At 60.3% G+C, this 57,671-nt stretch carries 46 protein-coding genes (1 of these 46 running past the window's edge); 24 read left to right on the top strand and 22 right to left on the bottom strand.

The window, feature by feature from the left end; genetic code table 11:
- The 5 genes in view from AC1D2Q_RS27135 to AC1D2Q_RS27115 are tightly spaced (at most 27 nt apart) and all read right to left on the bottom strand, a layout consistent with a single transcriptional unit that may run on beyond the window.
- Positions 1-1,397: the 5' portion of a glycoside hydrolase family 32 protein gene (locus AC1D2Q_RS27135; protein ID WP_477815206.1), read on the bottom strand. Its footprint begins 106 nt before the window's first position; the window shows 1,397 of its 1,503 coding nt (coding positions 1-1,397); it begins with the start codon at positions 1,395-1,397; its stop codon lies beyond the left edge, outside the window.
- Complete coding sequence (locus AC1D2Q_RS27130) at positions 1,394-2,527, bottom strand: ABC transporter ATP-binding protein (RefSeq protein WP_477815205.1); 1,134 nt, start codon at positions 2,525-2,527, stop codon at positions 1,394-1,396. Before AC1D2Q_RS27130 ends, AC1D2Q_RS27135 begins: the two co-directional genes overlap by 4 nt.
- A gap of 27 nt (positions 2,528-2,554) precedes the next feature.
- Positions 2,555-3,397 (bottom strand): carbohydrate ABC transporter permease, encoded by an 843-nt coding sequence (locus tag AC1D2Q_RS27125; protein ID WP_477815204.1) that lies wholly within the window; start codon positions 3,395-3,397, stop codon positions 2,555-2,557.
- Positions 3,394-4,356 (bottom strand): carbohydrate ABC transporter permease, encoded by a 963-nt coding sequence (locus tag AC1D2Q_RS27120; RefSeq protein ID WP_477815203.1) that lies wholly within the window; start codon positions 4,354-4,356, stop codon positions 3,394-3,396. Before AC1D2Q_RS27120 ends, AC1D2Q_RS27125 begins: the two co-directional genes overlap by 4 nt.
- A gap of 21 nt (positions 4,357-4,377) precedes the next feature.
- Positions 4,378-5,652, bottom strand: a complete 1,275-nt coding sequence (locus AC1D2Q_RS27115) for an ABC transporter substrate-binding protein (protein ID WP_477815202.1) — start codon at positions 5,650-5,652, stop codon at positions 4,378-4,380.
- A 167-nt stretch (positions 5,653-5,819) separates the two neighbouring features.
- On the opposite strand from AC1D2Q_RS27115, the gene AC1D2Q_RS27110 reads away from it, so the two are divergent.
- Positions 5,820-7,385: a carbohydrate porin gene (locus AC1D2Q_RS27110; protein WP_477815201.1), complete on the top strand. Its 1,566-nt coding sequence runs from the start codon at positions 5,820-5,822 to the stop codon at positions 7,383-7,385.
- A 120-nt stretch (positions 7,386-7,505) separates the two neighbouring features.
- On the opposite strand, the gene AC1D2Q_RS27105 is transcribed toward AC1D2Q_RS27110, so the two are convergent.
- The gene (locus AC1D2Q_RS27105; RefSeq protein ID WP_477815200.1) at positions 7,506-9,392 is read right to left on the bottom strand and encodes a sigma-54-dependent Fis family transcriptional regulator; all 1,887 of its coding nucleotides are present in this window, start codon (positions 9,390-9,392) and stop codon (positions 7,506-7,508) included.
- 347 nt (positions 9,393-9,739) lie between these two features.
- Here AC1D2Q_RS27105 and AC1D2Q_RS27100 point away from each other — a divergent pair, with 347 nt between their 5' ends.
- From AC1D2Q_RS27100 to otnI, 11 genes are all read left to right on the top strand, one after another.
- Positions 9,740-10,798, top strand: a complete 1,059-nt coding sequence (locus AC1D2Q_RS27100) for an ATP-NAD kinase family protein (protein ID WP_477815199.1) — start codon at positions 9,740-9,742, stop codon at positions 10,796-10,798.
- A gap of 33 nt (positions 10,799-10,831) precedes the next feature.
- Entirely contained in the window at positions 10,832-11,809 is a 978-nt protein-coding gene (locus tag AC1D2Q_RS27095) for a thiamine pyrophosphate-dependent dehydrogenase E1 component subunit alpha (protein ID WP_477815198.1), read from the top strand.
- A gap of 33 nt (positions 11,810-11,842) precedes the next feature.
- Complete coding sequence (locus AC1D2Q_RS27090) at positions 11,843-12,862, top strand: alpha-ketoacid dehydrogenase subunit beta (RefSeq protein ID WP_477815197.1); 1,020 nt, start codon at positions 11,843-11,845, stop codon at positions 12,860-12,862.
- Positions 12,859-13,971: an acetoin dehydrogenase dihydrolipoyllysine-residue acetyltransferase subunit gene (locus tag AC1D2Q_RS27085; RefSeq protein ID WP_477815196.1), complete on the top strand. Its 1,113-nt coding sequence runs from the start codon at positions 12,859-12,861 to the stop codon at positions 13,969-13,971. Before AC1D2Q_RS27090 ends, AC1D2Q_RS27085 begins: the two co-directional genes overlap by 4 nt.
- 94 nt (positions 13,972-14,065) lie before the next feature.
- Positions 14,066-15,130: a 2,3-butanediol dehydrogenase gene (locus AC1D2Q_RS27080; RefSeq protein WP_477815229.1), complete on the top strand. Its 1,065-nt coding sequence runs from the start codon at positions 14,066-14,068 to the stop codon at positions 15,128-15,130.
- Positions 15,131-15,232: 102 nt separating this feature from the next.
- On the top strand, positions 15,233-15,418 hold the full coding sequence (locus AC1D2Q_RS27075) for a hypothetical protein (protein ID WP_477815195.1): 186 nt from the start codon (positions 15,233-15,235) through the stop codon (positions 15,416-15,418).
- A gap of 166 nt (positions 15,419-15,584) precedes the next feature.
- Positions 15,585-16,490: an L-threonate dehydrogenase gene (gene ltnD, locus AC1D2Q_RS27070; protein ID WP_018928932.1), complete on the top strand. Its 906-nt coding sequence runs from the start codon at positions 15,585-15,587 to the stop codon at positions 16,488-16,490.
- Positions 16,491-16,500: 10 nt separating this feature from the next.
- Positions 16,501-17,799, top strand: coding sequence for a 3-oxo-tetronate kinase (otnK, locus tag AC1D2Q_RS27065; protein WP_305409106.1), 1,299 nt, complete (start codon positions 16,501-16,503; stop codon positions 17,797-17,799).
- Positions 17,796-18,434, top strand: a complete 639-nt coding sequence (gene otnC / locus AC1D2Q_RS27060; RefSeq protein ID WP_007941469.1) for a 3-oxo-tetronate 4-phosphate decarboxylase — start codon at positions 17,796-17,798, stop codon at positions 18,432-18,434. The genes otnK and otnC overlap by 4 nt, the downstream gene beginning before the upstream one ends.
- A gap of 204 nt (positions 18,435-18,638) precedes the next feature.
- Positions 18,639-20,099, top strand: a complete 1,461-nt coding sequence (locus AC1D2Q_RS27055) for a GntT/GntP/DsdX family permease (RefSeq protein WP_305409105.1) — start codon at positions 18,639-18,641, stop codon at positions 20,097-20,099.
- Between the two features lie 21 nt (positions 20,100-20,120).
- Complete coding sequence (gene otnI / locus AC1D2Q_RS27050; protein ID WP_477815194.1) at positions 20,121-20,903, top strand: 2-oxo-tetronate isomerase; 783 nt, start codon at positions 20,121-20,123, stop codon at positions 20,901-20,903.
- 4 nt (positions 20,904-20,907) lie between these two features.
- Here the strand turns inward: otnI and AC1D2Q_RS27045 are convergent, their stop codons facing one another.
- Complete coding sequence (locus AC1D2Q_RS27045; RefSeq protein WP_018928936.1) at positions 20,908-21,726, bottom strand: DeoR/GlpR family DNA-binding transcription regulator; 819 nt, start codon at positions 21,724-21,726, stop codon at positions 20,908-20,910.
- 299 nt (positions 21,727-22,025) lie between these two features.
- Between AC1D2Q_RS27045 and AC1D2Q_RS27040 the strand changes: the two genes are divergently transcribed.
- From AC1D2Q_RS27040 to AC1D2Q_RS27025, 4 genes are read left to right on the top strand one after another with little or no spacing between them, the layout of a single operon-like run.
- Entirely contained in the window at positions 22,026-22,883 is an 858-nt protein-coding gene (locus tag AC1D2Q_RS27040; RefSeq protein ID WP_477815193.1) for a sugar phosphate isomerase/epimerase family protein, read from the top strand.
- On the top strand, positions 22,876-23,925 hold the full coding sequence (locus AC1D2Q_RS27035) for an isopenicillin N synthase family dioxygenase (RefSeq protein WP_477815192.1): 1,050 nt from the start codon (positions 22,876-22,878) through the stop codon (positions 23,923-23,925). The genes AC1D2Q_RS27040 and AC1D2Q_RS27035 overlap by 8 nt, the downstream gene beginning before the upstream one ends.
- Positions 23,926-23,951: 26 nt before the next feature.
- A complete protein-coding gene (locus AC1D2Q_RS27030) occupies positions 23,952-24,749 on the top strand; it encodes a transporter substrate-binding domain-containing protein (RefSeq protein WP_305409099.1) in 798 nt (265 codons plus the stop codon).
- Between the two features lie 49 nt (positions 24,750-24,798).
- Complete coding sequence (locus AC1D2Q_RS27025; RefSeq protein ID WP_477815191.1) at positions 24,799-26,346, top strand: amino acid ABC transporter permease/ATP-binding protein; 1,548 nt, start codon at positions 24,799-24,801, stop codon at positions 26,344-26,346.
- Between the two features lie 29 nt (positions 26,347-26,375).
- Here AC1D2Q_RS27025 and AC1D2Q_RS27020 read toward each other — a convergent pair whose 3' ends face one another.
- The 11 genes from AC1D2Q_RS27020 to bamA all read right to left on the bottom strand — a co-directional run bounded on the left by AC1D2Q_RS27020 (position 26,376) and on the right by bamA (position 40,891).
- A complete protein-coding gene (locus AC1D2Q_RS27020; protein ID WP_477815190.1) occupies positions 26,376-27,140 on the bottom strand; it encodes a substrate-binding periplasmic protein in 765 nt (254 codons plus the stop codon).
- A gap of 249 nt (positions 27,141-27,389) precedes the next feature.
- Positions 27,390-28,382 carry a helix-turn-helix domain-containing protein gene (locus AC1D2Q_RS27015; RefSeq protein WP_477815189.1) on the bottom strand — a complete coding sequence of 331 codons (993 nt, stop codon included), beginning with the start codon at positions 28,380-28,382 and terminating at the stop codon, positions 27,390-27,392.
- 87 nt (positions 28,383-28,469) lie between these two features.
- A complete protein-coding gene (locus tag AC1D2Q_RS27010; protein WP_477815188.1) occupies positions 28,470-29,948 on the bottom strand; it encodes an aldehyde dehydrogenase family protein in 1,479 nt (492 codons plus the stop codon).
- A gap of 76 nt (positions 29,949-30,024) precedes the next feature.
- Positions 30,025-30,873 (bottom strand): VOC family protein, encoded by an 849-nt coding sequence (locus AC1D2Q_RS27005; protein ID WP_477815187.1) that lies wholly within the window; start codon positions 30,871-30,873, stop codon positions 30,025-30,027.
- A gap of 24 nt (positions 30,874-30,897) precedes the next feature.
- Positions 30,898-32,544 (bottom strand): bifunctional 3-(3-hydroxy-phenyl)propionate/3-hydroxycinnamic acid hydroxylase, encoded by a 1,647-nt coding sequence (locus tag AC1D2Q_RS27000; RefSeq protein ID WP_477815186.1) that lies wholly within the window; start codon positions 32,542-32,544, stop codon positions 30,898-30,900.
- Between the two features lie 24 nt (positions 32,545-32,568).
- On the bottom strand, positions 32,569-33,390 hold the full coding sequence (locus AC1D2Q_RS26995; protein ID WP_477815185.1) for an IclR family transcriptional regulator: 822 nt from the start codon (positions 33,388-33,390) through the stop codon (positions 32,569-32,571).
- 3 nt (positions 33,391-33,393) lie between these two features.
- Entirely contained in the window at positions 33,394-34,245 is an 852-nt protein-coding gene (locus AC1D2Q_RS26990) for a fumarylacetoacetate hydrolase family protein (protein ID WP_477815184.1), read from the bottom strand.
- A gap of 316 nt (positions 34,246-34,561) precedes the next feature.
- Entirely contained in the window at positions 34,562-36,013 is a 1,452-nt protein-coding gene (locus AC1D2Q_RS26985; protein WP_477815183.1) for a carotenoid oxygenase family protein, read from the bottom strand.
- Positions 36,014-36,060: 47 nt separating this feature from the next.
- A complete protein-coding gene (locus AC1D2Q_RS26980; RefSeq protein WP_477815182.1) occupies positions 36,061-37,242 on the bottom strand; it encodes an MFS transporter in 1,182 nt (393 codons plus the stop codon).
- Between the two features lie 54 nt (positions 37,243-37,296).
- The gene (locus tag AC1D2Q_RS26975; protein ID WP_477815181.1) at positions 37,297-38,289 is read right to left on the bottom strand and encodes a SphA family protein; all 993 of its coding nucleotides are present in this window, start codon (positions 38,287-38,289) and stop codon (positions 37,297-37,299) included.
- 235 nt (positions 38,290-38,524) lie between these two features.
- Positions 38,525-40,891, bottom strand: a complete 2,367-nt coding sequence (bamA, locus tag AC1D2Q_RS26970) for an outer membrane protein assembly factor BamA (RefSeq protein ID WP_477815180.1) — start codon at positions 40,889-40,891, stop codon at positions 38,525-38,527.
- 223 nt (positions 40,892-41,114) lie between these two features.
- Here bamA and AC1D2Q_RS26965 point away from each other — a divergent pair, with 223 nt between their 5' ends.
- The 4 genes from AC1D2Q_RS26965 (at position 41,115) to AC1D2Q_RS26950 (ending at position 45,832) form a co-directional block, all read left to right on the top strand.
- A complete protein-coding gene (locus AC1D2Q_RS26965; protein ID WP_477815179.1) occupies positions 41,115-41,798 on the top strand; it encodes a response regulator in 684 nt (227 codons plus the stop codon).
- Positions 41,795-43,057, top strand: coding sequence for a HAMP domain-containing sensor histidine kinase (locus tag AC1D2Q_RS26960; RefSeq protein ID WP_477815178.1), 1,263 nt, complete (start codon positions 41,795-41,797; stop codon positions 43,055-43,057). Before AC1D2Q_RS26965 ends, AC1D2Q_RS26960 begins: the two co-directional genes overlap by 4 nt.
- 107 nt (positions 43,058-43,164) lie before the next feature.
- Positions 43,165-43,614, top strand: coding sequence for a hypothetical protein (locus AC1D2Q_RS26955; RefSeq protein ID WP_477815228.1), 450 nt, complete (start codon positions 43,165-43,167; stop codon positions 43,612-43,614).
- A 91-nt stretch (positions 43,615-43,705) separates the two neighbouring features.
- The gene (locus AC1D2Q_RS26950) at positions 43,706-45,832 is read left to right on the top strand and encodes a TonB-dependent siderophore receptor (RefSeq protein ID WP_477815177.1); all 2,127 of its coding nucleotides are present in this window, start codon (positions 43,706-43,708) and stop codon (positions 45,830-45,832) included.
- A 74-nt stretch (positions 45,833-45,906) separates the two neighbouring features.
- Here the strand turns inward: AC1D2Q_RS26950 and AC1D2Q_RS26945 are convergent, their stop codons facing one another.
- A complete protein-coding gene (locus AC1D2Q_RS26945) occupies positions 45,907-46,590 on the bottom strand; it encodes a response regulator (protein ID WP_477815176.1) in 684 nt (227 codons plus the stop codon).
- Between the two features lie 3 nt (positions 46,591-46,593).
- Positions 46,594-48,012, bottom strand: coding sequence for a sensor histidine kinase efflux regulator BaeS (gene baeS, locus AC1D2Q_RS26940; RefSeq protein WP_477815175.1), 1,419 nt, complete (start codon positions 48,010-48,012; stop codon positions 46,594-46,596).
- Between the two features lie 113 nt (positions 48,013-48,125).
- On the opposite strand from baeS, the gene AC1D2Q_RS26935 reads away from it, so the two are divergent.
- The 3 genes from AC1D2Q_RS26935 to AC1D2Q_RS26925 are packed head-to-tail and all read left to right on the top strand — an operon-like array spanning position 48,126 to position 53,853.
- Positions 48,126-49,322, top strand: a complete 1,197-nt coding sequence (locus AC1D2Q_RS26935; protein WP_477815174.1) for an efflux RND transporter periplasmic adaptor subunit — start codon at positions 48,126-48,128, stop codon at positions 49,320-49,322.
- A 2-nt stretch (positions 49,323-49,324) separates the two neighbouring features.
- Positions 49,325-52,471 (top strand): efflux RND transporter permease subunit, encoded by a 3,147-nt coding sequence (locus AC1D2Q_RS26930; protein WP_477815173.1) that lies wholly within the window; start codon positions 49,325-49,327, stop codon positions 52,469-52,471.
- Positions 52,468-53,853 carry an efflux transporter outer membrane subunit gene (locus AC1D2Q_RS26925; protein WP_477815172.1) on the top strand — a complete coding sequence of 462 codons (1,386 nt, stop codon included), beginning with the start codon at positions 52,468-52,470 and terminating at the stop codon, positions 53,851-53,853. The genes AC1D2Q_RS26930 and AC1D2Q_RS26925 overlap by 4 nt, the downstream gene beginning before the upstream one ends.
- A 28-nt stretch (positions 53,854-53,881) precedes the next feature.
- On the opposite strand, the gene AC1D2Q_RS26920 is transcribed toward AC1D2Q_RS26925, so the two are convergent.
- The gene (locus AC1D2Q_RS26920; RefSeq protein ID WP_477815171.1) at positions 53,882-55,645 is read right to left on the bottom strand and encodes an L-lactate permease; all 1,764 of its coding nucleotides are present in this window, start codon (positions 55,643-55,645) and stop codon (positions 53,882-53,884) included.
- A gap of 474 nt (positions 55,646-56,119) precedes the next feature.
- Positions 56,120-57,058: a class I SAM-dependent methyltransferase gene (locus AC1D2Q_RS26915; protein ID WP_477815170.1), complete on the bottom strand. Its 939-nt coding sequence runs from the start codon at positions 57,056-57,058 to the stop codon at positions 56,120-56,122.
- Positions 57,059-57,260: 202 nt separating this feature from the next.
- Between AC1D2Q_RS26915 and AC1D2Q_RS26910 the strand changes: the two genes are divergently transcribed.
- Complete coding sequence (locus AC1D2Q_RS26910; RefSeq protein WP_477815169.1) at positions 57,261-57,668, top strand: response regulator; 408 nt, start codon at positions 57,261-57,263, stop codon at positions 57,666-57,668.
- Positions 57,669-57,671: the final 3 nt, after the last annotated feature.

Below are 57,671 nucleotides of genomic sequence, written 5' to 3'. Positions count from 1 at the left end.
CGGCTGCTGAGGCTGAAGCCCCCGTTTTCGTCGAACACCTCGATGGACGAGCGATCGAGGAACACACGCAGCGCCAGCCGCTCCTGTGTCGGGTCTATCGGCACACTGCGCTGGCCGGTAACTTGCGCACCCGAGCGGCTGCGGTCCAGCACCAGACGCTGCAGCGCCACATCGTAGTAGAGCAAGGTTTCTTCATCATCATCGTCACTGCAGCGCAAGGCGATGCCCAGGTGGCCGTCGGTGCAACCGAGCAGATCCAGATGCACATGGATTTCCAGCAGGTCGCCATTCACTTCCGGCACCCGCCGGGCCCCTGAACCGTCCCACCAGGACGTACCCGGCAATGGCGCCTGGCGTAGAGCGGTGAGCTCCCGGGCCGGATACACGCAAAGGCGATCGTCATGCAGTTCCAGTTCGCGTGGCAAACCGAGCATGCCGCACCAGTGATGGGCCTGGCTCGGCATCGGGCTTTCCCACATGTCGAGCCACGCCCACACCAGGCGCCGACCATCGGCGGCCACCAGCGTTTGCGCGGCATAGAAATCGTGCCCGTTATCCAGCTCGATAAAAGGCCCGCCGGTAAAGTGCCATTGGCTGTCGAGGCGGCCCACTCGATAACCGGTCTGGTATTTGTTGAGCCGTTCGTAACCCTGGGGTTGCATGCCCTGAGGGGAGTACAGCAGCACGTCGCGCCCGTTCAGGCGAAACAGATCCGGGCACTCCCACATGTAGCCATCGCCTTCGCTGCCGCTGGCTACATAATCGAGGAACTCCCAGGTGTGCAGATCGGTGGAACGGTACAGCGGCAGCAGCGGTTGATCGCCCAGACGTGCGCCGGCAATCAGGTACCAATAGTCGTCCTCTTGCCAGACCTTGGGGTCACGAAAGTGCATGATCGTGTCTTGCGGCGCGGTGTCGATGACGGCGCCATGTTTGACGAAACGGATGCCGTCGACACTGGTGGCCAGGCACTGGACTTGACGAATTGCGCTTTCGTCACCCACGTCCTTCAGCCAGGTGTGCCCGGTGTAGATCAGTGCCAGGGTATCCCCACACACCACCGCGCTACCGGAAAAACAACCGTGGCGGTCGAAGTCATCGCCGGGCGCCAGGGCAATGGGCAGATGCTGCCAATGGACCAGGTCGGCACTCTTGGCATGCCCCCAATACATCGGGCCCCACTTCGCGTCAAAGGGGTGGTGTTGATAGAAAACGTGATACTCGCCACGGAAGTACACCACGCCGTTAGGGTCGTTCATCCAGCCTGTCGGGGGGGCAAGGTGATAACCGGGGCGGTAATCGTGGATGACCCGAGACAGGCCGTCACTCAGCGCTCGCTGCGCAAGGTCAAGGGAGTCAGGCATTGGATCGCTCAGGGTATTCAAAGACAAAGTCATAGGGCGCCTGCTCGTACCGAGCGCAGAGGGACGGTTTCAATGGCGTGCGGGTGGCGCTTCAAGGCCGTGCCGTCGGCGTCGAACAGGTGCAGGTTGGCGATGTCCAGCTGCAGCTCGACCCGGTCGCCCGCCTGCCATCCGGCGTGAACCTCACAACGACAGATCAGTGGCTCGTCCTGACCTGTTTCGAGGTGCACATAGGTTTCGCTGCCCAGGTATTCGACCGCGGTCACGACAATGCCGGCGGTTCCTTCCGCCGCCTTGAGCGACACGTGCTCCGGGCGAATGCCCAGGCTCAGCAGCGTGCCCGCCGCCAGGTTCGAGCTGTTGAAGGGCAGGGACGTCATCCCCAGCACGGGGCTGTCGACCAGGCTGGTTTCACCTGGCGCCTGCAAGCGCGCCGGCAGAAAATTCATTCTGGGTGAGCCGAGAAAACCGGCGACAAAGCGACTGGCCGGGCGCTCATAGAGTTCGCGCGGTGAGCCGACCTGTTCGACGCGACCGCCATTGAGCACGACAATTTTGTCGGCCAGGGTCATCGCTTCCACCTGATCGTGGGTGACGTAGATCATGGTCGAGCCCAGCCGGGCATGCAGGCGGGCGATTTCGTTGCGCATCTGCACTCGCAAGGATGCATCCAGGTTGGAGAGCGGCTCGTCGAACAACAGAATGTCCGGTTCCCGCGCCATGGCTCTGCCCATGGCTACACGCTGACGTTGCCCGCCAGACAGTTCCTTTGGCTTGCGTTGCAGCAGTTTGTCCAATTGCAGGATTTGCGCGGTTTTCAGCACCCGCTCGCGCAGGCTGCTCTTTTCAGTCTTGGCCAGCTTCAGGCCAAAACTGATGTTGTCGTAGACGCTCATGTGCGGGTACAGCGCATAAGACTGAAACACCATGCCGACGCCACGCTCGCGCGGCTCCAGGTCGTTGACCCGGCGCCCGTCGATCAGCAGGTCGCCGGCGCAGATCGAATCCAGTCCGGCGATCAGGCGCAGCAGGGTCGACTTTCCACAGCCCGAAGGGCCGACGAACACCACGAACTCACCCGCCGCGATCTCCAGGTTGACGTCGCGCAGAATCCGCGCGCCGCCCAATTGTTTGTTCACGTTATCCAGTTTCAACTTGATCACGATGCTGTTCCTTGTAGTTGTCGGGCATCAACCCTTTAACGCGCCGGTAGTGAGGCCGGAAACGATTCGGCGCTGGAAGATCAGCACCAGAATCACCAGTGGGACGGTGACCAGCACCGATGCGGCCATCAACAACCCCCAAGGCAACTCATGGGGACTGCCGCCGGAAATCAGGGCGATGGCCACTGGCACCGTGCGTTGGGTGTCGGTGAGGGTGAAGGTCAGGGCAAACAGGAACTCATTCCACGCCGCGATGAAAGCCAGCAAACCCGTGGTGACCAGTGCGGGCCAGAGCAGCGGCAACAGCACCCGGGTCAGCGTGATCCAGGGTGAAGCGCCATCCATGATTGCCGCTTCTTCCAGTTCGTGGGGCAGTTGGCCCATGAACGTGGTCAGCACCCAGACGGTGAAGGGCAGGGTGAAAATCGTGTAGCTGAGGATCAACGCCCAGGAAGTGTTGTACAGGCCCAAGGCACGGATCACCTCGAACAGCCCCGACAGCACCGCGACCTGGGGGAACATCGATACGCCAAGGACCAGCATCAACACCGTGCCACGCCCACGGAATTTCACCCGGCCCAAGGCATAAGCGGCGGTCAGGCTGAGGAACAGCGCCAGCGTCACCACGCTAAGTGCAACCACCAGTGAATTACCGATAGCCCGCAGGAATGAGGCTTGGTTGAGCACCGCCGCGTAATTGGAGAAGTCGGGGTTTTTGATCCAGTAGCTCACCTCGAACAAGGCGCTGGAAGGCTTCAGCGACGTGACGATGGCGTAGTAGAAAGGGAACACCGCATACAGCAGCAACACCCCGATCAGGCACCAGAACCCGAGGCGCAACAGTGCTTTTTTCAATAGGCGCGGGCTCATGACCGAACCTCCAGTTGACGGCGTCCGAGGTAGAGATAAAGCATGGCGATCACTGCGACGACCAGAAACAGCAGGGTCGAGGCGGCGCTGCCGTAACCGACGTCCTGGAACTCCACCAGGTGTTGGCGGGCATAGACCGACATGCTCATGGTGCTCGACGAGTTCGAGGTCAGCACATAGATCACGTCGAACACCCGCAGGGAATCGAGGATGCGGAAGATCGCCGCCACCAGCAATGCGGGCATCAGCAGTGGCAGTGTGACCCGCCAGAACACCTTCAGTGGATGAATGCCATCGACCCTGGCGGCTTCGTAGCAATCGCTCGGCAACATCTGCAAGGCCGCGAGCATCAGCAGGGTGACAAACGGCACGGTTTTCCAGACGTCGACGAGGATCACCGCCCACATCGACAGGTCCGCATCCGCCGTCCAGGCCAGGGGCGCGTCAATCAGACCGAGGCTGAGCATCAGGTGATTGATGATGCCGAACTGGTCGTTGAGCATCCACGACCAGATCTTCGCCGAGACAATGGTCGGAATCGCCCACGGAATCAGAATCAACGCTCTCACCAGGGAACGGCCGGTGAACTTGATGTTCAGCAGCAACGCCACCAGCAGCCCCAGCACAACTTCCAGCCCCACCGACACCGCGGTGAAATGCAAGGTGTTGCGCACCGCGTTCCACCATTGCGGATCGACCAGGATGCCCGACCAGCTGGAACCGTTGTGGAACAGATAATTGCTCAGGCCAACGAAGGTGCCACCAGCGGTATCCGACAGGCTGGCGTCGGTCAGGCTGAACCAGAATGTCCGCAGCAACGGCCAGGCCGCTACCAGGGCCAGACACAGCAACATCGGCGTCAGAAATAGCCAGGCAGCGCGCACTCGGCGACGCTGTACCGGCGTTTCCCTGGTGAGCAGGAGCTCGTCACAGGGAGCATGGGCAATAGAGACAGACATGGTGATTTTCTTCCTTGTGGCTTACCAGTTCCGGTGTTTGATGCGCGTGAGTTCGCCTTCCAGTTCGGTCAGCGCCTGATCGACCGGCAACTCGCCGGCCAGCACGCCATGCACTTGATCGAAGAACGCATTGGAAACCCGTGGATAACGAGCGGCGGTGATTGAAGCCGGGCGCATGACGCCATCGTTGAGAATGCTGTGCAGCTGACTGTAATAAGGCATGGCCGCGAGTAGCTCGGGATCCTGGTAAAGCGACTCGATCACCGGGTTATAGGCGCCAATCAACGCACGACGTTTTTGCTGTTGGGCACTGCTCAGGTAGCTCACCAGTTCGGCGGCAAGCTTCGGGTTGGCGCTGTAACGCGACACCGCCAAACCCCAACCGCCGAGGGTGGAGGCATGGGTGCCGCTGTTGCCGCCGCGGGGCAGGGGAGCGACGCCGACCTTGTCTTTTACCGCACTGTCCTTGCTTTGCACCAAGGCCCAGACATAAGGCCAGTTACGCATGAACAGCGCATTGCCCGACTGGAATACGCCGCGTCCTTCTTCCTCGGTGTAATTGAGCACGCCACGCGGGGAGATGTCGCCTACCCAGCTTTTTGCCAGGGTCAACGCCGCTCTTGAGGCCTGGCTGTTGACCACGATGTCGCCTCGTGGATTGACCAGCCCGCCGTCCGGTTGGCTGCTGATCCATTCCAGTGCATTACACGTCAGGCCTTCGTAGGCACGCCCTTGAAAGATGTACCCCCATGCGTTGGCGTTGCCGGCATTGCGCTCGGCCTGTTGTACATCCTTGGCGGTAGCGGTCATTTCCTCCCAGGTCTGGGGGACTTGCTTGTTGTATTTCTCGAGCAAGTCCTTGCGGTAATACAGCAGGCCCGAGTCGGTGAACCACGGCATCGTCACCAGCCGTCCGTTCACCGTGGCGTTGTCCACCTGTGCCTGGAAGTAGCCTTGAGTCGCGTCGGTGGGCAGCACCTCGCGCAGATCCAACAGATGTTTGGCCAACATCCCCGGCCACACCATGTCGATTTGAATGATGTCGATGTCGCTGGACTGCGCACTGAGGATCTGTTGGTAGAACGACAAGCGCTCGGTTGCCGAATTAGGCGTGGACACCACCTCGACGTGATTGCCGGTCTGTTTCGACCACGCCTCGACGGCCTCCTTGCACAGTTGTAATTCCGCGCCCACCGCACCGCAGGAAATCGTCAGATTGGCTGCGCTGGAGAGGGATGGAAGCCCGGCGCAAAGGGCAAGCAGTGCTGCTGGAAAGAGTGATTTGAGCTGTTTCATAAAGCCCTCTTTATTTTTGTTTTTAGAAAAGTTAACGTTAACATCGCCAAATGTAGCAGCGTATTTGCGATGAGGCATCCTTTTTTTCGTAGATTTTGACAATTAACAATTCACGAAAAAAAGGTCGGTCGCAGGACAAAAAATAAAAACAAAACAGGAAATCCCCCATGCAGAAAGCATCAAGCTGGCTACTCGCAGGCGTACTCGGCACCTCGGCGGCCACCGCTCAGGCCGCGACTCTGGAAGAACGCATGGCCGCGTTTGAAGCCCGTGCCAGCGCTGCGGAAAAACGTGCAGCCGCCGCCGAACAACAAACCCAGGCGCTCGCCAGGGAATTGCAGCAGCTCAAACAGTCCACTCCTGCCTTGCAGCCTGCTGCGTCCACTGCGACCGCCACTGCGTCGCCCAGTTTGGATACGCGGTTGGCAAAACTCGAAGCCCGTCAGCAAAGCATGGAGAAGGAGGGCAGTACCGGGCACCTCACCGACGGGTTCAGCTTCAAGGGCTACGCCCGCTCCGGATTGCTGATCAACGATGGCCTGGGTGGTGGGCGTGGCGGTCCTTATACGACGCCTGCCGGTTCAGTCGGTGGTGCAGTCGGGCGACTGGGTAATGAAGACGATACTTACATGCGTATAGACCTGTCGAAAGAAGCCTATGCGCAGAACGGCACCCATTCCAAATTCACGGTTTCCATCGCCGATGGAGTGGAAAGCTCCAATGACTGGACGGCCGCCGAAAGTAACCTGAATGTGCGCCAGGTATTTACGGAACTCGATCATCTCGCCGCATTCAAGGGCAATTCGACGTTCGAGAACGCCACCCTGTGGGCAGGCAAGCGATTCGACAGGGACAACTTCGATATCCATTGGCTGGACTCGGACGTCGTCTTTCTGGCCGGCACCGGGGGTGGCATCTACGATGTGCAGATGAACAAGGATTGGCGTTCCAATTACTCGTTGATCGGGCGTAACTACGGGGATTTCAGTGAGGGCGGTGTCAATGCCGATGTGGAAAGCTACATCCTCACCTCCAACCAGTTCTTCGATAATGGTCAGTGGCAGTGGATGTTCAATGGTATTGGCTCAAAGAAAAACGACTTTAGCACTCGCACCAATGAAGCGGGCCTGAAGCCTGCGGACTCCGGCTTGCACAGCATGGTGGCCAACCACCAGAAAAACTTTTTCGGCAGGGAAGGCTTCTTCAAGACGGCGCTGCTCTACGGGCAAGGGTTGGGGGCCGAGGTCAAGAACATTGGCTCGGACGGCGAACTGATCGAAGACGCCCGTGCGCTGCGCCTGGCGCTGTACGGCGAGACACCGATTGCACCCCACTGGCGCATCGGTCCAAGTCTGCTGGCCGAACAAAGCAAGGATCGGTACGTCAAGGGAGACGACTACCGCTGGATGACCCTGAACATGCGGTTGGCTAATGAAATCAACAGCAATTTCGAGATGGCCTACGAAATGAGCTGGCAAACCATGAACCTCGACCCCAAGGGCTACCTGCAACGTAATGCGGTGGACGGTAACTTCTGGAAATTCACCATCGCCCCGACCTTCAAACCCGACGTTGGAGACCTGCTCACACGCCCCGAATTGCGCGTATTCGCCAGCTTCATGAACTGGTCTTCGGACCTGGACCGATACAGCTCCACAGACAACTTCGGCAAGACGGACTTCAACGCCGGCGGTGTGTGGCAATACGGGATACAGATGGAAACCTGGTTTTAACAGCCGGGGCTTGCTCCCACATTTATTCGATGCCGTTCACCAATACTGTGATCGATGCAAGTCCATTGTGCTGTCCGGTGGCCAACGTTCATTGAGCGGGGCCGCCGGATGAAACCGTGGTCAGCCCCTGCCAGGCATGTCGATGCCATGTTGATGCACCCGTCGATACAGCGTTGCCCGGGAAATGCCCAAAGCCTTGGCCGCGGGGGTGGGTTTCCAGCGATGACGCACGAGGGCATCGATGAGTGCCTCGCGTTCCGGACTGGCGCAGCGTTCCACGGTGTCAGCTGAAGCCGGATCGTTGAGTCGATGGCCGGGCAGATGCTCAGGCAAGTCACTCAACAGAATCAAGTGGGTCTCGCACACCGCGCAGGCGTAACGCAGCACGTACCGCAGTTCGCGCACATTACCTGGCCAGCGATAGCCGAGCAGGCATTCCAGTGCGGCGCTTCCCAGTTGCATCGCTGTCGCGCAGGCCGATGATTCTTCTTCGAGTATCCGGTTGATCAATGCCAGTCGATCACTGCGTTCGCGCAACGGCGGCAATTGGAATCGCGCACCACTGAGGCGGAAGTACAGGTCCTCGCGAAACTCGCCAGAGGCGACCAGGGCCTCCAGATCGCGGTGGCTGGCGCAGACGACCTGAATGTCTATCGCTTTGCTTCGTGACGCTCCCAGGGGCGCCACTTCGCCCTCGGCTAAAACCCGCAGTAGCCGGGTTTGCAGGGTCAGGGGCATATCGCCGATTTCATCGAGAAACAGGGTGCCGCCATCGGCCTGTTCCAGCAGACCTTGCATGCCTTTATTCGAAGCTCCGGTGAAGGCGCCGGCCGCATAACCAAACAGCTCGCTTTCGATCAGGTTTTCGGGAATCGCTGCGCAGTTCACCGCAATAAAAGGTCGATCACGGCGCAGACTGGCCTGGTGCAGCTGGCGGGCGAAGACTTCCTTGCCGGAACCGGTTTCGCCGTGAATCAGCACCGGCAGATTACGGTCTTTGACCCGAACCGCAAGGCGCAAACTTTCTTCCAGTCGCGGGTCGAGTTCGGCGGGTGACAGTACCCGACGAGCCGGGCTGCGTTTCACCTGCCGTGGCGCGCTGAGTCTCCCATGCAAGACATGGCGGCCACCCCGGCAGTGAAACAGGCAGAGCGATTCGTCCCTGGCGCGATGCAATAGTTGCTGATCGAACACTTGGCCGATGTGTTCCGGCAGTTGACCAACGCTTTGCCACAGCCACTGCCGCGCCGCGGGGTTGAGTGCCTGCAGTTGCCCGTCGTCGTCCCAGGCAAGCAGGTAATCGGGTTGGCTGTCGACGTAGCCCGGGCTGTTGTGGGCCCGCAGCACCCAGTAACCCTGGGCACTGTTCATGAAAAACGCTTGTTCTATTTCCCGTGCGCTCTGCACCACCAGCTGCCGGATCAGATGCTGCGAACGACGGTCGTCCGGCGAACGCACCGCAGACACATCGAGCACCCCGAGCAGTTCGCCCCGAGGGTCGAAGACCGGAGCGGCGGAGCAGGTGAGTCCGATAAAAGCCGCGCGGAAGTGATCCCGCTTGTGCACCGTGACCGGTGTTCGTGCGGTCAGCACCGCGGCCACCCCGCAGGTGCCTTCCTCACCTTCTGACCAGCAGGTGCCCAGGTACAGGCCTGCTTTGCGGCAGTCATTACGGATGGAGGTTTCCACGCGATAGTCGATGGTCTGGCCCTGGGCGTCGGTGAGCAACACGCAGTAGTCGGCATCGCGCACGCGACCGTGGAGCCGGGCGACTTCTTCGCTGGCGATGCGCAGGAACAGTTCGGAGCGTTCTCGACACTCCTGCAACACGTTCTGGGACAGGATCCGCGGCCCTTGTAATGAGCCAGGGTCCAGATGGTGCTGCTCCATGGAGCGGCGCCAGGAATCCAGGATCAAATCCGGCACCGGTAGTTGCGGCAGATACGCTGCGTTCTTCAAAACACGACTGACGCAATCCACATGCGCCTTCGAGTGTGCGGAAAGCATTTAAGGCCTCCGGTTCGATCTTCTTTTAGTTGTGCGGGCTATTAAGCGCCGTTCACCGACGGTCGACAAGCATCGGTTCACCCCACGGCGAAGCTGAGACGCGACGTCTCAAGGTCTCACCATGAACCCGTGCAAGCTGACATGGGACGTCTCAAACGAGCGAGATCCCAGCCCTTGAAAATGCAGTCAAGACCGCTCTGGGTCGGGCTTTCTGGCGATTTTTTGCGAACCTGGCACCGGCCTTGCTCTAACCCCGGCAACCAGCACGACTGGCAACCCGATAATAACAAGAGGTGCCCTATGTCCTCCTGCCGAGGCTTTTACTCTGCCGTACCCGTGGTGGCGACATGAGTCGCTTGTCCCTGACCGTCGGCATCATTGCCAATCCGGCGTCCGGCCGGGACGTAAGGCGTCTGACGGCGAATGCCGGGCTGTTTTCCAGCACTGACAAGGTCTCGGTGATCCAACGGCTGCTGGCGGCTTTTGGCGCCACGGGTGTCGAGCGCGTACTGATGCCCACCGACATGACCGGCATCGCGGCGGCGGTGAAGAAGAACAGCCATGGCCGCCAGGCGCGTGACAGCCACTGGCCAACCCTGGAGTTCCTGGAACTGACCTTGCGCCAGAGCGTGGCGGACACTCGCCAGGCCGCGCGCTGGATGGCTGAACGCGGCGTCTCGCTGATTGCCGTGCTCGGCGGTGACGGCACCCACAAAGCGGTGGCTGCCGAAGTCGGCGACATTCCATTGCTGACCCTGTCGACGGGGACCAACAATGCCTTTCCAGAACTGCGTGAGGCCACCAGCGCCGGGCTGGCCGGCGGGCTATTCGCCAGCGGGCGGGTTGCCCCCGAAATCGCTTTGCGCCGCAATAAACGCCTGCTGGTGCGGATTCCACGCCGTGACCTCTGCGAAGTGGCGCTGGTGGACGTGGCGGTGTCCTCGCTGCCCTTCATCGGCGCCCGTGCAATCAGCCGTGGGGTCGATCTGGCGGAGGTGTTTGTAACCTTCGCGGAACCTCAGTCCATTGGCATTTCCGCCCTCTGCGGCTTGTGGTTTCCGGTCTCGCGCCAAGCCCCCAACGGCGCCTGGATGCGCCTTGATCCGCAATCGTCCGAAGCCTTGCTGGTGCCCCTGGCGCCCGGCCTGTTGCAAGGCTGCGGCGTACTCGCGGCCGCCAGCCTTGAACCCGGTGTTGCCCATCGCCTGTGCCTGAGCAGCGGCACCCTGGCCCTGGATGGCGAACGGGAAATCGAATTCAACGCCCATGACTTGCCCACCGTGACCCTCGATGCCGGCGGCCCGCTGAGTATCGATGTCAATGCGGCACTGGCCTATGCCGCGCAAGAGCGGCTGCTGGCCATCGGTCGTGAACACCCGCAACACCCTTTGAACCTTGCACTTTGAAACTTGAGCCTCAAGACACCCTGGAGAATAAAAATGTCGACACAGCTGACTGCTGATCAATTGCTGCATGCCTATCGGGTGATGCGCACCATCCGCGTCTTTGAAGAGCGCCTGCACGTGGAGTTCGCCACCGGCGAGATTCCCGGTTTCGTCCATCTTTATGCCGGTGAAGAGGCCTCGGCCGCCGGTGTCATGGCTCACCTGAGAGATGACGACTGCATCGCCTCCAACCACCGTGGCCACGGTCATTGCATCGCCAAGGGCGTTGATGTGCACGGGATGATGGCCGAAATCTACGGTAAGAAAACCGGCGTCTGTCAGGGCAAGGGCGGCTCCATGCACATCGCCGATTTCGAGAAAGGCATGCTCGGTGCCAATGGCATCGTCGGTGCCGGTGCACCGCTGGTGGTAGGGGCGGCCCTGGCCGCCAGGCTCAAGGGAACCGATGGCGTCGCCGTGGCGTTTTTCGGCGACGGCGGTTCCAACGAAGGCGCCGTGTTCGAAGCGATGAACATGGCCTCGGTGTGGAACCTGCCGTGCCTGTTCATTGCCGAGAACAACGGTTACGCCGAGGCCACGGCGTCCAACTGGTCAGTGGCCTGCGATCTCATCGCCGACCGCGCAGCCGGTTTCGGCATGCCTGGGGTCACCGTCGACGGCTTCGATTTTTTCGCCGTTCACGAAGCCGCCGGTGCCGCGGTGGCGCGCGCCCGAGCCGGTGAAGGACCGTCGTTGATCGAGGTCAAGTTGACCCGCTACTACGGTCACTTTGAAGGCGACGCCCAGACCTATCGGGCACCGGACGAGGTCAAGTATTTCCGCGAACACAACGACTGCTTGATGCAGTTTCGCGAGCGCACCACCCGGACCGGTTTGATCGATGCCAGCCAGTTGGACCAGATCGATGGCGAAGTGGACCTGTTGATCGAAAATGCCGTGCGCAAGGCCAAGTCCGACCCCAAGCCAAGCGCCGCCGACCTGCTCACCGACGTCTACGTTTCCTATCCCTGAACGCCCCCTATAACAAGAATCGAGACCTTTATCATGGCGAGAAAAATCAGTTATCAGCAGGCAATCAACGAAGCCCTGGCCCAGGAAATGCGTCGCGACCCCAGCGTGTTCATCATGGGGGAAGACGTCGCCGGCGGTGCCGGTGCTCCCGGGGAAAACGACGCCTGGGGCGGGGTATTGGGCGTGACCAAGGGCCTCTACCACCAATTCCCCGGCCGCGTGCTGGACACGCCGCTGTCGGAGTTGGGTTATGTCGGTGCCGCGGTAGGCGCAGCGACCTGTGGCGTGCGACCAGTGTGTGAATTGATGTTCGTCGACTTCGCCGGTTGCTGCCTGGACCAGATCCTCAATCAGGCGGCCAAGTTTCGCTACATGTTCGGGGGCAAGGCTTCCACCCCGTTGGTGATTCGCACCATGGTCGGCGCGGGCCTGCGGGCCGCCGCCCAACACTCGCAAATGCTCACGTCGCTGTGGACCCACATCCCCGGCCTGAAAGTTGTCTGCCCGTCATCCCCTTATGACGCCAAGGGCCTGTTGATCCAGGCCATCCGCGACAACGATCCGGTCATCTTCTGCGAACACAAACTGCTCTACAGCATGCAGGGCGAGGTGCCGGAAGAGCTCTATACCATCCCGTTCGGCGAGGCCAACTTCCTGCGCGACGGCAAGGACGTGACCCTGGTCTCCTATGGGCGCACGGTCAATACGGCGATGGATGCAGCCCGCAATCTGGCAGGGCGAGGCATTGACTGCGAGGTCATCGACCTGCGCACCACCAGCCCGCTGGACGAAGACAGCATTCTGGAAAGCGTGGAAAAGACCGGGCGCCTGGTGGTGATCGACGAAGCCAACCCGCGCTGTTCCATGGCCACCGACATCTCGGCCCTGGTGGCGCAAAAAGCGTTCGCCTCGCTCAAGGCGCCCATCGAGATGGTCACCGCGCCGCACACGCCGGTGCCGTTCTCCGACTCTCTGGAAGACCTCTATATCCCCGACGCGGCGAAGATCGAAAACGCCGTGCTCAAGCTGATCGAGTGGAGCAAGCGTTCATGAGCCAGATCCATACCCTGACCATGCCCAAGTGGGGCTTGTCCATGACCGAAGGCCGGGTCGATGTCTGGCTCAAGGAGGAGGGCCAGGCGATCGCCAAGGGCGATGAAGTGCTCGACGTAGAAACCGACAAAATTTCCAGCAGCGTCGAAGCGCCGTTTTCCGGTGTGCTGCGCCGTCAGATCGCGCGCCAGGACGAAACCCTCTCGGTCGGTGCGTTGCTCGGCATTGTGGTCGACGGCGAAGCCAGCGAGGCCGAGATCGATGCGGTGATCGAGCAGTTCCAGGCCGCGTTCGTGCCAGGTGACGGTGCCGAGGAAGACAGTGGGCCGAAGCCGCAGAAGGTCGAACTGGACGGGCGACTGATCCGTTACTTCGAGCGCGGCGAAGGCGGGGTGCCGTTGGTGCTGGTGCACGGGTTCGGCGGTGACCTGAATAACTGGATGTTCAATCATGAAGCATTGGCCGCCGGGCGCCGGGTGATAGCTCTGGATCTGCCGGGCCATGGCGAGTCGAGCAAACAGTTGGAACACGGAGATCTGGATGAGTTGAGCGGGGTGCTGCTGGCTCTGCTCGATCATCTTGATGTTCCGGTGGCGCATCTGGTGGGGCATTCCATGGGCGGGGCGGTGTCGCTGAACACCGCGCGCCTGGCTCCCCAGCGGGTGCGTTCCCTGAGCTTGATCGGCAGCGCCGGCCTGGGCGCGGAAATCAACGGCGATTACCTGCAAGGTTTTGTCGAGGCGGCCAGCCGCAATGCCCTCAAGCCACAGTTGGTGCAACTGTTCTCCGATCCCGAACTGGTCAATCGGCAGATGCTCGAAGACATGCTCAAGTACAAGCGTCTGGAAGGGGTGGATGCGGCCCTGCGCCTGCTGGTTTCGGGGCTGTTCAAAGAAGGACGGCAACAGCTCGATCTGCGCGGCGTGGTGCAAGAAAACCGGCAACCGGTGTTGCTGATCTGGGGCAGTGACGACGCGATCATTCCTGCGACCCACAGCGCTGGCCTGGCTGCTCAGGTCGAAATCCTGCCGGGTCAGGCGCACATGGTGCAGATGGAAGCGGCCGAGCAGGTCAATCGGCTGATTCTGGACTTTGTCCAACAACACTGATGCCTCCCTTGGCGGCCGGCCATTTGCCGGGCGCCAAGGCCAACGATTTCAAGGAGATTCCAACATGAGCCTTCCAATTGATCCGACCCGCAGCATGCGTGCCGCTGTCTGGCATGGTCGTCACGACATCCGCGTCGAAGATGTGCCGTTGCCCGTCTCGCCACCGGCGGGCTGGGTGCAGATTCGCGTGCAATGGTGCGGTATTTGCGGCTCCGACTTGCATGAGTACGTCGCCGGGCCAGTGTTCATTCCGGTGGATGCGCCGCACCCGCTGACCGGCATCAAGGGGCAGTGCATTCTCGGTCATGAGTTCTGTGGCGAGATCGTCGAAATCGGCGCCGGGGTCCAGGGGTTCAGTGTGGGCGAACCGGTGGCCGCCGATGCCTGTCAGCACTGTGGCACTTGTTATTACTGCACCCATGGGCTGTACAACATTTGCGAGAACCTGGCGTTCACCGGGCTGATGAACAATGGCGCGTTCGCCGAGTTGGTCAACGTGCCGGCCAACCTGCTTTACAAGTTGCCGGCCAACTTTCCCGCCGAAGCCGGGGCGCTGATCGAACCGCTGGCAGTGGGCATGCACGCGGTGAAAAAGGCCGGGAGTTTGCTGGGGAAAAATGTGGTGGTGGTTGGCGCTGGAACCATCGGCCTGTGCACCATCATGTGCGCCAAGGCGGCTGGCGCGGCCCAGGTCATTGCTCTGGAAATGTCGGGAGCGCGCAAGGCCAAGGCCCAGGAGGTGGGGGCGAGCCATGTGCTGGCCCCCAATGAGTGTGACGCGTTGGCTGAGGTGCGGCGGCTGACCGGCGGGCTGGGGGCGGATGTCAGTTTCGAATGCATCGGCAACAAACACACCGCCAAGCTCGCCATCGACCTCATCCGCAAGGCGGGCACGTGTGTATTGGTGGGCATCTTCGAGGAGCCCAGCGAGTTCAATTTCTTCGAGCTGGTCGCCACCGAAAAACAGCTGCTGGGTGCACTCGCCTATAACGGGGAGTTCGCAGATGTCATCGCCTTTATCGCCGACGGCCGGCTGGACATCACGCCGCTGATAACCGGGCGCATTCAGCTGGAACAGATCGTCGGGCAGGGCTTTGAGCAATTGGTTAACAACAAGGAGCACAACGTGAAAATCATCGTGTCACCCGCTCGAATCTGAGGCGTCTGCAAGAGAGCGATTGATGATGGCCCAGCCTGCATAAAACCACTTAAGTGAACCCCTTGCTTTGATTACCGTGGATTTCATCGCAAGGATCGCTTCATGAAAAAAGAAACATTCAAGGTAAACATCCCGGCCAACGCGGCTGCTTGCGAGCAGCTGCGTCGGCTATCTGGATTGCAATCTGACTTTTTTCACCTGCGTAAATTCGACAGAGCATGCGTCGCGACGATGGATGTTTTTGGGTCGATGTTAAAAAATGTTATTTTAAAAAAATACTTCACATAATCTGTTCATTGGTGGATTATCTGCTCAACTAGTGTCAAGCAGCTCGTAGCTGCCATTGTGTTGGGCGTTCCGCTGGCCATGCCGCGGGTGCTCATCTCTACATCGCGGCCCGCCGCCTGCGCTTTGTCGGCGTGGAACAGGCCGTTGCTTCCCTCAGGAGTACCCCATGAATAACAAGAATGTCGGTGTTGTCGGTCTGGGCGCGATGGGGTTGGGCATTGCCCGCTCACTGTTGCGCAGTGGTTTCAATGTGCATGCCTGTGATGTGCGTGCGCAGGTGACTGAACAGTTTGCCGGGGAGGGCGGTGTGGCGTGCTCTTCGCCCGCGCAAATGGCCGCGGCGTGCGACGTGATCATTACCGTGGTGGTGAACGCCGAGCAGACCGAAACCGTATTGTTTGGCGAGGGTGGTGCCGTCGCTGCGTTGCGCCCTGGCAGCCTGGTGATCGGTTGCGCCACCGTGGCCCCGACCTACGCTGTCGACCTGGGTCAGCGCCTGACCGCCCAGGGCTTGCTGTATCTGGACGCCCCGATCTCCGGTGGCGCAGCCAAGGCGGCTGCCGGTGAAATGACCATGATGACGTCCGGCCCGGCCGACGCTTACGCCAAGGCCGAAGCCGTCCTGGCAGGCATGGCCGGCAAGGTCTATCGCCTGGGCGACAGCCATGGCCTGGGCTCCAAGGTCAAGATCATCAACCAGCTGCTCGCCGGGGTGCACATCGCTGCGTCTGCCGAAGCCATGGCGCTGGGCCTGCGTGAAGGGGTCGATGCCGACGCGCTTTATGAAGTGATCACCCACAGCGCCGGCAATTCCTGGATGTTCGAAAACCGCGTGCCGCACATTCTCAAGGCTGACTACACGCCGTTGTCCGCAGTGGATATTTTCGTCAAGGACCTGGGCCTGGTGCTGGATACCGCGCGGGCCAGCAAATTCCCGCTGCCGCTGTCGGCCACTGCCCACCAGATGTTCATGCAGGCTTCCAGTGCCGGCTTCGGGCGTGAGGATGATTCTGCGGTGATCAAGATTTTCCCCGGCATCGAGTTGCCGACTGCCAAGACCGAGCCGGTTTGAGGAACGCACCATGAGCACAACCCCTGCACGCCCATTGCTGGGCTGCATCGCCGACGATTTCACCGGTGCCACGGACCTGGCCAACATGCTGGTGCGCGGCGGTATGCGCACCGTGCAAAGCATCGGCATTCCGAGCAGCGAAGTGGCGGCCGGGCTCGATGCCGATGCGATCGTCATCGCCCTCAAGTCACGCACCATTCCAGTCGCCGAAGCGGTCGAGCAGTCCCTCGCCGCGCTGGCCTGGCTGCGTGACCAAGGCTGCGAGCAGATTTTCTTCAAGTACTGCTCGACGTTCGATTCCACCGCGGCCGGCAATATCGGCCAGGTCAGCGAAGCACTGCTGGCGGCGCTGGGCAGCGATTTCACCCTGGCCTGCCCAGCGTTCCCGGAGAATGGCCGGACAATCTTTCGCGGTCACTTGTTCGTGCAGGATCAACTGCTCAGCGAGTCGGGTATGCAGCATCACCCGCTGACGCCGATGACCGATGCCAACCTGGTGCGGGTGCTGCAATCGCAGACCCGTCTGAACGTCGGCCTGTTGCGCTACGACACCATTGCCCAAGGCGCCGAAAAGGTACGCGGACGCATCGCCGAACTGCGGGCTCAAGGTGTCGGCATGGCGGTTGCCGATGCCTTGTCGGACCAGGATCTGTACACCCTCGGCACCGCCTGTGCCGACTTGCCGTTGCTGACTGGTGGTTCGGGGCTGGCCCTGGGCTTGCCGGAAAACTTCCGTCGCGCCGGTAAATTGCGCGACCTCGATGCCTCGAAACTCCCGGCGGTGGCCGGCGGTGAAGTGGTGTTGGCCGGCAGCGCTTCGATCGCCACCAATGGCCAGGTCGCGGCCTGGCTCGAAGCCGGTCGACCCGCGTTGCGGATCGATCCTTTGGCCCTGGCGGCTGGCGAACCAGTGGTTGCCCAAGCCCTGGCCTTCGCCAAGGGCAATGCACAAACGGTATTGATCTACGCCACCAGCGCACCGGACGAGGTCAAGGCAGTGCAACAGCAGCTCGGCGTCGAGCAGGCCGGCAGTCTAGTGGAAAACGCATTTGGCGAAATTGCCCAAGGCTTGCGTCAAAGCGGCGTGCGGCGCTTCGTGATCGCCGGCGGTGAAACTTCGGGCGCGGTGGTTCAGGCGCTGGGTGTGCAACTGCTGCAGATCGGCGCGCAGATCGATCCGGGTGTGCCGGCAACCGTCAGCAGCACCGATGAGCCTCTGGCGCTGGCGCTCAAATCGGGCAACTTCGGTGGTCGGGATTTCTTCAGCAAAGCGCTGAAGCAACTGGCCCAGACCGGAGGTGCGCAATGAGTAATGAAAACGCCCTGCGCGAAGAAATCTGCGACGTAGGCCGCAGCCTGTATGAGCGCGGTTACACCGTCGGCAGCGCCGGCAATATCAGCGCACGGCTGGATGACGGCTGGCTGATCACGCCGACTGACGTGTGCCTGGGCCGCCTCGACCCGGCGACCATCGCCAAAGTCAATCTGGCTGGCGAGTGGGTGTCCGGTGACAAGCCTTCGAAGACCCTGGCGTTGCATCGCCAGGTCTACGACCGCAACCCGAGTGTCGGTGGCGTGGTGCATACCCATTCCACTCATCTGGTGGCGTTGACCCTGGCGGGAGTCTGGCAGCCGAATGACATCCTGCCGCCACTGACGCCGTATCAGGTGATGAAAGTCGGGCATATCCCGTTGATCAGCTACCAGCGTCCCGGCTCGCCAAAGGTTGCCGAACAGGTCGCACAACTGGCCAACAGCGTTCGCGGCGTGATGCTCGAACGGCTGGGGCCGGTGGTCTGGGAGAGTTCGGTGTCCAGAGCCAGTTACGCCTTGGAAGAACTCGAAGAAACCGCGCGGCTGTGGCTGATGAGCAATCCCAAGCCCGAACCGCTCGATCAGGCAGCACTGGACGAGCTGCGAGCAGCCTTCGGCGTGCACTGGTAGTGCGCTGAAGTGTTTTAAAACGATAGAACACGAAAGACCGATAAAGCAGGCCCTGTTCGGGAGACGTGCAGCGACTCCCACGACCCCGGCTTGCCTGAAAAATACAATAACAAGAGGACATCCAGGCATGACTCACCTTCACTGCGGCATTTTCAGACCCGGTTGCAGCACCCTTGTGTTCACCCGGCGCGGAGGGCTTGTGAAATGAGCCCGTTAATCCTGATGGTTACCGCGGGGCTAGGGATCGCTCTGTTGTTGTTTCTGGTGCTCAAGTACAAGTTCCAGCCTTTCGTGGCGTTGATGCTGGTGAGCATTCTGGTGGCGTTGGTGGCCGGGGTGAAACCGGCCGACCTGGTCGCCACCATCGAAGGCGGCATGGGCAAGACCCTGGGCCATATCGCGATCATCATCGCCCTGGGCGCGATGATCGGACGGATCATCGAACTCTCCGGCGGTGCCGAGGCGCTGGCCAAGACGCTGATCAACCGTTTCGGCAATCGACGCACGCCGCTGGCGCTGACGATTGCCGGGTTCATGGTCGGGGTGCCGGTGTTCTTCGAGGTCGGCGTGATCATCCTGATGCCGTTGGCCTATGGCGTCGCCCGCAGTGCGCGCAAGCCGCTGTTGGTGTTTGCGCTGCCGATGTGTGCGGCGTTGCTGACCGTACACGCCTTCCTGCCGCCGCATCCAGGGGCGGTGGCCGCTGCCAGTCAGTTGGGTGCCGACCTTGGCCGGGTGCTGATGTTCGGTCTGCCGATCACCGCGTTCCTCTGCTATGTCGGTTACCGCGTGGCCGGGCGCATGACCCGTCGGGTGTACCCGATGACCGACGATATCCGTGCCGAAGTCTATGGCCCGCATGTCACCAACGAAGATTTGGTCGCTTGGGCCAATGGCAACGGCAAGAGCGCTGAACGAGCAGCCGTGGCCGCGTCGCACATGGGCCTGGAGGAAGCCACCAGCACTATCGTTTCCAAGTTGCCGCCTGCACCCGCGCCGGGTTTTGGCATGATCGTCAGCCTGATCGCGCTACCGATCATTCTGATTCTGCTGGGGACGCTGTCCAACTCGTTGCTGCCGGCCGACTCGGTCCTGCGCGGTATCATGACTGTGCTCGGTGCGCCATTGGTGGCGCTGCTGATCGACACCTTGCTGTGTGCCTGGTTGCTGGGTTCGCGTCGGGGCTGGAGCCGTACTCAGGTGTCTGACGTGATCGGTTCGGCCTTGCCTGGCGTGGCCATGGTGATTCTGATTGCCGGTGCCGGCGGTGTGTTCGGCAAGGTGCTGGTGGATACCGGCATCGGCGCCGTCGTCTCCGATTTGCTGCGCACCACCGGTCTGCCGGTCCTCGCGCTGGGCTTTCTGCTGACCATGCTGCTGCGTGCGGTCCAGGGTTCGACCACGGTGGCGTTGGTGACCACTGCCGGCATCATCAGCCCGCTGATCGCGACCCTCAACCTCACCGCGAACCACATGGCGCTGCTGTGCCTGGCCATGGGCGGTGGCGGGTTGGCCATGTCCCATATCAACGACGCCGGTTACTGGATCTTCACCAAACTGTCCGGGCTGAACGTGGCCGACGGCCTGCGTACCTGGACTGTGCTGACCACCTTGCTCGGCACGCTGGGTTTCGGTATTACCTTGCTGATCTGGCCGTTTGTCTAACCTTCTGTCCAAGGAGCTACCATGCCTCGTTTTGCTGCCAACCTCAGCATGCTCTACCCGGAACATGAGTTTCTGGATCGCTTCGCCGCCGCGGCCGCCGATGGTTTTGAAGCGGTGGAATACTTGTTCCCCTACGACTACAGCGCCCAGGAACTCAAACAACGCCTGAGCGACAACGGCCTGGTGCAGGCGCTGTTCAACGCACCGCCCGGCGATTGGGCGGCAGGCGAGCGGGGCACGGTATCGTTGCCGGGGCGGGAGAGTGAATTTCGCAGCGGTTTCGATCGCGCGCTGGAATACGCCGCCGTCCTGGGCAATTCACGCATCCATGTGATGGCCGGGTTGCTGCCGTCGGAAAGCGATCGTCCACGGCATCACGGCGTGTATCTGGAGAACTTGGCATACGCCACCGCGCAGGCCGCCAAGGTCGGTGTCACCGTGCTGCTGGAACCGATCAACACTCGGGACATGCCGGGTTTTTTCCTCAATCGCCAGGATCAGGCCCAGGCCATCTGCAAGGAAGTGGACGCCAGTAACCTGAAGGTTCAGTTCGACTGCTACCACTGCCAGATCGTCGAAGGTGACCTGGCCACGAAACTGCGTCGGGACTTCGCCGGCATCGGTCATATCCAGATCGCTGGCGTACCGGATCGACATGAGCCGGACCTGGGCGAAGTTAACTATCCCTATCTGTTCGAGTTGATCGACCAGTTGGGTTATGACGGCTGGGTAGGGTGCGAATACCGGCCCCGTGGCAACACGTCGGCCGGCTTGCAGTGGTTGCGGGACTGGAAGGCGCGCTAACGCCTTACAGGTTGTTATCGGAAGGCAACAGCAGTTCGACGCCCTGCTTGCGGATGCTATCGGCCGCGGCAGGGGTGAGTGCGTCGTCGCTGAGGATGATGTCGAACTGCTCGAGCCCGGCGATCCGGTACATGCTGAACGTGCCGTACTTCGAACTGCTGGCCACCAGCACCACTTGCGACGCCGATTGCATCGCGACTTGCTTGACCTCCACCTTCAGCGCCGAAGGCGTGGTGAGGCCGCGACGCAAATCCCAGGAGCTGGTGGAAATGAAAGCGATATCGGTGACGATCTGGCGCAAGGTGGCCACCGCCAGACCGCCCACGCACGATTGATTCGAATGATCCAGTTGCCCGCCGGTGTGAATCACCGTGACATGGGGCGCATCGATCAGCGCCTGGACAATCCCGAAATCGTTGGTTACGACGGTCATTCCCGACAGCGCCTTGATGTACGGGACGATCTCCAGCGTGCTCGTGCCCGCATCCAGATAAACCGTCATGTCAGCATGCAACAGCCGCGCGGCCAGCTTGGCCATCGCCTGCTTCTGCGGCAACTCGACCACCGCCTTGAACTGATGACTGGGCTCGCTGTGGAGCTGGCTGGCGATTCGCACGCCGCCGGTGACCGAGTAAGCACGGCCTTCCTGTTCAAGCAGCGCGATATCGCGGCGAATGGTCATGTGCGAACAGTCGAACATTTCCATCAACTGATGAACGCTCAGCACCTGATGTTTGCGCAGCTGGCGCAGCATCAATTCACGACGCTGCTCAGGAATCATCGGTGCGCCGCTTTCGGCGGCGATGTCCTTTTGACTAGGCATTCGGGCTCCAGAGTGTAGAAATCCGCGGACAAGGAAAGCGGGACCCACATAGTAGCGAATCTACAGTAAAGGAACGAGTTGTTGCGGATCAGTGTTCCGGTGGCGGCAGCCTCAATCTTTAGTTCATGAATTTCTGAACTAACTATTTGCTGCAGCCTATTCAATCGCTTGTCGCCGTAGCCTTAGGATTCGTCACACGGGACCGCAGCCAGCAGAGCAGCGGCCCGCAGCAACTTCTTTCGACTGCCCAGTAACGCCAGCCCAAACAGCGGGCGGCCTGACGCAGCCGAGAGGAATGCATGAAGCTAGAAATTTTCCGCACGTTATGGGGCTATACCGCCAGCAAGGCGCAGGCCCTGGATGAACTGCTCGCCGCCGGCTTCGATGGCCTCGAAGCGCGCCTGCCACTGCAGGCCGATGAGCGTGGCGAGTTCGGCGCTTTCCTGCGCAGTAATCAAGTTCCCTACATCTGCACACTGTTCAGTGCCTACGATGTATTGCCCGACCAGAACGCCACGCCCACCCAGCACTTGGCCGACATTGATCGCAAACTGGGCTGGGCCTCGGAGCTGACCCCACGTTTCGTCAATCTGCTGGCCGGCAACGACCGCTGGCCGCAGGCATTGCAGGTCGAATTTTTCGGCCAGGCCATGGAACTGGCCGCCAGGCATGGCGTGTTCTGCAGTTTCGAGACGCATCGCGCCCGTTCCCTTTACAGCCCTTGGGTGACCCTGGAGCTGATCCGCCAACTGCCGGGCCTGCGTTTCACCAGTGACATCAGCCACTGGGTGGTGTGCTGTGAGCGACTGCTGGACGATCCGGCCGACGATCTTTCGGCCTTCGTCGAGCGCGTGCATCACATCCAGGCTCGGGTCGGCTACGACCAAGGCCCGCAAGTCCCCCATCCCGCGGCCCCGGAATATGCCCGTGAACTGGCGTTCCATCAGCGCCACTGGGAGTCCGTCTGGAGCGCTCAGCGCGAACGTGGCTACCCGGTCAGCACCTTGACCCCGGAGTTCGGTGCCGACGGTTATCTGCATCGCTTGCCCTTCACCAACATGCCGGTGGCTGACCTCTGGACCTTGAACCAGTGGATGGCCCGGACCGAGCGCGAACACTTCGACCGTTTCACCCGTGAAGGAGCCCGCCATGCGTAATACCTCGCCAACCCAGGCCAACTTCAACAGCATTCCGGTGGTGAACATCGCCGGACTCTTCAGCATCGAACTGGAGCACCGCCTGGCCGTGGCCGAGCAACTGGGCCGCGCCGCCAGCGATGTGGGCTTTCTGTACATCACCGGGCACGGCATCGACCCGGCGCTGATCGAGGGCTTGCGCCAGGCGGCCAGGGATTATTTTGCGCAACCGCTGGACGCCAAGATGCGCCACTACATCGGCGCCTCGGAAAGCCACAAGGGCTTCGTGCCCGAAGGCGAGGAGGTCTATTCAAAGGGCAAGCCGGATCACAAAGAAGCGTTCGATATCGGCTTCGAAGTGCCAGCGGATGACCCGCTGTTCCTCAACCGTACACCGCTGCTGGGGCCGAACCACTGGCCCGACGTGCCGGGTTTCCAGAGCGCGGTACAGAACTACTATCAGGCGGTGTTCGCACTAGGCCGTCGGTTGTTCGATGGCTTCGCTTTGGCTCTGGGGCTGGAGGAGGGCTACTTCGACGCGCTGGTGACTCGCCCACCCTCCAAATTGCGACTGATCCATTACCCCTTTGACGCCGATGTCATCGACGCACCGGGAATCGGTGCGCATACCGACTACGAGTGCTTCACCATCCTGCACGCCGATCAACCGGGGCTGGAGGTGCTCAATGATCAGGGGCAGTGGATCGACGCACCGCCACTACCCGACGCGTTCGTGGTGAACATCGGCGACATGTTGGAAGTCATGACCGCAGGTGCTTTTGTCGCCACTGCCCACCGGGTGCGCAAGGTTGCCCAGGAGCGCTACAGCTTCCCGCTGTTCTACGCCTGCGACTATCACACGCTGATCAAGCCGCTGCCGGCATTCGCCAGGGATGACCGGGATTACGAGGCACTGGCGATTGGCGAACACATGTGGAGCCAGGCCTTGCAGACCTACCAGTACCTGCGCAAACGCGTGGAGAACGGCGAGCTTGAACTGCCGTCACGGGCCCGAAAGCCATCGAGCTTCGGCCACCTGAAGAACACCACCTCTCATTCCTAAAAAAACAACCCACGGAGCTTCCCACCATGAAAAGCCACAACGCCCTGACCAAACTGAGCCTGCTCGCCGCCGGCCTGTTCTGCGCCAGCACCGCCTTCGCCAGCACCGCGACCCCCGGTGTGTTGAAGGTCGGTATGGAAATCACCTACCCACCATTCGAGTCCTACGACGCTGACAAGAATGTGGTCGGCTCTGATCCTGAGTTGGCCCACTCCCTGGCCAAGGCGATGAGCGTCAAGGCCAACTTCGTCGACACCAAGTTCCCCAATCTGATCAACGGCCTCAACGCCGGGCATTACGACGCGATCATTTCCGGCATGTACATCACCCCCGAGCGCCAGCTCCAGGCCCGCACCATCGCCTACGCCAATACCGGCGCGGCGATCATGGTGCCCAAGGGCAGTGAGTTGAGCCCGCAGGTTCCCGAGGACTTGTGCGGCCTGAAGATCGGCCTGGAGCAGGGCACCACTTGGGTCGCCAAGTTCAACCAGTTGTCCAGCGACTACTGCGTGCCGAACAACAAAGGCGCGATCACCGTCAACGAATACCCCTCGGCTCCCGAAGTGACGCAGGCGCTGCTGTCGAAGAACATCCAGGCCCAGGTGGAAATCGCCGGTGCCGCGCACATGATCGCCCAGCGTACCAACGGGCGGGTTGTGGTCAGTTCGCAGAAGCTGGTTTACCCGCAGACCTTGGGCATCTACGTGAAAAAAGATGCCGACGCTACCTATCAGGCGCTGGTCAAGGCGCTGGCCGACAGCAAAGCCAACGGTGAGTACGCCGCCATTCTCAAAAAATACGATCTGGAACCGGTCTCCGAGTAATGGCTGAAGCCGCGCCCTCGGTCGAGGGCGCGGCGTGCACGAGGTGTCTATGCAATTCGACTGGTCTTACTTTATTTCGCTGTTCTCCAAGACTGACTTCTGGGCGGCGAGCCTGACCGTCATCGAACTGAGCGCCCTGGCCTGGTTCCTGGGGATGTTACTGGGCTTCATCCTGGCGTCAGCCAAGCTGTCCGGCTCGCCCTGGCTGCGCCTGCCGGCGTCATTCTACATCTGGTTCTTTCGCAGCATTCCGCTGCTGGTGCTGGTGGTCTTCATCTACAACCTGCCGCAGTTACTGCCCGGTGCCGGACCGGTGCTGTCGGTACCGTTCTATTCCGGCCTGTTGGCGCTGGTGGTCACTGAGGCCGCCTACATGGCTGAAATTCATCGTGGCGGGCTGATCTCGGTCGCCAAGGGCCAGAAGGAAGCCGGACGTGCCCTGGGCATCGGCCTGCTCGGTCTGCAACGGCTTATTGTGATTCCCCAGGCATTTCGTATCTCACTGCCGACCTTGATCAACGAATACATCACGGTGGTCAAACTGACCTCGTTGATCTCGGTGATTTCATTGACTGAACTGTTGACCGTCGGCCAGCGCCTGTATGCGCAGAACTTCCTGGTGATGGAAACCCTGGCGGCGGTGGGTGTGTACTACGTGCTGATCGTCACGTTGTTCGGCTTTGCCCTGCAGCGTCTGGAACGCTACCTGGACCTCAACCTGCGGACACCGCAAACCCTCGACGGCGCCTCGACACAAGCGCTGCGTGACAGTCTGGCGCCTGTTCTATCGAGCAAGCTATCGAGCAAGCTCAAGCCCCCATCCAAAGGCGCCGCCCCGGCCCTGCATCTGCAGGGCGTGCACAAACGCTACGGCGATCATCATGTGCTCAAGGGCATCGACCTGAAGGTACAAAGTGGCCAGGTGATTTCAATCATCGGCCCGTCCGGCTCCGGCAAGACCTCGCTGATTCGTACGGTCAATGGCCTGGAGCGCATCGATCAGGGCGAAATCCTGTTGTTCGGCGAGGGCTTCATCAATGCCTGGGACAAACCGGATAGCCGTCGGATTCGTCAGGGCGTGCGGCGCATCGGCATGGTGTTCCAGAACTTCAACCTGTTCCCGCACCGGACACTGCTGGACAACATCAGCCTCGCTCCCCGTTATCACGGTGCCGGTCGCGCACTGAGCGAACAACGCGCCTGCCAGCTACTCGACAAGGTCGGCCTGTTGGCACACGTCCACAAATACCCGCATCAACTGTCCGGCGGCCAGCAACAGCGCGTGGCCATTGCCCGGGCCATGGCCATGGACCCGGACATCCTGCTGTTCGACGAACCCACCTCGGCGCTGGACCCGGAGCTGGTCGGCGAAGTACTCACGGTCATCAGCCACCTGGCCCGCGAAGGCATGACCCTGCTGATTGTCACTCACGAGATGGACTTTGCCCTGTCGATTTCCGACCGGGTGATCTTCATGGAAAACGGCCACATTCAGCTGGATGCCTCGCCACAGGCGATCCGCGAGCAGCCCGAGGCTCATCGAGTGCGGCGGTTCATGGGGTTGCAGGCGCCAGTGGAGGAGGGATGCCTGTCTTGAATGGGTTTAGCCGCGTGCCCTCAGAGTTCCTATGGCCGCAAATAGCTCTTTTGTATGCGCGCCAGGGTGCCGTCATCGCGAAGCGTTTCAACCGCCGTGCGCAAGTCTTGCACCAGTTGAGCGGAGCACTGCTTTGAGCAAGCGAGATAGAGCTCCGCACTGCTCATGACGGGGCTCATGTGCAGTGTGTGTGCAGACACTTTCGGCCAGATGTATCGACTCTCCGGGACACCGTTGAACCAGGCATCGATGCGACCTTTCAAGAGCATCTGCGCGGGGTTGTCGCCAATGGTCAGGGGGTGGATCTGATCGTCGCTGAAGCCTTGTTCACGGAGGATTTCCTCCTGCGCACTGCCCAGGCCGACGCCGATCACCCGGTAGGTTTGCTTCGCTTGCTCGAAGCTGCTCACCGGCCGGTCAAGGCTGAAAAAAGCACGCTCCATGGGCATGATCGGCGCGATCCAGGTGAAGCGATCCTCACGTTCCGGCGTGCGTGACAAAGGGGCGATCAGGATGTCCTGAGTCTCGCTGACGTGTTTCTGCGATCTGGCCCAGGGAAGCACATGGACTTGCGCGACATAACCGGCGTTGGCAATGGCAGTCAGCACGGCTTCACCGACCATGCCGTGGCCTCTGGCTCCATCGACGAACGTCAGGGGCGGAGCGTCCGGGATATACAGTTCGAGCGGCAAGGGGGCACCACTTGCGTGAAAGGCAATCAGCAGTGAGACCGACAGACAAAACCAGCAAAGTGCCTTTGTACGGGCAGTTGAGATCCGTGAACTCCAGCTCATGGTTGATCATTCAGGCATTGAAAGTAGAGGAGAACCACAATTCACCAGTGGTATTAATCACAGAGATAATGAGTTTGTTTTTTTATTGGATCCGGCAACGACACCCTATTCTACGCAGACTTCGCGGCGGGACACATCCATCCTCCCAGTGAATGTGATTTGTGGGGGCAGTGCCAGTTGTGCGTCCGTATCACAATGGGCGAGCAGCAGGTGGCGCACGGTCAAGGTCCGGATGGCCTGTGAGATGGCTTAACTTGCTGGCGTCAGGAGCGGGGCCTGGGTATCGCGGAACAGCTTGGGCGACATGCCGAACGCCGATTTGAACTGTCTGCTGAAATGAGCACTGCTGCCATAGCCCCAGGCAAAGGCGATGTCGGTGAGTGAGCGATGGGCATGTTCCCGGCTGCGCAGATCTTCGGCGCAGCGCGACAGGCGCCGTTGCCAGATGTATTCGCTGATGCTGCAGCCGAGCTCCTCCTGAAATGCGCGGTGCAAGCTGCGCACCGAGCATTGCTCGACGTTGGCGATGCGTTCGATGGTCAGGTCGCGGTCAGCCAGGTGGCGTTCGATATAGGCCTTGAGGCGGTTTTGCTTGAAGAAGCGGAAATCGTGTTCGAGTTGCTTTTCTTCCTGTTTGTTCTTCAGCACGTTATCCAGAAGCCCCACGATACTGTCACCGATCAGCCTGGCTGAATGGTTGTTGAGCAGTGGGTACTGGCTGTAAGCATCACTGATGAGATGCATCAACATCCGACCCAATCCATTGCGCCCGTTCAGGTGAACATCGCCCGCCTGAGGTGGCTGTCCGGCCGGCCCCTTGAAGAGCAGGATGAAGTGTTCGCAGCCTTGCGTGCTGGTGACGCTGAAGGGCCGGCCGCTGTCGACCAGTAGCATCTCATCAGGCGCTAACGCGCTGCTGTGCCGGTCTTGCTCGAAATGACTGACCCCGGCAATCTGCAGGATCAACATGCGCGGCGTGTCGAGTGAATCGACCGCTTTGCTCAGATGGCGCGAATAGCGATGGGCACTGGCGGTCATGCGACAGAAACCGAGTTGACCCAGATCGCCATACTCCAGCCGCCCCTGAAAGTTGCTGTTATGCAACGGATCGATGAATGTCGATTCCAGGCGCTTGATGTAGTCCGGCGTGCGACCCAGGTGATCACTCATGAACTCTTTCCACTTCATCAGTCGGTCGGAGCGAACAACCTGATCGGTGGACACACAGGCTAAATGACTCATTTTTCGCCTCTTTTCTTATTGTTTTTATCGATTGGGCAAATGGGTCAACACTTGCCCAATGTTAGTCCGGTCAGTATCGAGCAAGAATCAGAAAGGGTAGTGGTGGCTCCCCGGTTGCCAGGTGACCCAATGGGCACGGGTGAATTCATCCAGGGCGTAGTGACCGTTGAACCGCCCGAGGCCGGAGTTCTTTTCGCCGCCGAAGGGCGCATTGGGCTGGTCGTCGACGGTGATGTCGTTGATATGGGTCATCCCGGCCACGATGCCACGGGCGAAGTTCAAGCCTCGGGCCATGTCCCGGGTGAATACCGCGCTGGACAGGCCATATTCGCTGGCGTTGGCCAACTCCAACGCATGCGCTTCGTTTTCTGCGATCAGCAGCGGCAGCAACGGCCCGAAGGTTTCATCACGTGCCAGTTCCTGATCGACCCCGACTTCACCGAAGACATGCGCAGGCAACACCAACCCGGACGCTGGGCCGCCACACAACCGCTTGAGGCCCGCGTTCTCGGCGGCATCGATTTTACGCAACAGGCCATCGAGCTGGTTCTGATTGACCACCGGCCCAATCACGGTGTCTGCGTGGGCCGGGTCGCCGGTCTTGAGCTTGCGCACTCGCTCCACCACCAGCGCGGTGAAGTCCGCATACAGCGAGCGGTCGACGATCACCCGGTTGACGCTCATGCAGATCTGGCCCTGATGCAGGAAACGCCCGACCACCGCCGCGTGCGCGGCTATATCAATATCCGCATCACCCAGGACCACCAGCGGAGCATTGCCGCCCAACTCCAGCGCAACGCGTTTGATGTGTTTGCCGCCGGTCGCAATGCGGCCGACAGTGCGACCGACATCGGTTGAACCGGTAAAGGAAATCAGGCTCGGTACCGGATGTTCGACGAAGGCATCGCCAATCTCCGAACCCGCACCGACCACGACGTTGAGCGAACCATTCGGGAATCCGGCTTCTTCGAACAAATGAGCAATCAGCAGGCCGCCTGTTACCGCCGTGTCGCTGGCGGGTTTAAGCACCACCGTGTTGCCAAGCGCGAGTGCCGGGATCACCGAACGCATGCTCAGATACAACGGAAAATTCCACGGGCTGATCACCCCGACCACCCCCAGCGGTTCACGAAAGACAAAGCTCTGTTCGCCGGGTTTGTAGCTCGTCAGGATCCGTCCTTCAACCTGCATCGGCAACGTTGCACACTCACGCACCAGGTTCAGGGTGAATTGCCACTCCATGCTCGCCTTGATGCGCGTGCTGCCGGACTCACGAATCAGCCAGTCGATGATTTCATCGCGGCGGTTCTGGATGACGTGAGCGAGTTTCTCCAGTTGCGCACCACGCTGTGTCGGATGCAGCTGTGCCCACGCCGTTTGCGCACGATGCGCAGCCTGATAGGCATCGTCGAGATCGGCAATCGAGGCCAGCGGCATTTCCAGCRGTTGTTCGCCATTGAAGGGGTTGCGGTCATCCAGGCGTCGCGAGGAACGACCTGCACGCCAGGTGCCGTTGATGTATTGATCGCCGTTGATGGCGAAGGGGGCGAAATGTTGAGTCGTCATAGTCTTACCTTTGGAAGCAGATGGCCGCGTCAATTAAGGAACTGGATGATGCAAAACTTTGTCTGTAGAAAAGTGCTCAGCTCCTGATCCAGGCACGCCCCCAGGAATTGAGCGTGTATTCCTCCTGCGGCCAGACACCGGGTTGGCGGGCGGCATCGGTCATTTCGAGTTCGGCGGAAAACTCCAGGCGATTGCGATCGGCATCGACGACCATGAAGAACAGATTGTTGCCCGGTCCATGTCGGCCGGGGCCGAAGAATATGGTGATGCGCTCCTTGGCAAAGCGATCACCCCAGTCGCGGATGTCGTTCCACTCATTGGTTTCGTAACAGTGGTGGTCCCACTCGTTTTTCGAACCACGGAAAAATGCCAGCGAATGATGCTCATCGTCCGAGCGCAGGAAGCACACCATGAGCTGGCCGGTCTGCTCGTCGACGACATTGTCCGACACCGTAAACCCGACCTTATTGACGTAGAAATCGATCATGGCTTCCAGTTCAGTGGTCTGAAATACCACGTGCTGCAGGCGGCCCGGCATGCCTTGGCGGTCGACACCGGAATCAATGCGGGACACGCCAAATACCGTTTGTCGGCCTTGAGGGTCACGAAGCACAAAGGCATCCGGTTCGAGCAACGGCGAGTCGATGTCTTCGACAGCACAGCCATTCTCGTTCAGGCGGGCGCGCAGTTCTCCCAGCCGAGCCTGATCGCCCAGGTCATAGGCCGCCGCGAGCAGGCCGCTGTGATCGGCGGGCGACACGAGCATGGCGCGTTGCGGGCCACTGAGTATCCAGCTGCCATCGGGCTGTGCCAGGCCTTCCATGTCCAGCATGCGCCGGTAGAAATCGATTTGTCGTTGCGGCTCTTTGCTTGCCAGATGCAGGTAGCACAGGCGCGCAGGGGTGCAGGTCTGTAGGGTTTGCATAAACACCTCCGTAGCTTTAAGGGTTCAGGGAAAGACCGGCGCGATACTCGACTCGGCTGTCTGGTTTCGCGCCTGCACGATGCCGAACAGCGACTGCAGCGACTCGGCAGCCTTTGTTTCGCCGGCCTTATCGAAAATGGCGGCGATATAGCGATCCGGGCGCAGCAGCAAGAACGTGTTTGAATCGCCCAGTATTTCTTTGAGCAAACCCTGGCGGTCATGAAGCACTGTGCAGCCAGGCATCGAAGGCATGTTTTTGACAGGCTCGGGCAGGATCAGAATGCGTTTGGCTTCAAGGTGGAACCACAAGCCATGCTGGAGTTCATCGATGCGTTGGCGGCTGTGGTCGCCGTACTGAATCAAGGCGAAGCCTGCACCGATCGAGTCATCGAGCAGAAATTCCTGGCCTTGAGCATCGGTGAGCATCGGTTGAGGGAACATGTGCCCGCAGGACAGTTTCCCGGCTTTACCTTCGGTCAGTACCAGCCCTTTGGTGAATCGGGGTTTAGGCTTGAAGCGCATTTGCAGGAAATAGTCCCGCAACGGTGGCAGCAGACCGATCAAAGCAAATGCGCCGCTGATCAAGCGAGCGCGCAAGACGGTTGCCGGCGCCATGACCACGCCGAGGTTCAAGGCCAGCCTGATCAGTGCCCAGGCGTGATCGCGACGCTCGCTTTCGTAAGACAGCAGAGCCGTTTCAGCCATTTTGCCCTTCAGCACGCCGATCAGTTTCCAGGCCAGGTTATGGGCATCGCGAACACCGCTGTTCATGCCTTGTCCGGCATAGGGCGGGGTCAGATGCGCGGCATCGCCGGCGAGAAACACGCGGCCGACCTGCCACCGCTGGGCAACCCGGGCGTGGAAGGTGTAAACGGTCTTGCGCACGATGGACGTCGGGGTGCTGCCCTTGAACGGGTGAAGCAATGTTTGCAGGCGAGCGTCGCTGAGCACTTGTTCATCCGTTTCGTCTGGTTTGAGTAGAAACTCGAAGCGGCGTGTGCGGTGGGGGCCGGGTACTTCAACGACAGGACGGCGTGCATCGCAGTACACGCGTGTTTGCCAGAATGGGTCGTCATCTTGATCGGTGTCGACCACCAGCCAGCGCGAGGAGAAGCTTGAGCCAACCATCTCGATTCCGAGTTGCTTGCGCACCGGGCTACGGCCGCCGTCACAGGCGACCAGGTAAGTAGCGTTGACTTCCATCAACTCGCCATCGGCATCGCGAATCAGCGCGCACACACCGTGGTTGTCCTGATTGAACTCCAGCAACTCATGGTTGAAGCGTGCCTTCAGGTTGGCAAAACGCTCGAGGCCCGTTTTCAGGGTGCCTTCAAACAGTGGCTGGCGGAATGCATTGCGCTTGGGGAAGCCATACAACTTGCCGGTGGGTTCGACTTTGCCGAAGCAGCGGCCACCAGGCCGAGTGAAATAGTGCACGCCATAGCCAGGCACCACATCTCGCAACACGGCTTCATCCAATCCGACGGCCTGCATGGTGCGCAAGGATTCGTCATCGATCGAAACGGCCCGCGGCTCGGTCACGGTGTCCGGCTTGCGATCAATGATCAAAGTGTCCACATCGGCTTGGCCAAGCAAGTTGGCCAGGGTCAGCCCGGTGGGCCCGGCGCCGATGATCAAGACGTGTGTACTGATTTTTTTGAGGGGTGTCATTGTTGTTGTTCCCTTCCGGATGGATCAGTCCAATGGCTTGGGGCGGTTGGCGAGTGCAGCCATGAGTTGCGACAGGTTTTGCGCCAGGGCAAGGATTTGCTGTCCTTGTTGTTCTTCCTGAGTGCTGTCACGTTCCTGAATCGGGCGCACGCAGCTGATGCTGCCGACGACTTTGCCATCGCCGTCGAAGATCGGAGCGGCGAGGCCATAGACGCCAGCGTCGACTTCGCCGGCGCTGGCCACATAGCCCTGATGACGAAGACGCTGCAGCGAGCGGCGGAACTGTTCCCAGGTCTGACCAAGGTTGCTGGCGCGAACCTCATCGGGGTTTTCCAGGAAGAGTTGGCTGTGTTGACGCGAGGTCATGTTGGCGAGGATGGCCTTGGAGGTCGCCCCCAGGAACAACGGCCTCGGTGAGCCGCGTGAGTAGCTGACCTCGCTGAACAAATCGCCGTATTGATGAATGCAGACCACCTGGTCCTTGAACAGGCGGCAGATCAGCCAGATCTGCTGCTCGCTCCAGCGTGGGAGGCTTGGCTCCAATGATTGTGCGGCGCGCACCAAAGGGTCGCTCAGTCGCAACTGACGGTCCCAGGTAATGATTCTCGCGCCCAGCGCGTAACGTCCGGCCCCGACCTGGAACAACAAGTTGGCCTCGGCCAGTTCGCGCACATAGCGGTAGATGGTTGAACGGGTAAACCCCAATGCACCGCCCATGTCATCGACAGCCCAGATCGGGCTCTCTTCGGTAAACAGATCGAGTACCCGCAGCATGCGCTCCAGGCTAGAACCTTTACTGTCGGTATCCTGCTCAGGCAGTTGTGCCGATTCGTGTAGTGTGTCCATGGCTTACTGCTCGTCGACGATGCTGTTGCGCAGGATGCCGATTCGCGAAATCTCGACTTCGACTTCATCGCCCGGTTTCATCCATACCGGCGGTTCACGGAACGCGCCGACGCCGCCGGTGGTGCCGCTGACAATCACATCACCGGGGGCCAGTTCGGTGAAGGTGGAGCAATATTCGATCAGCGCGCGGACATCGAAAATCATGTCGCTGGTGCTGGTGTGCTGCATGACTTCGCCATTCAGGCGAGTGGTCAGTTCCAGGCCCTGCGGATCACCGATCTCGTCGCTTGTGACCAGCCAAGGGCCAAAGCCGCCGGTGTTCGGGAAGTTCTTGCCTGGCGCGAATTGAATGGTGTGTTTCTGCCAGTCGCGGACACTGCCGTCGTTGTAGCAGGCGTAACCGGCGACATAGTCCAGCGCGTCGGCTTGCTTGACGTGACGCGCCGGCTTGCCGATCACCACCGCCAGCTCGCCTTCAAAATCAAGTTTGTGCGAGGCCTTCGGGCGAACGATGGGTTGCAGGTGGGCAGTCTGGCTGTCAGCGAAACGGGTGAAGATCATCGGGTAGGTCGGCATCTCACGACCGGTTTCACGCACATGCGTGGCGTAGTTGATGCCAATGCACAGCACTTTGCCCGGGTTCGGGATAACGGGCAGGAAAGTTACTTCAGCCAGCGGGATACGCGGCAGGCTCGTCAGGACCTCGTGGCTCAGTTCGGCCAGGCGATTGTTGGCAATGGCCTGTTTGAGATCGGTGCCGAAGGTCTGCTTGACCGACTCCAGATCGATGACGTGCTCGCCATCGACGACGCCGTAGGTGCTACGGCCTTTAACAATAAAGCTCGCGAGTTTCATTGAGTGCTCCTTGATAGAGGATCAGCGCATGCGCAGGGAGCAAAGAAGCTCGGCACTGCTCATGCAGCTATGGCGGCAGGTAAGCCGCGGCGGTTGAGGTTCAATCTAGTTGTGGAGATTAATCCTGTAAAGCGGGATTTATTAAAAATCCCAAAATGCAGGAATTATGCTTTTTTATGTATTTTTGGCAGCATTTTGCCGACCCTCCGGAACAGGCAATACGAGACAGTGACGTGTTTGGAAGGTCAGGGCAGGGGCCGTATCCCGGCCTGGTGAATCACAGGCTTCCTGTCATTTCAGTGGGCCGCCCATGGTTTCATTGTTTGCTCGGCACCCAGCAACCATGTAGCGACATGCGCATCCGGAACGGCACTTTGATTCGTGCAATGGGGCCATTCTCCATGTCACGAGAATCCAGAACTACAAGCTCGCTGCGACCGTCCGCGATGTGATTGAGAACGGAAACGACGTAGCCATCCGCCTCCTGCGCATCAGGGGAGCGCGGAATGAAAATGGGCTCCTGGAAGCATCCGCTGTCACCGGGAAACCAGGCATCGGTAGTGCCTGTTTTCAGGTTCACATGGGCCAGCAGATTGAAGAATTGAAACGGTATCGGCCCATTCGCCGGGTTATACGGGCGCTCCGGATCGAACGCGAGTACAAAGCCGTGCTCGTATTTTCGGCCGATGTAGCGGTCATCGCACCTCGGGAATTCGCAGGGGTAATCCGTCAATGGCTGCGGTTGAATGTCCTCCTGGGTGCTGGTCAGGTCGAAGGTCCAGCGCATCAGGCTGGCCGCCAGCGTTTCGGGGGGCGGCACGTAACCGTCGGCCTGGGGAAAGAAGTAAAAGATATTCCCGCCGGTGACCGGCATGTCTACGTAAACCTTGCCGTCCTCATCGAACGCATTGAGCGTATGGCCCTGGAAACCGTCTTTGGGGCCTTTGAACCAACGAACGTCCTCCGCGCGCCCATTGCGTGGTACGACGGCGAAGAGCTGAGGCAGATCGGGTTGCCATTGGAAATGCTGTCCACCGTTTTTCATACGCTCGACGTCGACCGTCAACGGAATCAGTGGAAACACCACGTAGCGTTCAGTCACCGCAAAGTCATGCACCATGGCCGCGTAAGGCGCCTGGAACCAGATTTCGTGCAGCAGTTTGCCGTCGGGCGATAGTTCGAAATAAGCCAGGTCAGGCGTGCCGTCTCCTTTGGCTTCGTAGCTGAAGGCCAAGAGGTTGCCTGTTGCCGGGTCGAGTTTGGGGTGGGCGGTGAATGTCGCCGATTTGACCTGCTCGTCAAAATTCCATTCGCCAAGGGTCTCCAGCGTTTCGAGATCCATTGCCCAGGGCATGGCATCTTCTTTGAGAGCAAGCAGGACGCCGTTGTGCGGTATCACGGTGGTGTTAGCGGTTGTGTTGTTTTTCGCTGCGAGCGGATCATTGGTGTAGGCGTTTCGGTAGAGACCATTGAGCGAGCGACCTTCACGGCGCTGAGCAATCAAACGATCCGTCTTCACGTAACGGCGTCGCATCGATACCTTGCCGTGGGCAAAGTAGAAGCCGCTGACCATTCCGTCACCGTTGAAAAAGATATCGGTGCCCAACATCGGTGGGTACTGCGGGTCTGGCGCGACCTGATAAAAAGTCCCACGGATCGAGGCGGGAAGGGTGCCTTCAATCTCGAGGTCGAACACCTCGGCTTCTACGCGGCTGGGCGTATAGAGAGCGCCGGAAAATTCAGGGGTTTGGGGGAATGGAGTGGTCATCAGGCAATCTCATTAATGTCAGTTTCGTTCATGTGTAGGGCGGGGACTCAGGCCGACTGAGGCGCCATTGCGGCCCCGGAAGGTTTCAAGCTGCGATGAAAGCGTGCAACGAGCAGACACGAGATACCCAGGGCTGTCAGATAGGCTGAAGCCGCCAGCCAGCCGACGGCGCGGAATTGTCCCTCACCCACCACGAGTGCCGCGCCAAACGGCCCGAGGCCCTGACCGACAAAAATCGCGGCGTTACCCAGCCCGGCCAGTCGGCCGGTCGGATCAAGTTCGGCCGCCATGGAAAGCAGGTAAGGCAGGCTGAAAAACCACACCATATGGATCAGGCAGGCAGTGGCGGCAAAAGCAACGGGGCTATCGCCATAGACCATGACCAGCGTCGCAAGCAATGCTGTGCCGAAACTCAGCAGTTGCGGAAACAGCAGCCCAAGGCGTCTGCCGATAAATCCGGCCAGTGCCGCCCCAAGTGCACCGGCAAGGATGCTGCCCCCCAGTATTCCACCGATCTGTTGCGGTTCCAGGCCAATGCTTTTACCGATGCGCTCTTGATAAACCCACAGCGCGGAATGGCCAAAAAACAGCAGTGCAAAAAGCATCAATAGCAAGATGGACGTGAGCCCGAAAGGCCGGATCGCGCCGCTCGCCACACGATGTGCCTCTGGGTAGTTCCTCGGCACTCGCCAGCAACCGGCAATCGCGAGGGCACTGGCAATGGCCAGGAGATAAAATGCCCCGGCCACGCCGTATGATTTCAGAATCACCGGCATGGAGCTCACAAGCAGCATCCCCCAGAGCAGGTTGCCGATATTGATCACCGCGAACGTCGAATCCTTGGATGTGCGCAGGGCTCCCGTGGCGTAGACAACGGCCATGACCGCGCCACCGCTTGCGCCGCATATCATTCGGCAGATCAATAGCAACCCCTGGCTGTGCAGCTGAGCACTGGCCAGATTGCCGAGTACCAGCATCAGCAAGGCAATCAGGGCAAAGCGCCGACGGTCGACGCTGGCCATCAACAAGGCGCAAGTGCCGCAGGCGACTGCCATCGCAATCAGTTCTGCCGCAAAAATGGCGCCGATGGCGTTCAGCGGCAAGCCGAGTTGGTCGATAAGAGCTCCGCCCAGAATAGGCTGAATTTGCAACGTCCCTAAGGAAATGACCATCATCAGGCAGATAGCGGCCAATGATTTTTTACTGTCTATCGAGTCGAGCGCGTTCATGGAAACATCACCTCGGGTAAAGGGCCCGCTCATGCACGAGCGGGCGCACATCGGTCAGAATGTGTGGGCGTATCGGATCTGGACGGCGTAATCCGTTTGCGCGCGGTTCTCGACGCCGGTCTCTTTATAGGTGTTCAGCCAGAAGCCCTGGCCATCGCTGATTTTCCAGAACAGGCCCGGGCCGATGCCCAGCACCTTTTCTCGAGAGTTGCTCAGCCGACCCCCGTTCACCTCGTCATCCGATATTTGCTTGAAGTAGTACCCGTTGATCCCGAGGGATAGGTTGGGGATCACTTCGTACGAGGCCGTGAAGTTGGCCCACGCCGATTGTCCTGCCTGGGTGTCGCGCACAGGCTGGCCCTCGAAAAGTTGCGTCGAACTGCTGGCGGGATCGTTGTTCTTGAAGTTGTACAGGTAGTGCAGCCTCCAGCTCACTTCCCAACGAGGCGCCGGCATCCAGGTCGCTGCCCAGTAGGGGTTCAGAGAGAAGTAGTTGGAGCCTGGGTTCAGGTCCTTATGTTTATCGTATTTGCCGGTTGGAAGGATGGTGTCGAAAGCCAGGCGTTGCACAAAAACGGGCCTGCCGTGGGCGTCGACGATCGGGTCGAACTGGATCTGCGGCCCTACCGTGACATCACCAAGGCCAGTGCCGTTATCCTGGAGCTTGGCACCGTTGTCGCCAAAATCACCGTCCAGGGAGATGATCGGCACCAATAAACTCCAACCCAGGTGTGCACCGCCGCCGATGGAGTTGGGTGAGTAATAGCTCAGTTGATTGATCAGCGAGATGACGTTGATCTTCGGATTATCGAAGGCGCCATTATCCTTGCCTGCATTGTCCCTGATGCTGCGCGCGGTGCTGAATTTCAGATAGGTCAGGTGGGATAAACCGGGCGGCCCCGCGAAACCGTCGTAGAAACTGGTGCCGCCCAGGTTGATGCCGCTGGGCTCACTCACCGACGGTGGTGGAGGGCCATCTGCTGCGGGTACGGCAAACGATGCGAAGCTGAGTGCCAGGCAGGCTGGTAGGGATTTTTTCAGGCTCATCGAAGTGGCTCTATTCTTGGAATTGTGAGCCGGGGGTAGCTTCCCCTGGCACTTCGACTTTAATTCCAGGACATTCTTGATGCTTGAGCACAACGGCCAGAGTTGACTGAGAGCGTCACGATGCGGGGAGGGCAGTGGTGAACCTGTGGGAGCGGGCTTGCCCGTGAAGGCGGTGTATCAGTCGACATCAATGCCGGATGTGCCGCCGCCTTCGCGAGCAAGCCCGTTCACTGGATCAAAAAGTCTGCCCCAAAGAGAACTGGAACACTTGAGTATCGGCGTTCTCGGGTTTTTTGACCGGGAACGCCAGGTTGAAACTCAACGGTCCCATCGGGCTGTACCACGTGACGCCGACCCCCACGGAACTGGCCAACTCGCCGAGGTCGACACCGTCGCATCCCTGGGTGGTGCTCAGGTAGCACTTGTTGGAGTAGACGTTGCCGACGTCCCAGAACACCGAGGTGCGCAAGGACTTGCTGTCTTTGACGAAGGGCATCGGGAACAGGTATTCCACCCCGCCGGTGATAAGGATGTTGCCGCCCAACGCATCGGTGTCCCGATCCGAGTAATACGCCTGGCCGGCACTGGCATAGGTGCCGGTGGCCGGGGTGTTGCGCGGGCCGAGGGTGCCGCTTTCAAAGCCGCGCACCGAACCTTCGCCACCGGCCGTGTAGTTTTCATAGAAGGGCAGGCCGTCGGTCGAGCCGTAGCTGTTGCCATAACCGAGCTTGGTGTGGAAACGCAGCGAAGTGGCGTTGCTCACTGGCAGGAAGGTCTGCCCGGTGTAATCGATCTTGTAGAAGCTCAAGTCACTGCCGGGCACTGTCACCATCAGGTTGAGGTTCTGCGAATGTCCGCGGGTGGCCAGCACGCCCTTGTTCAGGGTCGATTCCGACCAGCCGAGGTTGGCCTTGAAGTTGTTGAACTCCTTGCCCTCGCGTGCAATGAAATCGTAGATCTCATCGGCGCTGTAGGTGCCGGGCTCGATGTTGTCGTGTTGCACGGTCAGGCCGAAACTCAGCCGTGAGGTTTCATTGATCGGGTAGCCGAGTGTGGTGCCGGCGCCATAACTGTTGATGGAATAGTATGAGACGCCGTCACTGTAATAATCGTTGTAGTCGGTGGCGTTGTAGAACAGGTTGTAGCCCAGGCTCACCCCGTCCGGCGTAAAGTAGGGGTTGGTAAAACCGAAGTTGTACTTGCTTTGGTAGTCCGAGCGGGTCAGGCCCAGGCTGGCGTAGTTGCCCGTGCCCAGGAAGTTGTTCTGAGTGATCGAACCTCCGAGGATCAGGCCGGAACTCTGAGAGAAACCGACGCTGGCGCTAATCGAACCGGAGGCCTGCTCTTCGACGCTGTAGTTCACGTCAACCTGGTCGTCGACGCCCGCCACGGCCGGCGTCTCGACGTTGACTTCCTTGAAGAAACCCAGTCGTTCCAGACGGGTCTTGGATTGGTCGATCAGGTAGGTCGAGGCCCAGCCGCCTTCCATCTGGCGCATTTCACGACGCAGTACCTTATCGTCGGTCTTGGTGTTGCCGCGAAAGTTGATGCGGTTGATGTAGGCACGCTTGCCCGGGTCGACCACGAAGGTGATATCGACCGTATGGTCGTCATTATTGGGGGTCGGCACCGCGTTGACGTTGGTAAAGGTGTAACCCTCGTTGCCCAGGCGACGGGTAATCAGTTCGGAGGTGGTGGTCATCAGTTTGCGCGAGAACACCTGGCTTTGCTGAACCAGCAACAGGGAACGGATCTGGTCTTCAGGCACTTTCAAGTCGCCGCTGAGCTTGACGTCACGAACGGTGTACTTCGCGCCTTCGTTGATGTTGACGGTGATATAGACGTGTTTCTTGTCCGGGGTGATCGACACCTGGGTCGAGGTGATGTCCATGTTGATATAGCCGCGATCCAGGTAATAGGAGCGCAAGCGCTCCAGATCACCGGAGAGTTTTTCGCGGGCGTACTTGTCATCGTTCTTGAAGAACGATAGCCAGTTGCTGGTCTTGAGTTCGAACAGGTTGATCAGGTCTTCATCAGCAAAGACCGTGTTGCCCACCACGTTGATGTGCTGGATCGCCGCGACAGAACCTTCATCGATCTTGATTTTCAGGCCCACGCGGTTACGCGGTTGTGGGATCACCTCGGCATCGACCGACGCCGAGTAACGGCCCTGAGCGACGTATTGGCGCTGCAGCTCGTTGCGCACGCCTTCGAGGGTGGCGCGCTGGAAGATCTCGCCTTCGGCCAACCCCGATTGCTTGAGGCCCTTCATCAGGTCTTCAGTGGAGATCGCCTTGTTGCCTTCGATCTCGATACTGGCGACCGAGGGGCGCTCGACCACCGTGATGATCAGCACGTCACCGTCGTGCCCCAGCTGGATATCCTGAAAGAAACCGGTCTTGAACAATGCACGGGTGGACTCCACCAAACGACGATCATCCGCTTCATCACCAACGTTCAACGGCAATGCACCGAACACGCTGCCGGCGGAAACCCGCTGCAGGCCATTAATGCGAATATCGGAAATTTTGAAGCCTTGGGCGTGCGCAAATGTGGCGTTGAGCAATAGTGCAGCCGAGCAGAGCAGGCGCGAAAAATTCATCAAGATCTTATCCAGAACACATCGACAAGCAGCGTAGGCGGGCGCGGATATCTCACAGCAAGACGAGTTACCGCGAAGCGAGCAGGCTGGTGGAGGTGAAGCATAAAAGCTCGGTGCGTTTGGTGCGGTTAACCAAGTGTCAAGTTAGGTAAAGGTTTGCCCGGGACGATGACGCTGTGCAGCGCAAGGGCGATAATGCGCGACCCCCACTCTAGAGCCCGCCATGATCTCTGTATTGCTAGTCGACGATGACCAGGAACTGACTGGAATGCTCAGCCAATACCTGGAGCGTGAAGGCTTCGAGGCGACCGCCGTGCACACGGGTGAGGAGGGCGAGATTCACGCGCTGTCCGGGCGCTACAGCATTGTGGTGCTGGACGTGATGCTGCCACGCCTGTCGGGTATCGAGGTGCTCAGGCGCATTCGCGCCGTGAGCCAGGTGCCGGTGGTGTTGCTCACGGCCCGTGGCGATAACATCGACAAGATCACCGGCCTGGAACTGGGGGCCGATGACTATGTGCCTAAACCCAGTTCACCGGGGGAACTGGTGGCGCGTTTGCGGGCAATCATGCGCCGGGTGCAGCCGGTGGGCCAGTCAATCTCAGAGGTGATCAGGACCGGCCCGCTGGTCTTGTGGCCCGGCAAGCGCCAGGCCCTGTGGCAGGGGCGTGAGCTGGGGGTGACCAGTACCGAGTTCAGCCTGCTCGAAGAACTGGCCCGCTGTGCCGGGCAGGTGGTGAGCAAACAGGACCTGTCACTCAATGCTTTGGGCTGTCCCTTGACCCGCTATGACCGGCGCATCGACGTGCACATCAGCAGCATTCGCCAGAAGCTCGGTCCGCGTCCTGACGCCAAGGCCTGGATTCAGAGCGTGCGTGGCCTCGGTTACCTGTTGATCGCCGAATGATGAAACCCAGTCGGCTGTTCTGGAAACTGTTCCTGGCGTTTTGGCTCGCCACCAGCCTGACGTTTCTGGTCGGGGTGGGCATTCTGGTACTGGGTAATCACGGGCCTGGCGATCCTCATTTGGAGGCCATCCTGGCCAGCGAGGAACAGCTGCTGCGACAATTCGGCGTCGAGTCGGGAAGGCAATTGCTGGCAGTGTGGCGGCACCCCGGTGACGAAACCATTGGGGTCTATGACAGTGCTGGTCAACTGCTGGCAGGGTCGCCAGTCCCCCGGCCGGCCTTTGAACGATCGGTCATCAGCAAGGACGGTTTGACCCTCTCGCTCAGATCCTCACAGTCCCTTGGTAAAGAAGGCGAGCAAGGCCCGGGGCGTTCGGTGCCGCTGATCATCGGCACGGTGATGAGTGCGCTGTTCAGCGGCTATATGGCGTACTACCTGGCGTGGCCGTTGGCCTATCTCCGGCGGGCGATGAGCGACGTGGCCAAGGGGCGCTTCGAAACCCGGGTCAAGCCGATGATGGGCGGGCGCCGCGATGAAATCGTCGATCTGGCCGGGGACTGTGACCGAATGGCTAACCAGCTGAAACTGCTGGTGGAGGCTCAGCAACACCTGTTGCATGACATCTCTCACGAACTGCGCTCACCGTTGACACGCATGCAAGCGGCCATCGGGCTGTTGCAGCAAGATCCGGCCCGCCAGGAAATGGTGGAACGCATCGAACGCGAATCGGTGCGCATGGATACGCTGATCGAAGCGTTGTTGACCCTGGCACGCATGCAGGGTCGGCCCGAAAGTATCGACCGCGAGCCACTCGACGTCATCGAGTTGCTGACGGTGATCGTCGAGGATGCTCAATTCGAGGCGGGAATGAAAGGTTGCCGGGTCAGCCTGCAGGCGTGTCCGGTCTTTGTCAGTCGGGTCAGCGGCGAGTTGCTGTATCGGTGTTTCGAGAACGTCATTCGCAATGCGGTGCGCCATACCAAACCGATGACGGCGGTTGTTGTGTCGGCTGAGGTCAATCTCGAAGCAGACTGCCTGACGGTGCGGATTACCGATCAGGGGGCGGGTGTTGAAAACGAGCGGCTGCTGCGCATTTTCCACCCGTTCGAGCGTGGCTTGAGCGAGGCCAGTGCCGGTTTCGGCCTGGGCCTGGCGATCGCCTCAAGGGCCGTGGAAATGCACGGCGGCACGATTGTGGCGCGCAACGAGCCGTCCGCTGGGCTGACCGTGGAAATCAGCTTGCCCCGTCAGGCGTGATCTTTACACGATATTACATTGGCTTGACGGCTCTGTACGCCTCGCCTCAGTAGACTTCCCGCTCAAACTTACGCAGCGTTTGCTGATGTTTCAGCGTGGAGGTGGGCATGTTTCTGGTTCATAAAAAGGGCTTCGTTTCCGGCAAGAAAATGGTCGACGGGCTGGTGCCCTATGACTTCTTTTGTGAAGACAATCCAGCCATCAATCTGTTTGTGTTTACGGGCTCTACCACGCAGGGCAAAGCAGTCGAGGAACAGACGCTCTGGGGCTTTACCCGGCTGGAGCGTTTCGAGGCGCTGACCAGCACCCTGGTATCGAACAAAAAAAATGATGGCTGGTTTCAAACGGTCAATGTGCTCACCGGGCCTGCCCAGAACGGCACCCAAAGCGTGAAATTTCAGCGGGTGCTGAAAATCATCAAGCATGCCGCTGTATCGAGCCGTGTCGCCAGCAAGGCGCAATACGAGATCCACACGGATGACGGCGACACCTACTTCACCCGTCAGCCTGCAACAGCAGACAGCGCACAAACCATCATCTATGCGGCGGAGCAATAACTCGTTAGTTAATAGCCGCTTGGGTGTTTACTGGAAATACATCGCACCATACAATGAGAATCATTACTACTAACTCATTGAGTGCAACGTCTTGAGCCATCCCCACCTCTTTGCCCGCCGCAAGGTTTTCATCAAACACGCACTGCCGACACTGTCCTGCGTGATGTTTGCCGGTCCTTTGTGGGCACAGGAACTGATCGAACTGCCGACCACGGATATTCAGGCGAGCCGCGTCAGCCAAGACACGAGTTACACCACCTCCCAAGCCAGCAMCGCAAGCAAAAGCGATGTGCCGATCAAGGAGGAGGCGCAATCGGTCAATGTCGTCACCCGGCAAACCCTGGCCGACTATCAGGTGCGCTCGCTGGGCGACGCGATGAAGTTCGTCAGCGGCGTCAGCCAGGGCAACACCTTGGGCGGTTCCCGGGACTCGCTGGTCAAACGCGGTTTCGGCACCAACGATGACGGCTCGATCCTGCGCGATGGGGTGCGTTCCAACCTGGGGAAAAACTTCAGCGCCACGACGGATCGCATCGAAGTGCTCAAAGGGCCTGCGTCGATGCTGTACGGCGCGCTGGAACCCGGCGGGTTGATCAACGTGATCAGCAAGAAGCCTGAATACACCCAGAGCACGACCCTGAGCGGCTCGGCCTACAGCGAAGGCGGCGGCACCCTGGCGGTGGACACCACCGGGCCGCTGGGCGATACCGGCCTGGCCTACCGCCTGATTGCCGAGCGCGGCCATGAAGATTACTGGCGCAATTACGGCGTGAATGAAAGCACTCTGGTCGCACCGTCGCTGACCTGGACGGGCGACCGTGCCAGCCTGACCCTCAGCTACGAATACAACGATTACTCCAAACCCTTCGACCGTGGCACGGTGTTCACCAATGGTCATCCGGCGGACATCGACTACGACAAGCGCCTCGACGAAAAATGGGCCAAAAGCGTCGGTATCCGTGAATTGGCTACAGCGCGTTTCGAGTATCAGCTGAGTGACGACTGGAAAACCCGCGTTACCTACGGCTGGAACAACGACCGCTACAGCCTCTCGATTGCCCAGCCGAGTTCGTTGACCGGAAACAACCTGCGACGGGCTGCCAACGGTGCTCACTACGATGATGAAACCCGCTACGCCAGTTGGGATTTCATCGGCCAGCAGGAACTGTTCGGCCAGCGCCATGACTTGCTGATCGGCGCGGACACCGAAGCGTCCGACCAATTCCGCGGCAAAACCTACCGTAATACCGCGCAGTCAGGCTTCGACATCACCTCGCCGGTTTATGGTCGTCTGGCCGAGCCGAGCCTTGTCAGTGCCAGCCAAAGTGACCTGAGCAACCAGCTGAATTCCAGCTCGGTGTACTTCAAGGATAACTGGCACCTTGATGACCGCTGGATCCTGGTTCTCGGCGGTCGCCAGCAGCATTACGATCAGTACAGCGATCAGGGGCGCGGCAGCAGCTACACCGTCAACCGCGACGATAACGGCGATGCTTTCGTGCCGTTCCTGGGGCTGGTCTACAAAGCCACCGATAGCTTGTCGCTGTACGGTAACTACAGCCGTTCGTTCAAGCCCAATACCCAAGTCGACGATGCCGGCAATACCTTCGATCCGGAGGAGGGGCGCAGCTATGAGGTCGGCGCGAAATACGATCCGCTGCCGGGGCTGAACATCAACCTGGCGCTGTTCGACATCGAGAAGAAAAACGTCGTGACCACCCAGACGGTCGGTGGCGTCAGCCTCTCGGAGGCGGCGGGCAAAGTCGGTTCACAGGGCCTGGAACTGGACGTCACCGGGCGTGTGGCCGAGCGCTGGGACCTGATCGGCACCTACGCTTACACCCACACGGAAATCCTCGACGATCCGGATGACGAAGGTCACCGCCTCGCCGATGCGCCGAAGCACACTGCAAGCCTGTACCTTACCCATCACCTGAATGTGCCTACGGAGTTCGGGGCCTGGCATGCGGGCGGCGGTGCGCGTTACGTCGGCGAGCGTGCGGCCAACAATGCCAACGATTTCTGGCTGAGCAGCTACACCGTCGCCGATGCCTTCGTGCGCTGGGAGTCGCCGATGTTCGGGTACAAGACTTCGCTGCAGTTCAACGTCGACAACCTGTTCGACAAACAGTACTACCCGTCCTCCACCGGCAGCCAACTGGCGGTCAATGTCGGCGAGGCGCGCACGGCACGCCTCAGCGCCAGTGTGACATTCTGATCGCACTGCCTTGATGTGCCGCCCCGTTCTGTCCGTGGAACGGGGCGGTAGTCTTCCTTCATCACGGCGACGCTTCAGGCGTCGGCGAGCTGAAACCGATAACCCACCCCATACAACGATTCAATCGGATGCTCCCCCGGGCAGGCCTGTTCGAGCTTGCGCCGCAGATTGCGGATATGGCTGTCGACCGTGCGGTCGGTAACCACCCGGTGATCGGAGTAGATCCGGTCGAGCAACTGATCCCGGGAAAACACCCGTCCCGGCGAGCGGGCGAGGGTGCTTAGCAGGCGCAATTCCAGTGGTGTCAGGTCCAGCGTTATGCCGTCGAGGGAGGCCAGGTACTGTTCTTCATCAATCTGTAGGCGCGGCGGTGCAGTCGTTAAAAGCTGCGGGCTGCGTCGCAGGATGGCTTTGACCCTGGCCACCACTTCACGCGGGCTGAAGGGTTTGCAGATGTAGTCGTCGGCGCCCAGGTCCAACCCGAGCAGGCGATCCACTTCCTCGACGCGGGCGGTGATCATGATGATCGGTACGGCACTGAAACTGCGCAGTTCCTTGCACACTTGCAGGCCATCGCGCCCAGGCAGCATCAGGTCGAGCAAGATCAGTCGCGGCTCGCGGGCACGGACCGCCGGCACCACCTCCAGCCCGTTGTCCAGGCACTGGGTCGCATAGCCGGCGGCGCTCAGGTAGTCGCGCATCAACGCGGCCAGTTTGGGCTCGTCTTCGACGATCAGGATCGGGTTGTCGTTGACCATGGTTCAGGTTTTCCGTGGCAGGCGCAGGGTCAGCCAAAGGCCACCCAACGGGGAATGATCGGCACTGAGGCTGCCGCCGTGAGCCAGGGCGATGCTGTGACAGATCGCCAGCCCCAGACCGGCGCCACCGCTGGCGCGGTTGCGTGAGGTTTCGCCACGGTAGAAACGCTCGAACAGACGCGGCAACTGATCCGCGTCGACCCCGGGGCCTGAATCCAGGAAATCGATGCGTACGTCGTCGCCATCGCTGGCCGCACAAATACGCAGCACGCCGCCTTCATCGGTATAGCGCACGGCGTTTTCCAGCAGATTACCGAACAGTTGCTGCAAGCGCTTGGGGTCGGCTTCTACCCTCAGTGGTGGTGTCGGCAGCTCCAGCTCCAAGCGCAAGTGCCGGGCATTGCAGCGTTCCTGGAACATCGCCACGCAACTTTGCAGCAGTTCGTTGAGATCGCATTCGCTCTTGCGGTAGGTCAGCGCGCCCACATCGGCCAGGGACAGTTCATACAGGTCATCCACCAGTTTACTGAGCATGCCGACTTCGCCTTGCAGCGATTTCATCGACGACTGATCGAGCGTGCGCACACCATCCTCGATGGCCTCCAGCTCACCGCGCAACACCGACAGCGGGGTGCGCAGTTCGTGGGACACATCGGCCATGAACTCCCGGCGCATTTTTTCGTTGCGCTCCAGCGTATAGGCAAGTTGATTGAAGTCGCGGGCCAACTGACCGACTTCGTCATTGGAGGACACCGCCACCCGGTTGCTGTACTCGCCTGCGGCCAATCGATGCGTGGCGGCGGCCACCCGCTTGACCGGGTCCAGCAGAGTGCGGGCGATCCACCAGGCGATCAGTATCGCCAGCAGCAACGAGAACACACCCATGGCCAGGCTGGTGCGCAACAGGTACAGGCGAAAACGTTCGCCGCCGGCTTCGGTCACGTTCTGGAACGGCGTCACCGCCAGCCAGCCGACGGTTTTACCGGCGACCTCGATCGGGCGCATCAGGGCGTCGTCGGCAATCGCCGAGTAGCCCATGACCAGCTGCTTTTGCTGGTCCAACAGGGCGATGCGAAACACCGCGCCGGTCAGGTCGGACGTGGTCAGGGGCGGCTGCTGCGGGCCGGTGAAGTCTACTCCGGGCTCTGGCCGCATGAGCTCGAACCAGCGATCGGGCTGGTTGCGCAGAAATTCCCAACTGCCTTCGCGCTCATAGGCGCTGGCCAGGCGCGGCAGCACCGGGGTCATGCGCAACAGAGCCTGTTCGTTGAGGTAGTCGAGAAAGCCTTTGCCGAAGCTCCAGCCGTTGGCCAGCCCCATGCTCAGGATGACAAACAGCACACTGGCCAGTACCGCAATAAACAGCTTGGTGGAGATACTCAGTTTCATGGGCTCGGGCAGGTCAGTGAATGGCCCGCCCATTTAGGCCCTGGCGCGGCGAAGATTCAAGGGCGGCAGGCAATCTTCAATTTTCCTGCACATTTGCCTCGCAGTATGGCGTCTGGCTTCAGCCACCCCGTCTTGCAGAGGCATTTATGTCGACCAAAATTCTCGCCAAATCCCTGGTAACCGCCGCGGTTTTACTGTCCTTGATTATTCTGGTGGTGTTGAGCGGTTGCTCCCCCGGCGCATCCGCGCCCGTGGTCGAACCGGCCAAGGTGTCAGTGATCACGGTGCAACCCAAAAGCCAGGCGCTGACCACGGAGCTGGCCGGGCGCACTCAGGCGTTCATGATCGCCGAGATTCGCCCGCAGGTCGGCGGTATCGTCCAGCAACGGCTGTTTGTCGAAGGCGCCGAGGTCAAGGCCGGGCAGGCGCTGTATCAGCTGGACGCGTCCTCATACAAAGCCGCATTGGCTGAAGCGCAGGCGACCCTGGCCAAGGCTCGTGCCACGTTGAAGTCGGCCCAGGCCACGGCCAAGCGTGATGCCCAGTTGGCGAAGATCGATGCCATCAGCCAGCAGGACAACGAGGATGCCCAGGCCAGTCTGCTGACCGCCGAGGCTGAACTGCAAGTGGCCCAGGCCGGCGTGGATACCGCGCGCATCAACCTGGCCTATACCCGCATCAGCTCGCCCGTCAGCGGGCGCATCGAAACTTCGACGGTCACCCCCGGCGCATTGGTGGTGGCCAATCAGGACAGCGCACTGACCACGGTGCAGCAACTGGACCCGATCTACGTGGATATCACGCAATCGACCACCGAGCTGTTGCGCCTCAAGCGCGACCTCGCCAGCGGTGTGCTGCAAAGCAACGGCGAGGGCGAAGCGCGGATCAGTCTCAAGCTCGACGACGGCAGCACTTACGGCCATGAGGGACGTTTGAAATTCAGCGGGGTCAGCGTCAATGAGGGCACCGGCACCGTGACCCTGCGGGCGGAAATCGCCAACCCGGATCGGCTGTTGCTGCCGGGCATGTATGTGCGGGCGGTGCTGGAACAGGCCCGGGACGATCAAGCGATCCTGATTCCGCAGCAAGCCGTGACCCGCAGCGCCAGTGGCGTGACGTCGGTGTTGCTGGTGGTCAATGGCAAGGTCGAACAGCGTGTGCTGACCATCGATCGCGCCGTGGGCAACCAATGGTGGGTCACCTCGGGCCTGACGGCGGGTGACCAGGTGATTGTCGAGGGCGGGCAGAAAGTGCGGGTCGGCGCCCCGGTGCTGGCGCAAAACACGGGCACTCGTAGCCGCACGCGGCAATCGGCGCCGACTGCCATTGCGCAGGAGGGTTGAGCATGGCGCGGTTCTTTATCGATCGACCGATTTTTGCCTGGGTCATCGCCATTGTCATCATGCTCGCCGGCGCCTTGTCGATCAGCCAACTGCCGCTGGAACAGTACCCGGACATCGCGCCACCAACGGTACGGATCTCCGCCACCTACACCGGCGCCTCGGCCGAGACCGTGGAAAACTCGGTGACGCAGGTCATCGAACAGCAGATGAAAGGGCTGGATAACCTGACCTACATGTCGGCCTCCAGCAGCTCGGCGGGCAGCGCCAGCATCAGCCTGACCTTTGCCGCCGGCACTAACCCGGATGTGGCGCAGATGCAGGTGCAGAACAAACTGCAACAGGCCGAATCACGACTGCCGCAATCGGTACAGAGCGAAGGCCTGACCGTGACCAAGGGCGGTTCGGACTTTCTGATGATTGCCGCCCTGGCCTCCGACAACCCAAGCGTCACCGGCACCCAGATCGGCGACTACATTTCCAGCACCTTGCTCGACCAGATCAGTCGTATCGATGGCGTCGGCGACGTGCAGACCCTCGGTTCGGGCTATGCCATGCGCATCTGGCTGGACCCGGCTCTGTTGGAAAAGTATTCGTTGATGCCCTCGGACATCAGCAGCGCCCTGGAAGCACAGAACACCGAGGTGTCCGCCGGCCAGCTCGGTGCTTTGCCGGCGGTGGCCGGGCAACAGTTGAACGCCACCATCAGCGCCCGCAGCAAGCTGCAAACCGCCGAAGAATTTCGCAACGTGGTGGTCAAGTCCACCAGCAATGGCGCGGTGGTGCTGCTGGGGGATGTGGCGCGGGTCGAACTGGGCAGCGAAAGCTACGACGTGAGTTCAGCCCTCAACGGCAAACCCGCCGCCGCCATGGGCGTGCAGCTCGCCGCCGGGGCCAATGCCTTGAGCGTGGGTGAGGCCGTGAAGGCCAAACTCAAGGAACTGGAGCCTTTCTACCCAGCGCAAATGCAGCTCAAGAACGTGATCGCTTACGACACGACCCCCTTTGTCAGCCTGTCCATCGAAGAGGTGGTCAAGTCTCTGGGCGAGGCGATCGTGCTGGTGGTGCTGATCATGTTCCTGTTCCTGCAGAATCTGCGGGCCACATTGATCCCGGCGATCACCGTGCCGGTGGTATTGCTGGGCACCTTCGGCGTGCTGGCGCTGTTCGGCTATTCAATCAATACCCTGACCATGTTCGCCATGGTCCTGGCTATCGGATTGCTGGTGGACGATGCCATCGTGGTGGTGGAAAACGTCGAGCGAGTGATGGGTGAGAAGGGACTTTCGGCGCTGGCGGCGACTCGCCAGTCCATGGCGGAAATCACCAGCGCGCTGATCGGCATCGCTCTGGTGCTCAGCGCCGTGTTTATTCCCATGGCATTTTTTGGCGGTTCCACCGGGATTATCTATCGGCAGTTTTCGGTGACCATCGTCTCGGCCATGCTCCTGTCGGTGTTGGTGGCGATGACCCTGACGCCGGCCTTGTGTGCGACCTTGCTCAAGCCGTCGGATGGCCAGGGCCATGGTGCACAAACTGGTTTCGTCGGCTGGTTCAACCGCAGCTTCGAACGCAGCGCCTTGCGCTATCAACAATGGGTCGGCGGCATTTTGCAGCGTGGGCGTCGCAGCCTGCTGGTGTACGGGGTGATTTTGCTGGCGATGGGCGCTGGTTATGCCAGCCTGCCGACTTCGTTCTTGCCGGACGAAGACCAAGGCATCCTCATGGCGCAGATCCAGTTGCCGGTGGGCGCCACCGATAGCCGCACTCAGGCGGTGATGAAGCAGTTCGAGAGCTACATGCTCGAACAATCGGAAGTCGAGGCGCTGATCAGCATCAGTGGCCTGGGCATGGGTGGCAACAGCCAGAATACCGGCCGGGCTTTCATCAAACTCAAGGACTGGAGCGAGCGATCGGGGAAAGGGCAGGACGCAGCCTCTATTGCCCAACGCGCGACCCTGGCGTTGGCGAGCATTAGCGATGCCAACGTGTTTGTCATGCAGCCGCCCGCTGTACGTGGTCTGGGGCAAAGTTCGGGTTTCGACCTGCAACTCAAAGACCTTGGCGGACTGGGGCATGACGCCCTGGTCGCCGCGCGGGAGCAGTTCATCGAGTTGGCGAAGAAAGACCCGCGGCTGCTGGGAGTACGCAGCAATGGCCTGGACGATACACCGCAGCTCAAGGTCAGCATCGACGATCGCAAGGCCGGCGCCTTGAGCCTGAGCACTAGCGACATCAACAGCACCTTGTCCACCGCGTTGGGCGGCACTTACGTCAACGACTTCCTCAACCAGGGCCGGGTGAAGAAGGTCTACGTGCAGGGCGAGGCGTCGGCGCGGATGCAGGCGGCCGACCTGGAGCACTGGTTCGTGCGCAACAGCAAAGGTGAGATGGTGCCGTTTTCCTCGTTCGCCAGTAGCGCGTGGAGCTATGGCTCGCCGTTGCTGGAACGCTACAACGGCAATGCCTCGCTGGAAGTGGTCGGTGATCCGGCACCGGGGGTGAGCTCCGGGGTTGCGATGGATGCGGTGGAAGCGATCATCAAACAACTGCCCGAAGGCATCGGCTACGAGTGGACCGGGCAGTCATATCAACTGCGCTTGTCCGGCTCCCAGGCACCGCTGCTGTACGGGATCTCGGTGCTGTTTGTGTTCCTCTGCCTGGCGGCGTTGTATGAGAGTTGGTCGGTGCCGTTTTCGGTAATGCTGGTGGTGCCGCTGGGGGTGGTCGGCGCGGTGCTGGCGAACCGCTTCAGTGGCTTGAGCAACGACGTGTACTTCCAGGTCGGGCTGTTGACCACGGTAGGACTGGCGGCGAAGAACGCGATTCTGATCGTCGAGTTTGCCAAGCACCTGCAAGAGCAGGGGAATAGCCTGCGGGATGCGACACTGACTGCCGTGCGCCAACGCCTGCGACCGATCCTGATGACGTCTTTGGCCTTCATGTTCGGCGTGTTGCCACTGGCATTGAGCTCCGGCGCCGGTTCTGCCGGGCGCCAGGCCATCGGCACTGGCGTTCTGGGGGGCATGTTCAGCGCCACCGTGCTGGGGATCTTCTTTGTGCCGCTGTTCTTTGTGCTGATCCGTCGTCGTTTCGGTCGCGTATCCACCGCAACAACCGCCAACCCAACCGCCCAGAAAGGTGATGCATGATCAAGTTTCATTGGCCCTTGTTGGCTGCTCTGGCGTTACTCAGTGGTTGTGTCAATCTGGCGCCGCAGTATCAGCGCCCCGAAGCGCCGGTCGCCGGGCAATGGTTGCCGTCGACCGGCGTGCCCTCAGGCGATGCGGCGGCGGATATTCACTGGCAGCAGTTCTTTACCGACAGTCGCCTGGCGCGCTTACAGACCCTGGCCCTGACCAACAACCGTGATTTGCGCCTGGCCGGCCTGAACATCGAAAAGGCCCAGGCTCAATATCGCATTCAACGGGCGGCGGCGTTTCCCACCATCGATGCCGGAGTCAGCGGCACACATAGCCGCACGTCCAGCAGCGGCACGGCGAGCACCAGTCATGAGTACAGTGCGCAACTGGGGCTGAGCAGTTATGAACTGGACGTGTTCGGGCGAGTACAGAACCTTCAGGACGAAGCGCTGGAAGACTATCTGGCACTGACCGAAACCCGGCGTAGCACCCAGATCAGCCTGGTGGCTGAAGTGGCCACGGCCTGGCTGACGCTGGCAGCGGACAACGAGCGTTTGCAACTGGCCCAGGAAACCCTGCGCAGCCAACAGGCAACTTACGAACTGACTCAACGCAGCCATGCCTTGGGTGGCTCTTCCGGCTTGGCCCTGGCCCAGGCGCAAACCACTGTGGAGTCGGCCCGAGGCGATGTGGCGGTCTACGCCAGTCAGATTCTCCAGGACCGCAATGCCTTGCGCTTGCTGGTCGGCAGCGATATTCCCGATGAACTGCTGCCCGGCGCGAGTCTGCAATCGGTCGCGCTGCTGGTTCAGGTGCCGGATGAGTTACCGTCCAGTCTGTTACAACGGCGCCCGGATGTGCTGGCCGCCGAACACACCCTCAAGTCGGCCAACATCGATATCGGCGCGGCGCGGGCGGCGTTCTTTCCGAGCATCAGCCTGACTGCCAATGCCGGTTCTGCGAGTTCGGCCTTGTCCGGTCTGTTCACGTCCGGCAGCGGCGCCTGGACCTTCGCCCCGAGCGTCAGCCTGCCGATCTTCGATGCCGGCAGCAACCGCGCGACGCTGGATGCGGCCAAGGTCGAGCGTGAAATTCAGGTGCAGACCTACCAGCAAACGTTGCAGACTGCCTTCAAGGAAGTGGCCGATGCGCTGGCGGTGCGCAGCACCCTGGACCAACGCCTGACGGCGCAGCAAGCCTTGACCGACGCCAGCCGTAAAAGCTTTGAACTGGCCGACGCGCTCTATCGCGGCGGCTCGCAAAGCTACCTCGAAGCGCTGGACGCCCAGCGTTCGTTGTACAGCGCCCAACAGGACCTGATCACCCTGCGTCTGGCCGAGCAGAGCAACCGGGTGACGTTGTACAAGGTAATGGGGGGCGGCTGGAATTAATGTTCGCGATGAGGCCCGCCCCCCTGGATCAGTGCCCGCCCACCACCATATGGCTGAACGGCGCCACATACGCCTGCAACGTCACCAGCCCGCCGACCAGAATCGCCAGCACCACGGAGTGGAAAAACACGTAGCGCAGGATTTCCCCTTCATGGCCGTACCAGCGGGTGGCGGTGGACGCGACCACAATCGACTGGGCGTCGACCATCTTGCCCATGACCCCGCCGGAACTGTTGGCGGCGGCCATCAGCACCGGGCTCAGGCCCAGTTGCTCGGAGGTCACCCGTTGCAAGCCGCCGAACAGCACGTTGGAGGCCGTGTCCGAGCCGGTCAGGGCCACGCCGAGCCAGCCAAGCAGGGTGCCGAACATCGGGTAGAAAATGCCCGTTGCGGCGAAGGCCAGGCCCATGGTGGCGTCGAGGCCCGAGTAGCGGGTCAGAAAGCCCAGGGCGAGCATCGCCACAATGGTGATGAGCGAATAGCGCACCACCCACAACGTTCGCAGGTAATGGTGCAGCAGTTGCGGGATGGAATAACCCATCAGCAGCCCGCCGAGTATCGCCGCGAGCAAGATGCCGCTACCGGTGCTGGTGAACCAGGTGAACTTGTAGATCGCGTCCTCGGTTTTCGGCGCAGGCACCACGGGCGGGACTTTCTCGATCTGTTGATGAATCGTGGTGAAGGTCACGGTCGGGGCAAAGATCGGGTTGGCCTCGCGCATCGGCTTGCCCTGGGGGTCGAGCCTGGCCGAGTGGGTTTGCGGATCCATGGCCGGGCGGGTATCGAACAGGTTTTTGAAGCTTTGGGTGCCCCAGGCGAAAACGAACACCGTGAGGATGATCCACGGCATCCATGCGCGCATTACGGCGGGTTTTGCATCGCTGGCAAAGGTCGCGCTGGCGACGGGTTTTTGGTCATGCTCCTCGGCTATTTTGGAGTTGTCGACTCGCCCTGAAAGGGCGGCAGAGGTATGCACGGTGGCCGGTTTCCAGACCCTGAGGAAACCGGTCAGGCAGGCCATGGAAATCAGCGCCGCGATCACATCCACCAGCATCGGCCCGTGGTAGTTGGAGACCAGGAATTGCGGTATGGCGAAACTGACGCCGGCCACCAGGATCGCCGGCCAGATTTCCAGCATTTTGCGCCAGCCGGCGAAGGCCCAGATCAGCCAGAACGGCACGATCACCGAGAAGAACGGCAACTGCCGACCGACCATCATCGACAGCTCCATTTCATCCAGCCCGGTCACTTTGGCCAGGGTGATGACGGGCGTGCCCAGAGCGCCGAACGCCACCGGCGCGGTATTGGCGATCAACGCCAGGCCTGACGCGGCCAGGGGCGAGAAACCCAACCCGATCAAAATGGCCCCGGTTACCGCCACGGGGGTGCCGAAACCGGCGGCCCCTTCGAAGAAGGCACCGAAGCAGAAGGCAATCAGCAGCAACTGCAGACGTCGATCGTCGGTGATGCGCGCCAGGGAGTCTTGCAGCACTTTGAACGAGCCATTCTCGGTGGTCAGCCGATGCAGGAAAATAATGTTGAGCACGATCCAGCCAATCGGCAACAGCCCGTTGGCGGCACCGAACAGTGCAGCCGAGCCCGCCATGTTCGCGGGCATGCCGAAGGCGAAAATCGCGATCAGCAAGGCCGAACCCAGGGCCAACAACGCCGCCAGATGCGCTTTGATGTGGAAAAACGCCAGGGAAACCAGCATCACCACCACCGGCACTGCCGCCATGAGGGTTGATAGCACGGGGTTACCGAAGGGGTCGTAGATTTGCTGCCAGACCATGTTCCACCTCTGCTTTTTATTGTCGGTAGCGCAGGTCCCCGTTGGGGGAAGGTGGCTTGAGTATAGGTGGCATTACGCTGATGGCCCGGCGGGGCTCGCCTACTCGGAATGAGCTGCCTGACCGTCATGCAGTTCACTTAAGCGGCTCCAGCCGAGGCGCATTTTTCGTAGCAGATCGCATTACAGTGAACTGCATTGCGACCGCATGTTTTTAGGGGGATGGAATTTTTACAGGCAAAAAAAGAGCCTCAAAGCTCTTTGATGGGGAGGAAGTAGAGCCGAGAGGCTCAAGATGCGCATGAAACAAGGGGTGGGCTTATTGGGGTTCAGTTCACCCACCACTTACGCAACGGCTTTAAACCTCCAACCGCTGCGTATCATTATCGTAGGAAGCCGCGGGTTCGGGCTCAAGTACCATTAGTCTACTGAGTCTGGCCGGCCTGCCTGGTGTTGAATCACCATTTTGATTTTCAACTACCCCTGTCTGAACACCAACGCCTTCAACCCACACTCAACATCGGCATCGGGAAACTCCGGTGGATTTTCCAGCCGTTGCTCAAACCGCAGGCTCGGTGCTTCGCGAGTGACGCCGTCGATGAGGAAGTCCGCGCCAAAAGCCGGGTCGTTCATGCAGGCCAAAACCGTGCCCTGGGGGCTGAGCAGTTCCGGGAGACGGCGCAGCACGCGCTGATAATCCTTGGTCAGCAGAAAACTGCCTTTCTGAAAGGACGGTGGGTCGATGATCACCAGATCATAAGGGCCGCTATTGATCACTTTGCCCCAGGACTTGAACAGGTCGTGGCCGAGAAAGCTCACCTTGCTCAGGTCATGGCCATTGAGCCGGTGATTGTCGCGACCACGGCTCAGGGCCGCGCGGGACATGTCCAGGTTGACCACATGCGTAGCGCCTCCCGCGAGGGCGGCCACTGAAAACCCGCAGGTATAAGCGAACAGGTTCAGCACCCGTTTGCCATCCGCATTGGCCCGCACCCAATCGCGGCCGTAGCGCATGTCGAGAAACAGGCCGGTGTTCTGTTTGCGGCCCAGGTCCACGCGATACTGCAGGCCGCCCTCGGTGATCGTCATCTCCTCGATCGGCTCCCCGAGCAGCCATTCGGTGGTGCTTTCCTGCAGATAGCGATGTTGCAGGAGCAAGGTATGTGCGCCAGAGGTTTTCCACGCAGGCGCCTGTGTGATCGCCATCAGTCGCTGCTTCAAATCGTCCAGTTGCGACGCTTGCGGCTCCTTGAACACACAGACCAGCACCACGCCTTGGAGCCAGTCGACGGTCAATTGCTCCAGCCCCGGCCAGCAGCGGCCACGGCCGTGGAACAGCCGACGGGTTTCTGCGGGTGCTGCCGCAAGCGCTGTGAGCAAATGGTCGTGGAGGATGGAGAGGGCGTCTGGATTCATCGGGCAGGGTCGGTCATGTGGAAAGGGCGGCATTTTAACCACAATTATGCGCGGACAAACGGTCATGTTTAGCGGCCTGGAACGGAGAATGCCCTGGATAGGTGTATCAAAAATGAATTTTTCGCGAGGTCCGCTGTTCATACCTGTAGGTGGCGGATTTGAGCCTGCGAAACTATTTGCGCAATCAGGGAGTAGTACAGTCATGAGTCCAGCATCAACGGCGGGCGCGCGCTTGTCTGGTGGATTGATTCTTGTGGTTGAGGACGACCCGTTGATCCTGGAGTTTCTTTGCGAAATTCTTCAGGAGGAAGGCTTTGCGGTTGAACCACAGATCAGCGCGGACGCCGCATCGCAGTTTCTGGAACAGCACGCCCCGCAGGTGAGGTTATTGCTGACGGACATCACCATGCCGGGCAAACTCAATGGCGCGGACCTGGCCAATCAGTTTGGCGACCGTTGGCCAGACAAACCGATCATGATCATGTCTGGCTTCGAAACTCCGAAAAGCTCCGGGGTCAAGCATCCGGTTTCGTTCATCAAGAAACCCTGGGCGGTGGGGCAGTTGCTCGATTGTGTGCAACGCGCCTTGCATTCGACCCGAACCGTGTAGGAG

The sequence above is a fragment of the Pseudomonas sp. P1_A1 genome (assembly GCF_056406935.1).
This window is presented reverse-complemented; position numbering and strand designations above follow the sequence as displayed.

What these genes read in the sequence shown, in the direction of transcription:
- AC1D2Q_RS27125 (WP_477815204.1), bottom strand. Translation starts at nt 3,397, where the DNA reads ATGAGCCCGCGCCTATTGAAAAAAGCACTGTTGCGCCTCGGGTTCTGG.
- AC1D2Q_RS27120 (WP_477815203.1), bottom strand. Translation starts at nt 4,356, where the DNA reads ATGTCTGTCTCTATTGCCCATGCTCCCTGTGACGAGCTCCTGCTCACC.
- AC1D2Q_RS27115 (WP_477815202.1), bottom strand. Translation starts at nt 5,652, where the DNA reads ATGAAACAGCTCAAATCACTCTTTCCAGCAGCACTGCTTGCCCTTTGC.
- AC1D2Q_RS27110 (WP_477815201.1), top strand. Translation starts at nt 5,820, where the DNA reads ATGCAGAAAGCATCAAGCTGGCTACTCGCAGGCGTACTCGGCACCTCG.
- AC1D2Q_RS27105 (WP_477815200.1), bottom strand. Translation starts at nt 9,392, where the DNA reads ATGCTTTCCGCACACTCGAAGGCGCATGTGGATTGCGTCAGTCGTGTT.
- AC1D2Q_RS27100 (WP_477815199.1), top strand. Translation starts at nt 9,740, where the DNA reads ATGAGTCGCTTGTCCCTGACCGTCGGCATCATTGCCAATCCGGCGTCC.
- AC1D2Q_RS27095 (WP_477815198.1), top strand. Translation starts at nt 10,832, where the DNA reads ATGTCGACACAGCTGACTGCTGATCAATTGCTGCATGCCTATCGGGTG.
- AC1D2Q_RS27090 (WP_477815197.1), top strand. Translation starts at nt 11,843, where the DNA reads ATGGCGAGAAAAATCAGTTATCAGCAGGCAATCAACGAAGCCCTGGCC.
- AC1D2Q_RS27085 (WP_477815196.1), top strand. Translation starts at nt 12,859, where the DNA reads ATGAGCCAGATCCATACCCTGACCATGCCCAAGTGGGGCTTGTCCATG.
- AC1D2Q_RS27080 (WP_477815229.1), top strand. Translation starts at nt 14,066, where the DNA reads ATGCGTGCCGCTGTCTGGCATGGTCGTCACGACATCCGCGTCGAAGAT.
- AC1D2Q_RS27075 (WP_477815195.1), top strand. Translation starts at nt 15,233, where the DNA reads ATGAAAAAAGAAACATTCAAGGTAAACATCCCGGCCAACGCGGCTGCT.
- ltnD (WP_018928932.1), top strand. Translation starts at nt 15,585, where the DNA reads ATGAATAACAAGAATGTCGGTGTTGTCGGTCTGGGCGCGATGGGGTTG.
- otnK (WP_305409106.1), top strand. Translation starts at nt 16,501, where the DNA reads ATGAGCACAACCCCTGCACGCCCATTGCTGGGCTGCATCGCCGACGAT.
- otnC (WP_007941469.1), top strand. Translation starts at nt 17,796, where the DNA reads ATGAGTAATGAAAACGCCCTGCGCGAAGAAATCTGCGACGTAGGCCGC.
- AC1D2Q_RS27055 (WP_305409105.1), top strand. Translation starts at nt 18,639, where the DNA reads ATGAGCCCGTTAATCCTGATGGTTACCGCGGGGCTAGGGATCGCTCTG.
- otnI (WP_477815194.1), top strand. Translation starts at nt 20,121, where the DNA reads ATGCCTCGTTTTGCTGCCAACCTCAGCATGCTCTACCCGGAACATGAG.
- AC1D2Q_RS27045 (WP_018928936.1), bottom strand. Translation starts at nt 21,726, where the DNA reads ATGCCTAGTCAAAAGGACATCGCCGCCGAAAGCGGCGCACCGATGATT.
- AC1D2Q_RS27040 (WP_477815193.1), top strand. Translation starts at nt 22,026, where the DNA reads ATGAAGCTAGAAATTTTCCGCACGTTATGGGGCTATACCGCCAGCAAG.
- AC1D2Q_RS27035 (WP_477815192.1), top strand. Translation starts at nt 22,876, where the DNA reads ATGCGTAATACCTCGCCAACCCAGGCCAACTTCAACAGCATTCCGGTG.
- AC1D2Q_RS27030 (WP_305409099.1), top strand. Translation starts at nt 23,952, where the DNA reads ATGAAAAGCCACAACGCCCTGACCAAACTGAGCCTGCTCGCCGCCGGC.
- AC1D2Q_RS27025 (WP_477815191.1), top strand. Translation starts at nt 24,799, where the DNA reads ATGCAATTCGACTGGTCTTACTTTATTTCGCTGTTCTCCAAGACTGAC.
- AC1D2Q_RS27020 (WP_477815190.1), bottom strand. Translation starts at nt 27,140, where the DNA reads ATGAGCTGGAGTTCACGGATCTCAACTGCCCGTACAAAGGCACTTTGC.
- AC1D2Q_RS27015 (WP_477815189.1), bottom strand. Translation starts at nt 28,382, where the DNA reads ATGAGTCATTTAGCCTGTGTGTCCACCGATCAGGTTGTTCGCTCCGAC.
- AC1D2Q_RS27005 (WP_477815187.1), bottom strand. Translation starts at nt 30,873, where the DNA reads ATGCAAACCCTACAGACCTGCACCCCTGCGCGCCTGTGCTACCTGCAT.
- AC1D2Q_RS27000 (WP_477815186.1), bottom strand. Translation starts at nt 32,544, where the DNA reads ATGACACCCCTCAAAAAAATCAGTACACACGTCTTGATCATCGGCGCC.
- AC1D2Q_RS26995 (WP_477815185.1), bottom strand. Translation starts at nt 33,390, where the DNA reads ATGGACACACTACACGAATCGGCACAACTGCCTGAGCAGGATACCGAC.
- AC1D2Q_RS26990 (WP_477815184.1), bottom strand. Translation starts at nt 34,245, where the DNA reads ATGAAACTCGCGAGCTTTATTGTTAAAGGCCGTAGCACCTACGGCGTC.
- AC1D2Q_RS26985 (WP_477815183.1), bottom strand. Translation starts at nt 36,013, where the DNA reads ATGACCACTCCATTCCCCCAAACCCCTGAATTTTCCGGCGCTCTCTAT.
- AC1D2Q_RS26980 (WP_477815182.1), bottom strand. Translation starts at nt 37,242, where the DNA reads ATGAACGCGCTCGACTCGATAGACAGTAAAAAATCATTGGCCGCTATC.
- AC1D2Q_RS26975 (WP_477815181.1), bottom strand. Translation starts at nt 38,289, where the DNA reads ATGAGCCTGAAAAAATCCCTACCAGCCTGCCTGGCACTCAGCTTCGCA.
- bamA (WP_477815180.1), bottom strand. Translation starts at nt 40,891, where the DNA reads ATGAATTTTTCGCGCCTGCTCTGCTCGGCTGCACTATTGCTCAACGCC.
- AC1D2Q_RS26965 (WP_477815179.1), top strand. Translation starts at nt 41,115, where the DNA reads ATGATCTCTGTATTGCTAGTCGACGATGACCAGGAACTGACTGGAATG.
- AC1D2Q_RS26960 (WP_477815178.1), top strand. Translation starts at nt 41,795, where the DNA reads ATGATGAAACCCAGTCGGCTGTTCTGGAAACTGTTCCTGGCGTTTTGG.
- AC1D2Q_RS26955 (WP_477815228.1), top strand. Translation starts at nt 43,165, where the DNA reads ATGTTTCTGGTTCATAAAAAGGGCTTCGTTTCCGGCAAGAAAATGGTC.
- AC1D2Q_RS26945 (WP_477815176.1), bottom strand. Translation starts at nt 46,590, where the DNA reads ATGGTCAACGACAACCCGATCCTGATCGTCGAAGACGAGCCCAAACTG.
- baeS (WP_477815175.1), bottom strand. Translation starts at nt 48,012, where the DNA reads ATGGGCGGGCCATTCACTGACCTGCCCGAGCCCATGAAACTGAGTATC.
- AC1D2Q_RS26935 (WP_477815174.1), top strand. Translation starts at nt 48,126, where the DNA reads ATGTCGACCAAAATTCTCGCCAAATCCCTGGTAACCGCCGCGGTTTTA.
- AC1D2Q_RS26930 (WP_477815173.1), top strand. Translation starts at nt 49,325, where the DNA reads ATGGCGCGGTTCTTTATCGATCGACCGATTTTTGCCTGGGTCATCGCC.
- AC1D2Q_RS26925 (WP_477815172.1), top strand. Translation starts at nt 52,468, where the DNA reads ATGATCAAGTTTCATTGGCCCTTGTTGGCTGCTCTGGCGTTACTCAGT.
- AC1D2Q_RS26920 (WP_477815171.1), bottom strand. Translation starts at nt 55,645, where the DNA reads ATGGTCTGGCAGCAAATCTACGACCCCTTCGGTAACCCCGTGCTATCA.
- AC1D2Q_RS26915 (WP_477815170.1), bottom strand. Translation starts at nt 57,058, where the DNA reads ATGAATCCAGACGCCCTCTCCATCCTCCACGACCATTTGCTCACAGCG.
- AC1D2Q_RS26910 (WP_477815169.1), top strand. Translation starts at nt 57,261, where the DNA reads ATGAGTCCAGCATCAACGGCGGGCGCGCGCTTGTCTGGTGGATTGATT.